The 57306-nt window shown below is 71.5% G+C and carries 51 protein-coding genes and 3 pseudogenes (2 of these 54 only partly in view); 21 read left to right on the top strand and 33 right to left on the bottom strand.

Features of this window, described 5'->3' with window-relative positions; all coding sequences use genetic code 11:
- Both BFN33_RS44035 and BFN33_RS44030 read right to left on the bottom strand, forming a co-directional pair.
- Positions 1 to 516: part of a serine/threonine-protein kinase coding region (locus tag BFN33_RS44035; protein ID WP_141758061.1), annotated on the bottom strand (this coding region is incomplete at its 3' end). Its footprint begins 438 nt before the window's first position; the window shows 516 of its 954 annotated nt.
- Positions 517 to 686: 170 nt separating this feature from the next.
- Positions 687 to 1439: a VOC family protein gene (locus tag BFN33_RS44030; RefSeq protein ID WP_069765840.1), complete on the bottom strand. Its 753-nt coding sequence runs from the start codon at positions 1437 to 1439 to the stop codon at positions 687 to 689.
- 135 nt (positions 1440 to 1574) lie between these two features.
- On the opposite strand from BFN33_RS44030, the gene BFN33_RS44025 reads away from it, so the two are divergent.
- On the top strand, positions 1575 to 2210 hold the full coding sequence (locus BFN33_RS44025; protein ID WP_069765839.1) for a TetR family transcriptional regulator: 636 nt from the start codon (positions 1575 to 1577) through the stop codon (positions 2208 to 2210).
- A 76-nt stretch (positions 2211 to 2286) separates the two neighbouring features.
- On the opposite strand, the gene BFN33_RS44020 is transcribed toward BFN33_RS44025, so the two are convergent.
- The 3 genes and pseudogenes from BFN33_RS44020 to BFN33_RS54950 all read right to left on the bottom strand — a co-directional run.
- On the bottom strand, positions 2287 to 2757 hold the full coding sequence (locus BFN33_RS44020; RefSeq protein WP_069765838.1) for a nitroreductase family deazaflavin-dependent oxidoreductase: 471 nt from the start codon (positions 2755 to 2757) through the stop codon (positions 2287 to 2289).
- Positions 2754 to 3589 (bottom strand): annotated as a pseudogene (locus tag BFN33_RS54955) (acyl-CoA dehydrogenase family protein); the annotation flags it as partial. The gene BFN33_RS44020 and the pseudogene BFN33_RS54955, both read right to left, overlap by 4 nt.
- Position 3590: 1 nt before the next feature.
- On the bottom strand, positions 3591 to 4207 hold a 617-nt coding region (locus tag BFN33_RS54950; protein WP_141758062.1), incomplete at its 3' end, for an acyl-CoA dehydrogenase family protein.
- An 81-nt stretch (positions 4208 to 4288) separates the two neighbouring features.
- Here BFN33_RS54950 and BFN33_RS44005 point away from each other — a divergent pair.
- Positions 4289 to 5458 carry an acetyl-CoA acetyltransferase gene (locus BFN33_RS44005; protein WP_069765837.1) on the top strand — a complete coding sequence of 390 codons (1170 nt, stop codon included), beginning with the start codon at positions 4289 to 4291 and terminating at the stop codon, positions 5456 to 5458.
- Positions 5459 to 5488: 30 nt separating this feature from the next.
- Here BFN33_RS44005 and BFN33_RS44000 read toward each other — a convergent pair.
- The 7 genes and pseudogenes from BFN33_RS44000 to BFN33_RS55725 all read right to left on the bottom strand — a co-directional run bounded on the left by BFN33_RS44000 (position 5489) and on the right by BFN33_RS55725 (position 10572).
- A pseudogene (locus BFN33_RS44000) lies at positions 5489 to 5855 on the bottom strand (transposase).
- 12 nt (positions 5856 to 5867) lie between these two features.
- Complete coding sequence (locus BFN33_RS43995) at positions 5868 to 6497, bottom strand: class F sortase (RefSeq protein ID WP_079141333.1); 630 nt, start codon at positions 6495 to 6497, stop codon at positions 5868 to 5870.
- Between the two features lie 102 nt (positions 6498 to 6599).
- Complete coding sequence (locus BFN33_RS43990) at positions 6600 to 6992, bottom strand: hypothetical protein (protein WP_069765836.1); 393 nt, start codon at positions 6990 to 6992, stop codon at positions 6600 to 6602.
- 123 nt (positions 6993 to 7115) lie between these two features.
- A complete protein-coding gene (locus BFN33_RS43985) occupies positions 7116 to 9191 on the bottom strand; it encodes a cell wall metabolism sensor histidine kinase WalK (protein WP_069765835.1) in 2076 nt (691 codons plus the stop codon).
- Positions 9178 to 9948 (bottom strand): response regulator transcription factor, encoded by a 771-nt coding sequence (locus BFN33_RS43980; RefSeq protein ID WP_256123035.1) that lies wholly within the window; start codon positions 9946 to 9948, stop codon positions 9178 to 9180. The genes BFN33_RS43985 and BFN33_RS43980 overlap by 14 nt, the downstream gene beginning before the upstream one ends.
- 46 nt (positions 9949 to 9994) lie before the next feature.
- Positions 9995 to 10186, bottom strand: a complete 192-nt coding sequence (locus BFN33_RS52855; protein ID WP_079141331.1) for a hypothetical protein — start codon at positions 10184 to 10186, stop codon at positions 9995 to 9997.
- Positions 10174 to 10572, bottom strand: coding sequence for a helix-turn-helix domain-containing protein (locus BFN33_RS55725; RefSeq protein WP_370743377.1), 399 nt, complete (start codon positions 10570 to 10572; stop codon positions 10174 to 10176). The genes BFN33_RS52855 and BFN33_RS55725 overlap by 13 nt, the downstream gene beginning before the upstream one ends.
- Positions 10573 to 10844: 272 nt before the next feature.
- Between BFN33_RS55725 and BFN33_RS43970 the strand changes: the two genes are divergently transcribed.
- The gene (locus BFN33_RS43970) at positions 10845 to 14519 is read left to right on the top strand and encodes a S8 family serine peptidase (RefSeq protein ID WP_069765834.1); all 3675 of its coding nucleotides are present in this window, start codon (positions 10845 to 10847) and stop codon (positions 14517 to 14519) included.
- A gap of 99 nt (positions 14520 to 14618) precedes the next feature.
- Positions 14619 to 15620 carry a LuxR family transcriptional regulator gene (locus BFN33_RS43965; protein ID WP_069765833.1) on the top strand — a complete coding sequence of 334 codons (1002 nt, stop codon included), beginning with the start codon at positions 14619 to 14621 and terminating at the stop codon, positions 15618 to 15620.
- Positions 15621 to 15645: 25 nt separating this feature from the next.
- Here the strand turns inward: BFN33_RS43965 and BFN33_RS43960 are convergent, their stop codons facing one another.
- Positions 15646 to 16971, bottom strand: a complete 1326-nt coding sequence (locus BFN33_RS43960; RefSeq protein WP_088245513.1) for a DUF11 domain-containing protein — start codon at positions 16969 to 16971, stop codon at positions 15646 to 15648.
- A gap of 41 nt (positions 16972 to 17012) precedes the next feature.
- Here BFN33_RS43960 and BFN33_RS43955 point away from each other — a divergent pair, with 41 nt between their 5' ends.
- Entirely contained in the window at positions 17013 to 17438 is a 426-nt protein-coding gene (locus BFN33_RS43955) for a pyridoxamine 5'-phosphate oxidase family protein (RefSeq protein ID WP_069765832.1), read from the top strand.
- 3 nt (positions 17439 to 17441) lie between these two features.
- Entirely contained in the window at positions 17442 to 18107 is a 666-nt protein-coding gene (locus BFN33_RS43950) for a pyridoxal 5'-phosphate synthase (protein WP_069765831.1), read from the top strand.
- Here BFN33_RS43950 and BFN33_RS43945 read toward each other — a convergent pair.
- From BFN33_RS43945 to BFN33_RS43930, 4 genes are all read right to left on the bottom strand, one after another.
- The gene (locus BFN33_RS43945; protein ID WP_069765830.1) at positions 18086 to 18964 is read right to left on the bottom strand and encodes a GNAT family N-acetyltransferase; all 879 of its coding nucleotides are present in this window, start codon (positions 18962 to 18964) and stop codon (positions 18086 to 18088) included. The two genes, BFN33_RS43950 and BFN33_RS43945, sit on opposite strands and share 22 nt — an antisense overlap.
- A 39-nt stretch (positions 18965 to 19003) precedes the next feature.
- Positions 19004 to 19600 carry a GNAT family N-acetyltransferase gene (locus BFN33_RS43940; protein WP_069765829.1) on the bottom strand — a complete coding sequence of 199 codons (597 nt, stop codon included), beginning with the start codon at positions 19598 to 19600 and terminating at the stop codon, positions 19004 to 19006.
- Between the two features lie 277 nt (positions 19601 to 19877).
- Entirely contained in the window at positions 19878 to 20291 is a 414-nt protein-coding gene (locus BFN33_RS43935) for a Zn-ribbon domain-containing OB-fold protein (RefSeq protein ID WP_069765828.1), read from the bottom strand.
- Complete coding sequence (locus BFN33_RS43930) at positions 20291 to 20737, bottom strand: DoxX family membrane protein (protein ID WP_059206620.1); 447 nt, start codon at positions 20735 to 20737, stop codon at positions 20291 to 20293. Before BFN33_RS43930 ends, BFN33_RS43935 begins: the two co-directional genes overlap by 1 nt.
- Before the next feature lie 213 nt (positions 20738 to 20950).
- On the opposite strand from BFN33_RS43930, the gene BFN33_RS43925 reads away from it, so the two are divergent.
- The 5 genes from BFN33_RS43925 (at position 20951) to BFN33_RS43905 (ending at position 27568) form a co-directional block, all read left to right on the top strand.
- On the top strand, positions 20951 to 22144 hold the full coding sequence (locus tag BFN33_RS43925) for an NAD(P)/FAD-dependent oxidoreductase (RefSeq protein WP_069765827.1): 1194 nt from the start codon (positions 20951 to 20953) through the stop codon (positions 22142 to 22144).
- 148 nt (positions 22145 to 22292) lie between these two features.
- Complete coding sequence (locus tag BFN33_RS43920; RefSeq protein ID WP_069765826.1) at positions 22293 to 23789, top strand: FAD-dependent oxidoreductase; 1497 nt, start codon at positions 22293 to 22295, stop codon at positions 23787 to 23789.
- A gap of 109 nt (positions 23790 to 23898) precedes the next feature.
- The gene (locus tag BFN33_RS43915) at positions 23899 to 26124 is read left to right on the top strand and encodes an acetate--CoA ligase family protein (protein WP_069765825.1); all 2226 of its coding nucleotides are present in this window, start codon (positions 23899 to 23901) and stop codon (positions 26122 to 26124) included.
- Positions 26115 to 26906, top strand: coding sequence for an enoyl-CoA hydratase/isomerase family protein (locus tag BFN33_RS43910; RefSeq protein WP_069765824.1), 792 nt, complete (start codon positions 26115 to 26117; stop codon positions 26904 to 26906). Before BFN33_RS43915 ends, BFN33_RS43910 begins: the two co-directional genes overlap by 10 nt.
- 68 nt (positions 26907 to 26974) lie before the next feature.
- Complete coding sequence (locus BFN33_RS43905) at positions 26975 to 27568, top strand: flavin reductase family protein (protein ID WP_079141330.1); 594 nt, start codon at positions 26975 to 26977, stop codon at positions 27566 to 27568.
- Between the two features lie 43 nt (positions 27569 to 27611).
- On the opposite strand, the gene BFN33_RS43900 is transcribed toward BFN33_RS43905, so the two are convergent.
- Positions 27612 to 28922 carry an MFS transporter gene (locus BFN33_RS43900; RefSeq protein WP_069765822.1) on the bottom strand — a complete coding sequence of 437 codons (1311 nt, stop codon included), beginning with the start codon at positions 28920 to 28922 and terminating at the stop codon, positions 27612 to 27614.
- Between the two features lie 71 nt (positions 28923 to 28993).
- Here BFN33_RS43900 and BFN33_RS50840 point away from each other — a divergent pair, with 71 nt between their 5' ends.
- On the top strand, positions 28994 to 30052 hold the full coding sequence (locus BFN33_RS50840; protein ID WP_079141329.1) for a GlxA family transcriptional regulator: 1059 nt from the start codon (positions 28994 to 28996) through the stop codon (positions 30050 to 30052).
- Here BFN33_RS50840 and BFN33_RS43895 read toward each other — a convergent pair.
- From BFN33_RS43895 to BFN33_RS43880, 4 genes are all read right to left on the bottom strand, one after another.
- Positions 29939 to 31222 (bottom strand): hypothetical protein, encoded by a 1284-nt coding sequence (locus BFN33_RS43895; RefSeq protein WP_069765821.1) that lies wholly within the window; start codon positions 31220 to 31222, stop codon positions 29939 to 29941. The genes BFN33_RS50840 and BFN33_RS43895 overlap by 114 nt on opposite strands.
- Before the next feature lie 69 nt (positions 31223 to 31291).
- Entirely contained in the window at positions 31292 to 32341 is a 1050-nt protein-coding gene (locus BFN33_RS43890) for a Zn-dependent alcohol dehydrogenase (protein ID WP_069765820.1), read from the bottom strand.
- Positions 32341 to 33492: an acyl-CoA dehydrogenase family protein gene (locus BFN33_RS43885; protein WP_069765819.1), complete on the bottom strand. Its 1152-nt coding sequence runs from the start codon at positions 33490 to 33492 to the stop codon at positions 32341 to 32343. The genes BFN33_RS43890 and BFN33_RS43885 overlap by 1 nt, the downstream gene beginning before the upstream one ends.
- A 106-nt stretch (positions 33493 to 33598) precedes the next feature.
- Complete coding sequence (locus tag BFN33_RS43880) at positions 33599 to 34468, bottom strand: SDR family oxidoreductase (RefSeq protein WP_069765818.1); 870 nt, start codon at positions 34466 to 34468, stop codon at positions 33599 to 33601.
- Positions 34469 to 34553: 85 nt separating this feature from the next.
- Here BFN33_RS43880 and BFN33_RS43875 point away from each other — a divergent pair, with 85 nt between their 5' ends.
- Positions 34554 to 35480, top strand: coding sequence for a cyclase family protein (locus BFN33_RS43875; RefSeq protein WP_069765817.1), 927 nt, complete (start codon positions 34554 to 34556; stop codon positions 35478 to 35480).
- Positions 35481 to 35802: 322 nt separating this feature from the next.
- On the opposite strand, the gene BFN33_RS43870 is transcribed toward BFN33_RS43875, so the two are convergent.
- The 4 genes and pseudogenes from BFN33_RS43870 to BFN33_RS43855 all read right to left on the bottom strand — a co-directional run bounded on the left by BFN33_RS43870 (position 35803) and on the right by BFN33_RS43855 (position 39243).
- Positions 35803 to 36264 carry an ATP-binding protein gene (locus tag BFN33_RS43870; RefSeq protein ID WP_069765816.1) on the bottom strand — a complete coding sequence of 154 codons (462 nt, stop codon included), beginning with the start codon at positions 36262 to 36264 and terminating at the stop codon, positions 35803 to 35805.
- A gap of 509 nt (positions 36265 to 36773) precedes the next feature.
- Positions 36774 to 37682 carry an acyl-CoA dehydrogenase family protein gene (locus BFN33_RS54945; protein ID WP_370743380.1) on the bottom strand — a complete coding sequence of 303 codons (909 nt, stop codon included), beginning with the start codon at positions 37680 to 37682 and terminating at the stop codon, positions 36774 to 36776.
- 162 nt (positions 37683 to 37844) lie between these two features.
- Positions 37845 to 38108 (bottom strand): annotated as a pseudogene (locus tag BFN33_RS55720) (acyl-CoA dehydrogenase family protein); the annotation flags it as partial.
- Between the two features lies 1 nt (position 38109).
- Entirely contained in the window at positions 38110 to 39243 is a 1134-nt protein-coding gene (locus BFN33_RS43855) for an acyl-CoA dehydrogenase family protein (RefSeq protein WP_069765815.1), read from the bottom strand.
- 139 nt (positions 39244 to 39382) lie between these two features.
- On the opposite strand from BFN33_RS43855, the gene BFN33_RS43850 reads away from it, so the two are divergent.
- Positions 39383 to 40891 (top strand): class I adenylate-forming enzyme family protein, encoded by a 1509-nt coding sequence (locus BFN33_RS43850; protein ID WP_069765814.1) that lies wholly within the window; start codon positions 39383 to 39385, stop codon positions 40889 to 40891.
- On the opposite strand, the gene BFN33_RS43845 is transcribed toward BFN33_RS43850, so the two are convergent.
- Together BFN33_RS43845 and BFN33_RS43840 are read right to left on the bottom strand one after the other, a co-directional pair.
- Complete coding sequence (locus BFN33_RS43845; protein ID WP_069765813.1) at positions 40870 to 41382, bottom strand: EF-hand domain-containing protein; 513 nt, start codon at positions 41380 to 41382, stop codon at positions 40870 to 40872. The genes BFN33_RS43850 and BFN33_RS43845 overlap by 22 nt on opposite strands.
- A 173-nt stretch (positions 41383 to 41555) precedes the next feature.
- Positions 41556 to 41936: an STAS domain-containing protein gene (locus BFN33_RS43840; RefSeq protein ID WP_069765812.1), complete on the bottom strand. Its 381-nt coding sequence runs from the start codon at positions 41934 to 41936 to the stop codon at positions 41556 to 41558.
- 315 nt (positions 41937 to 42251) lie between these two features.
- Between BFN33_RS43840 and BFN33_RS43835 the strand changes: the two genes are divergently transcribed.
- Both BFN33_RS43835 and BFN33_RS43830 read left to right on the top strand, forming a co-directional pair.
- Entirely contained in the window at positions 42252 to 42833 is a 582-nt protein-coding gene (locus BFN33_RS43835) for a sigma-70 family RNA polymerase sigma factor (RefSeq protein ID WP_069765811.1), read from the top strand.
- 74 nt (positions 42834 to 42907) lie between these two features.
- The gene (locus BFN33_RS43830) at positions 42908 to 44452 is read left to right on the top strand and encodes a zf-HC2 domain-containing protein (protein WP_370743379.1); all 1545 of its coding nucleotides are present in this window, start codon (positions 42908 to 42910) and stop codon (positions 44450 to 44452) included.
- Positions 44453 to 44641: 189 nt separating this feature from the next.
- Here BFN33_RS43830 and purU read toward each other — a convergent pair whose 3' ends face one another.
- Together purU and BFN33_RS43820 are read right to left on the bottom strand one after the other, a co-directional pair.
- A complete protein-coding gene (purU, locus tag BFN33_RS43825) occupies positions 44642 to 45511 on the bottom strand; it encodes a formyltetrahydrofolate deformylase (protein ID WP_069765810.1) in 870 nt (289 codons plus the stop codon).
- Positions 45512 to 45557: 46 nt separating this feature from the next.
- Positions 45558 to 46058 carry a hypothetical protein gene (locus tag BFN33_RS43820; protein ID WP_079072335.1) on the bottom strand — a complete coding sequence of 167 codons (501 nt, stop codon included), beginning with the start codon at positions 46056 to 46058 and terminating at the stop codon, positions 45558 to 45560.
- Between the two features lie 118 nt (positions 46059 to 46176).
- Between BFN33_RS43820 and BFN33_RS43815 the strand changes: the two genes are divergently transcribed.
- A complete protein-coding gene (locus BFN33_RS43815) occupies positions 46177 to 47514 on the top strand; it encodes an ABC transporter substrate-binding protein (protein WP_069765809.1) in 1338 nt (445 codons plus the stop codon).
- Between the two features lie 36 nt (positions 47515 to 47550).
- Here the strand turns inward: BFN33_RS43815 and BFN33_RS43810 are convergent, their stop codons facing one another.
- Positions 47551 to 49371 carry a hypothetical protein gene (locus BFN33_RS43810; protein ID WP_069765808.1) on the bottom strand — a complete coding sequence of 607 codons (1821 nt, stop codon included), beginning with the start codon at positions 49369 to 49371 and terminating at the stop codon, positions 47551 to 47553.
- Between the two features lie 170 nt (positions 49372 to 49541).
- On the bottom strand, positions 49542 to 50927 hold the full coding sequence (locus BFN33_RS43805) for a transcriptional regulator (protein WP_069765807.1): 1386 nt from the start codon (positions 50925 to 50927) through the stop codon (positions 49542 to 49544).
- Between the two features lie 459 nt (positions 50928 to 51386).
- Here BFN33_RS43805 and BFN33_RS43800 point away from each other — a divergent pair, with 459 nt between their 5' ends.
- The 4 genes from BFN33_RS43800 (at position 51387) to BFN33_RS54940 (ending at position 57099) form a co-directional block, all read left to right on the top strand.
- Complete coding sequence (locus BFN33_RS43800) at positions 51387 to 52049, top strand: bifunctional DNA primase/polymerase (protein WP_088245512.1); 663 nt, start codon at positions 51387 to 51389, stop codon at positions 52047 to 52049.
- A gap of 24 nt (positions 52050 to 52073) precedes the next feature.
- Positions 52074 to 52844: an ABC transporter ATP-binding protein gene (locus BFN33_RS43795; protein ID WP_069765806.1), complete on the top strand. Its 771-nt coding sequence runs from the start codon at positions 52074 to 52076 to the stop codon at positions 52842 to 52844.
- Positions 52841 to 54430 (top strand): transporter, encoded by a 1590-nt coding sequence (locus BFN33_RS43790; RefSeq protein WP_069765805.1) that lies wholly within the window; start codon positions 52841 to 52843, stop codon positions 54428 to 54430. Before BFN33_RS43795 ends, BFN33_RS43790 begins: the two co-directional genes overlap by 4 nt.
- A 128-nt stretch (positions 54431 to 54558) precedes the next feature.
- Entirely contained in the window at positions 54559 to 57099 is a 2541-nt protein-coding gene (locus tag BFN33_RS54940) for a hypothetical protein (protein ID WP_256123034.1), read from the top strand.
- Between the two features lie 88 nt (positions 57100 to 57187).
- Here the strand turns inward: BFN33_RS54940 and BFN33_RS43780 are convergent, their stop codons facing one another.
- Positions 57188 to 57306, bottom strand: the 3' end of a protein-coding gene (locus BFN33_RS43780; protein ID WP_069765804.1) for an alpha/beta fold hydrolase. 820 nt of this gene lie beyond the right edge of the window; 119 of the gene's 939 nt are visible here — the last part of the coding sequence; its start codon lies beyond the right edge, outside the window — the gene reads right to left on this strand; the stop codon is at positions 57188 to 57190.

Genomic DNA, 57306 nt, shown 5'->3' with positions numbered 1-57306 from the left:
GACGTTCGTCATCGTCAAACGCGTGTTCGAGACGCCGGACGCGATACCGAAGTCGATCACCCGGGGGCCGTCCTCGACCACCAGGACGTTGGAGGGCTTGAGGTCACGGTGGACGAGGCCGGCGCCGTGGATGGACTGCAGCGCCTCCGCGACGCCCGCCGCGAGCCAGCGCACCGCCTGGGCCGGGAGCGGCCCGCAGTCGTTCACTATCTCTTCGAGGGAGGGCGCGGGAACGTACGCCGTGGCCAGCCACGGCACGGCCGCGCGCGGGTCGGCGTCGACCACGGCGGCCGTGTAGAAGCCGGAGACCGCCCGGGCCGCCTCCACCTCACGGGTGAAGCGGACCCGGAAGAGCTGGTCCTCGGCGAGCTCCGTACGCACCGTCTTGATCGCCACCCGCCGGCCCGACGCCGAGCGCGCGAGATAGACCAGCCCCATGCCGCCGGCACCCAGCCGTCCCAGCACCTCGAACGGCCCGATCCTGCGCGGATCGTGCTGTGTCAGCTGATCCACCACTCTGCCTGCCACCTCCCCGTACAAGCCGCGCCACCCACATATGTACGCGACCCCGTGCAGCGTCTCACCACCGCACCGCCATGGCGGCACGCAACCCTGATTCTTCCTGGCCGGAGGCCTGGTGGCGAACCCGGGGTCAATTGGGGTGTCTCACCTCAAAGCGGAACCTTCTACCGCTCCGATCGCTCCAGAAGGGCGAACGACGCTCCCTGATTGTCGGTGACGACGGCCACTTTTCCGTACGACGTCTCGAATGGCGGCGCCTGGACCCGCCCGCCGAGCCGGCCGACCGTCCCGAGCGCGGCCTCGATGTCCTCGACACCGAAGTGCACCAGGAAGTGGGGCGGCATCTCGGTGGGGAACACGTCGGAGACCGGGGCGCGGCCGAAGTCGGGGTGGGCCTCGGGTCCGAAGAGGGCGTCGTGGAAGAGCCCGCCGTAGAAGGTGTTGGCGGCCTCGGTGTCCCGCACGTACAGCTCGGCCCAGGCGAAGGTGCCCGGTTCGTGCCGCACCCCGAATCCGGCGTGGCTGCCCGGTTCCCAGAGGCCGAAGACGGCCCCCTCCGGATCGGTGACCAGCGCGGACGTACCCAGCTCCGCCACCGGCACGGGTGCGGTGACGACCTGTCCGCCGGCCGCCCAGATCCGGTCGGCGAGGCCCTCGATGTCCGGGGTGGCGAAGTGGACCGTCCACACCGTGGGCATCCGGCCGTCCGTCTTGCGGACGAGGGCGGCGACGGGGCGGCCCTTGTGGTGGGCCCACACAGAACCCCCGTGGGCCTCCGGCCGGTCGTGGAAGGTCCAGCCGAAGAGCTCACCGTAGAACCGCTGTCCGGCGGCCACGTCGGGAAGCTGCGCGTCCACCCAGCAGGGGACGCCCTCGCCGTATCCCGTTCCGTCTGCGGATGCCCTGTTTTCGGCCATACCGTCAAAGTAACGGCGCCGCACGCACCCCGCAGGACCAGGCACACCCGCCCCCTGGACCCCGTGCACCCCATTTGCAGTCGGCCGAATCGCGCTCCGATCACCCCTCGGTAAGCTGACGGCATGACAGGACAAGTGCGTACCGTCGACGGCCGCGTGGCCGGCCGGCGTGGGCAGGCGACCCGGCAGAAGCTGCTCGACTGCCTCAGCGAGATGCTCAGCTCCTCCCCTTACCGGGACGTCAAGGTCATCGATGTCGCCCGGAAGGCGGGCACTTCACCCGCGACCTTTTACCAGTACTTCCCGGACGTCGAGGGCGCCGTCCTGGAGGTCGCCGAGCAAATGGCCACCGAGGGCGGCCAGTTGACCGAGCTGCTCGACGGCCGGTCGTGGGTCGGCAAGGCGGGATGGCTGACCGCGCAGGAACTCGTGGACGGTTTCCTGGAGTTCTGGCGCAAGAACGACGCGATCCTGCGCGTGGTCGACCTCGGCGCCGCCGAGGGCGACAAACGCTTCTACAAGATCCGTATGAAGATCCTCAACTCGGTGAACAACTCCCTTGTGGACGCGGTCACCGAGCTCCAGTCGAAGGGCAAGGTCGACAAGGACGTCAACCCGGCCGCGATCGCGGGTTCCCTCGTCGCGATGCTCGCGGCGGTGGCCTCGCACCAGAAGGGCTTCCAGACCTGGGGCGTCAAGCAGGCCGAACTCAAGCCGAACCTGGCGCTGTTGGTGCACCTGGGCGTGACGGGCAGGAAGCCGACGAAGTAGCGGCCCAGGTTTTCGAGTCCTGTCTGGCAGGCGGCTGTTCACACGGGTGGACAGCCGCCTGTCGTGCGTCCGGCGCTCATCTCCGGGTGATCCGGAAGAGCCGTATCTCCCGCTCGACCCGTGCCTGATAGGTGGCGTACGGCGGCCAGAACGCCAGCGCGGTCTTCCACACGGCCGCCCGCTCCTCCCCCGTCAGCAGCGTCGCCGTCACCTCGATGTCCTGCCCCTTCCAGCTGACCGAGGCCTCGGGGTGGGCGAGGAGGTTGGCGGTCCAGGCCGGGTGGCCGTCGCGGCCGAAGTTGGAGCCGATGAGGATCCAGGTACGGCCGTCGTCCTCGGGCATGCAGGCGAGCGGGGTCCGGCGGGGCAGCCCGCTCCTCGCCCCGGTCGAGGTGAGCACGACCCCCGGCAACATCTGCGCGCTGAGCAGGAACTTCCCCCGGGTGATCCGGTGCACGGCCCGGTCCAGGGCCGGAATCACATGCGGCGCGACCTTGGCGAAGCCGCGCGTGGACGACACCCGCTGGACCACCCTCGCGCCGATCACACCGACACCTCCGCCCGCTCGAAGAGCCGCGCCGCGTCGGCGTCGTGCGCCCGCAGCCGGTGTGCTGGGCCGAAGAGCAGCTCGTCCGCGGTGGCTCGCTTGAAGTACATATGCGCCTCGTGCTCCCAGGTGAACCCGATGCCGCCGTGCAGCTGGATCCCCTCGGCGGCGGCCGTACGCAGGGCTTCGAGGGCCTGGGCGAGGGCGAGGCCACCGACCGGCCATTCGTCGTGAACGGCGGCCCAGGCGGCGAAGTAGGCCGCGGAACGGGCCGCCTGAAGCTGAACGTACACATCGGCGAGCCGGTGCTTCACGGCCTGGAAGGACCCGACCGCCCGCCCGAACTGCTCCCGCTGCTTGACGTACTCGACGGTCGTCTCCAGCACATGGTCGGCGGCCCCGACGGCCTCACAGGCGAGGACGGTGGCGGCGGTGGCCCCCGTGCGGGCGAGGGCCCCCAGGACATCGGCCTCGTCGTCATCACCGAGCAACTCTGCTTCCACGTCCCGTAGTTGGACGCGCGCCTGGGGACGGGTGGCGTCGAGGGCACGCTGCCGGGTGCGCACGAGCCCGGGGGCGTCACCGGGGACGAGGAAGAGGAGCGTACGGGACCGGGCGAACCCACCGGCGTGGGCGGCCACGAGCAGGACATCGGCACTGTGCCCGTCGAGGACTTGATCGACCTGACCGTAAAGCCGCCATCGGCCGGCGCCCGGCCCCGACACGTCGGCCGACCGCTGCGCCGCGGCTCCCGACCGCTGCGCCCCCGTCTGCGCTTGCTGCGCCCCAGGGGCGGTCGAGCGTCCCGCTGGGGCGGTGCCCGCCGCGCCGGNGCCAGGGGCGCGGCCGCCCGCCCCTCCACCGCTGCGGCCGACCGTCCCGTCGAGGCCGCTCCCGAAGCCCCGGGAGCGGCGCCCGCCAGTCCCGCCCGGGCGGATCCCAGCCCCCCGGAGCCGGGGGCGGCGCCCCCGCCCGAACGGGGAACGGGCCGAGCCTGCACCCCGCCCGCACGTCCGCCTCCCGCCCAGTCGTCCTGGTTGTCACCGGTCAGGGCGAGGGCCGTACCTGGTGGCGCGGCCAGGGCTGCCGTCAAAGTGCCGGACGCGATGCGCGGCAGCAGGTCCGCGCGCTGGGCGTCCGTCCCCAGGGCCAGCACCAGCGGGGCCACGAGCACCGCCGTGCCCAGCAACGGCGTGGGCGCCAGCACCCGCCCCGTCTCCTCGCAGGCCAGCGCCAGTTCCGTCACCGAGCACCCCACACCGCCGTACGCCTCGGGAAGCGCCAGCCCCGGCAGGCCCAGCTGTTCGGCGAGGGCCGTCCACAGCGCCGGGTCGTAGCCGGCCGGGGTGTCGACCGCACGCCGCAACTCCTCGGGCCCGCAGCGTCTTCGCAGCAGTTCCCGCAAGGCACGTCGGATCTCGTCCTGTTCGGCGGTGAAGCGAGCGTCCATGGCTCTTCCTCTTCCCTCCCGATCTGACGGTCCGTCATATTAGGAGCGTCCGCACCAGATGCCCAGAGGCAGGAGGCCCTCATGCCCCCCGGGAGCCGGAAAGTCGCGATCACCGGCGTGGCCCTGGCCGACTGCGGCCGCGTGGACGACGCGACCCCCTACGCCCTGCACGCCCAGGCCGCCCGCCGCGCCCTGGCCGACGCCGGACTGGACCGCTCGCTGGTCGACGGCCTCGCCTCGGCCGGCACCGGCACCCTGGCCCCCGTCGAGATCGCCGAGTACCTGGGCCTGCGCCCCACCTGGGTCGACTCGACCTCGGTCGGCGGCTCCACCTGGGAGGTCATGGCGGCGCACGCGGCCGACGCGATCGCCGCCGGACACGCGAACGCGGTCCTGCTGGTCTACGGCTCCACGGCCCGCGCCGACATCAGGGCGGGCCGCCGCACCGGCACCCTCTCCTTCGGCGCCCGCGGCCCGCTCCAGTTCGAGGTGCCCTACGGCCACACCCTGATCGCCAAGTACGCGATGGCGGCCCGCCGCCACATGATCGAACACGGCACGACCATCGAGCAGTTGGCGCAGATCGCCGTCCAGGCCCGCGCCAACGCCGCCCTCAACCCCGACGCGATGTTCCGCGACCCGATCACCGTCGACGACGTCCTCTCCGGCCGGATGATCGCGGACCCCTTCACCAAGCTGCACTGCTGCATCCGCTCCGACGGCGGCGCGGCGGTGCTGCTCGCGGCCGAGGAGTACGTACGGGACTGCCGTACCGCTCCCGTCTGGGTGCTGGGCACCGGGGAGTACGTCTCGCACGTCAGCATGTCCGAGTGGCCCGACCTCACGGTGTCCCCGGCGGCGGTGAGCGGACGGCTGGCCTTCGAGCGGGCGGGCGTACGCCCCGAGGAGATCGAACTCGCCCAGATCTACGACGCGTTCACCTACATGACGCTGGTGACGCTGGAGGACCTCGGCTTCTGCGCCAAGGGCGAGGGCGGCGCCTTCGTGGAGAAGGGACGGCTGAAGGTCGAGGGCGGGGACCTGCCGGTGAACACCGACGGCGGCGGACTGTCCGCCCAGCACCCGGGCATGCGCGGGCTGTTCCTGCTCGTGGAGGCCGTACGGCAGCTGCGCGGGGAGGCGGGGGCACGGCAGGTGCGGCGCCCGGACGGGTCGGCGCCGCAGCTGGCGGTGGCGTCCGGGACGGGCGGCTGGTTCTGCTCGTCGGGGACGGTGGTACTGGGGCGCTAGGGCCCGTCTACGAGTACTGACTTCGGCTCGTCAGGGTGAGGTCGGGTTGCCGAGGGCGAGGCCGGTGCCGCCTATGAAGCCGTCGAGGGTTTCGGGCCGTACTGGAGTCGTTTGAGCCGGTTGCGGACAAGGGCTCCAAGCGGTCCAGGGCGACTACGGCGAGGTTGGCCAGGCTGGGCTTGACGTGGGCCCACACGCCCTCGACCGGGTTCAGGTCGGGCGAGTGGGCGGGCAGCAGGAACACCGTCAGCCATTCCCGTGCGTCGATCAACTCTCGCTGGTGGGCGCCGTCGAGCAGAGCGATGAAGTCACGCTCGCTCATACTGCGGCGCTTGCCCTTGCCCGCAGGATGGGCAACCAGCCGATGGCACAGCCGGGTCCGTGAGCCGGGCCGCATCGCAATCGGCCCTCAGCTCGCTGTCGCGTACACGATGAGGTTGTCGACAGGGTGCCCCTGCGCGTCGAAGTCGCCGTCGCACGTGATGAGCCGTAGAGCACGTTCCTGGGTCGGCCCGTAGACCTTCTCCGTCGGGAAGGCGTTCTTGGCGACGCTCTTCTTGTCCGTGACGGTGAAGTGGAGGGCTTTTCCCGTCTTGTCGGTGACGGTGATGTCCGCACCCTCCTTGATCTTCTTCAGGTCGTGGAAGACGGCCTCGCCGAAGCGGGTGTCGTTGTGGCCGATGATGACGGCCGCGCCGATCTCACCGGGCACCGCACCGCCCGTGTACCAGCCCGCGGTCATCCCCTCCTCGGCCGGCGGGACCTCGACCGTCCCGTCCGTGTTGAGGCCCAACTCCATCAGCGAACTGGTGATCCCCACGGAGGGAACGGCCACCTCGGCGGGGGCAGCCGGAGCCGCCGGAGCGTCGGAGGCCGCGGGCTGCCCGGACCTCGGGGTGCCGGGTGCGGAGGCGGAGGGGACGACCCGCGCTGTCGGGTCGGGGTCGGCCGAGCAGCCGGTGAGCACGCTGACGAGGGTCAGCAGGGTGAGGGTCGCGAGGCGGGCCCGGGACAGGGCCGGACGGTGTGCAGAGGGCAACGCGGGCTCCAGAACAGGGTGCGGAGATTCACCGGAACGCGCGGTGGCGCCGCCTGGTGAAGGGCGGCGCCACCGTTTCGTACGAGAGGCAGTGCTGCCAGGTCAGCCTTCGCGGCGGGCCGTGGTGCGGCGGCGCAGTACGTAGGTGCCGGCGCCCGCGAGCAGCAGCGCGCCCGTGGCCGAGCCGATGAGCGTGCCGGTGTTGTCGTCCTTGGCGGGGGCCTCGCCCGCGGCGACACCGCCACGCGGGTAGCCGTTGCCTCCGGCCTTCTGGGCTTCGGCGGCCTTCCGGGCCTCGGCCTCCTTGAGCGTCCTGGCGTCCTCGGCCTTCTTCTTCGCCAGGGCCTCCTTGTCGGCCGAGGTCGAGTCGGTCGCGCTCGGCGACGGAGTCGGGTCGGTGGCGAAGGCCGCGGTGGCCGGGACGAGCAGCGCGCCGGCCGCGACGCCGGTCAGGACAGCGATACGCAGCGGGCGCAGAGTGAGACGGCGGGACATGTGAGGGCTCCAGTTCCAGCCCGGCTTGGTCGTTCCTGGTTGCCGATCCGCACCAGGTTCCGGGCATGGCTTCACCCTGACGGCCACTTGTGAGGAAACTGTCAGAGCGCTGTCGTCATCCCATCAGGGTCGACCGGGGCCCTCCGGCTTCCGTGACTCTGCTGTCGGCAGCCGCAGGGTGAAGGTGGCCCCCTCCCCCTCCGTGCTCGCCACGTCCACCGTGCCGCCGTGGGCCTCGGCGAGCTTGAGGACGATCGCCAGGCCGAGGCCGCTGCCGCCGGTGCTGCGATTGCGGGACTTCTCCGCCCGCCAGAAACGGTCGAACACGTACGGGAGGTCGCCCGCCGGAATGCCACTGCCGGTGTCGGACACCTCCACGGCGAGCTCGTCCCCCGGGTCGGAGACGTACCGGCGCAGGGTCACCGTGCCGCCGGCCGGGGTGTGGCGCACCGCGTTGGAGAGCAGGTTACTGACGGTCTGCCGCAGCCGTACGGGGTCGGCGTCGAGGAGCGGTGGGTGAGGGGTGCCCGGCGGCGGTGTCAGGACCGTGAGGGTGACGCCCGCCGTCTCGGCCAACCCCTGGTGCGCGGCGGCGACCTGGCCGAGCAGCTCGTCGATCCGTACCGGCTTCCGGTGCAGCCGCAGGGCGCCCGCGTCGGCCGCGCCCAGATCCTGGAGGTCGTTGATGAGGTGCTGGAGCTGCACCGCCTCCTCCAGGAGCGAGGAGACGAACGCGGGGTCCGGCACGGCCAGTCCGTCGTGGGCCGCCTCCAGCCAGCCCCGGATGTTGCTCAGCGGCGTTCGCAGCTCATGGGCGACATCGCTGACCATCACCTTGCGCTGCTCCTCCAGGCGGGCCCGGTGCGCGGCCATGTCGTTGAAGGCCGCCGTCAGCCGTCCGATCTCGTTGTCGGAGACGACGGGCACGGGCACCGGCGTCGCGTCCAAGCCCTCCCGCATGCGCTGGGCGGCGCCGGTGAGCGCGTGCAACGGGCGTACGAGCCTGGCTCCGGCGAGCACCGAGGCGCCGACGGTGAGGGCGAGGACCAGAGCGGTGACACCGGCGATGCGTGCGGTGTTGGCGCGGGAGAGGTCGAAGCCAGGCACGCCGGCGGCACCGGGGCCGTCGATGAACAGGAGTGCGGGCTCGGCGACATAGCCCGTGAGCTGTTCCCGGCGGGCGCTTTCGACACAGTTGGCCACGGCCCGGTCGTACGCGCTGTCGCGGATCTCGGCGGGGGCGTAGTCGAGTGCGCCGCCGGAAGCCGCTTTGCGTTCGGCCGTCGCGGCGTCCTCCGCCTTCTTGGCGGCCAGGGCCTTCGCCTCCCGATCGCTGAGGCCGTCCTCGGCGCCGGAGACCGCGCCGTCCCGCCCGTATGCGTAACTCCGGTCCCAGGACAGGTCCAGGTTCAGTTTCACGGCGGTGCGACCCTGTCGTTTCAGACAGGCGTCAGCCAGTTGGTTGAGGGCGCTCAGGGCCTTCCGCTCGGTCGCGGTGGGACCGACCGGGTAGGACGCAAAGCACTTGGCCTCCAGGTCACGGTCGGTGACGCTGTCGATCCCCCCTTCGATCTCGTCGCTCACGAACTGGACGCGGGGCCGTCCGCCCGGGCTCTCGACGACGTCGGCGGCAATACCCATCTGGCTGAGGCACTTCACCCTCCCGGCGGCGGCCTTCCGCAGTGCGTCGTGTTCCTTCGCGGACAGCCGGAAGGGCCCCACGGCCCGTGGATCGACGCGGTCGGCGCCGGCCTTGGCCGCGTCGGGCACCAGCACGGTGTCGACGGAGCGTGGATCCACGACCGCTGAGGCCTGCTGAGCGAGCAGATCGTCGGACGGACCGGCGCCCGCTGAGCGCGAGTCGGCCGAGTCCACGATCGGGCGTCGGCCCGGCGTGGTGAGCACGATCCGGCGCCCGGACTCCTGGGCCAGATCTCGCATGGTGGTGTCGACGCCGTCCCAGTCGGGGTGGGTGGCCGCGTAGCCGAGGAGGGTGTTGTAGATCTTCGCGTCGGACTTGAGGTTCTGCCCCTGCTCCTGGCGGATCGCGACGGAGGTCGTCTGCACGGCCAGCCAGGCGGTCGCGGCGACCGAGCACGAGGCCACCAGCGCCGTCACGGTCAACAGCCGCCCCGCCAGGCTCTTGCGCAGCGGCAGCCGGGCGGCCCCCGCCGCACCTCCCCTGTCAGGACGACGCATGGCGCACGTTCTTCGCGGGGTCCGTGAGTTTGTAGCCGACGCCGAAGACGGTGATGAGGCGGGCCGGCCGTCGTGGGGCGCGCTCGATCTTCTTGCGCAGGTTCATGACGTGCACGTCGACGGTCCGGCCGCTGATGTACTTGTCGAAGCCGTGCAGCTCGTCCAGGAGCCGTGCCCTGGTGAAGACCCGGCCGGGCTCGGCCGCCATCGCCGCGAGAATACGGAACTCACCGGGCGTGCAGTCGACGGGCGTCCCGGCGACCGACACCTCGTGCCGCAAGGGATCGACCCTGAGCGCGCCGACCGCCAACACCTCGTCGTCCGGGGCCGCTTCGGGCTCCGAGGCGGGAGCGGAGGCGGGTACGGTCGCCGGAGCCGGGTCGGGGCCGCGCCGGTTGCGGCGCAGCAACGTCCGTACCCGGGCGGTGAGTTCACGCGGACTGAACGGCTTGGTCATGTAGTCGTCGGCGCCGAGGTCGAGGCCGAGCAGCAGATCGTCCTCGGTGCTGCGGGCCGTCAGCATCAGCACCGGCACCTCCCGGCGTTCGGCGCGCAGGATCCGTACGACGTCGAGGCCGTCGGCCCCGGGCATCATCACGTCGAGGACGACCAGGTCGGGTTCCTGGTGCCGGACCGTCTCGAGAGCCGTCCGGCCGTCCTCGACGACCGTGACGGCGTGACCCTCGTGCTCCAGGTAGCGGCGCACCAGTTCGGCCTGCTTCGCGTCGTCTTCGGCGACCACAATGTTTGCGCACACGCCGCAGATCGTAGCGACCGCCGGCGCCGGGAGGTCGGAAGTGTCCTTACCGTGAGGGCGGTTGGGTGGTGGACAGGCGAGGGTGCAGGGCTGCCGTCGAGCGTCCTGTGAGGTCGAGGAGCAGCTCGGCGAAGAGGGCGTCGCCCCAGCCGAACCAGGGGCGGGTGAAGGTCGCGGGGTCGGCCAGGGGCAAACTCGCGGCAACGGCGTTGACGAGCGCACCATTTACGCGTTGCACGCCTCCATCACCAGGCGGCTGCGCAGAAGGTGCCGGATGACGTCGTGCAGGCGGACGCGCCCGCCGCGGGCCGAGTCCAGCTCCAGAAGGGACAGCCCTCCAAGCGCGGAACAGAGGTCTCTGGACTGATACGCGGCGAGCTTCTCCAGGCAGCGCGGCGACAGACGGCACCGTGATCCGCTCGGCCCGCGCGATACCAGGGCCTCGATCCCGCCGTCCCGCCACAGCTGATGCCACTGGTAGGCCGACTCCCGGCTCACTCTGAGGCACTGGGCGACCTCCAGCGGCTTGATCCTCTGCTCGAACAGCACAGCCGCCTGCCACCGTACGGCCTCCCGACGCTGCCGTCCCGCAGCGGTCAGCCCGCCCCCATCCGCATATCTCACACAGCACGAAACACAGCCCGCACCCCTGGCCCGACAGGCACATCGCCAAAGATCACCCTGCCGAGCCGAAGTCAGTAGGGCCGTCTACGAGCAACTCCCCCACCTGATCAGTGGGTCTACGAAGACCGCCAACCACCGTGGCCGAAGGGTGCATTGGCACTCCTCGGCCACAGGATTCCCTTGAGCCGCTTTCCGCGCAGCGCTCACTCTGAGCACTGGCTTCCGCTCACCAGGCCGGAAGCGTCGTCAGTGTTCAGGGGAGGACGCCACCCATGCGAAGACACCACGCCTTCTGGGCCGTGGCAGGAGCGGCCGGACTGCTCACGGGCGCGATCACGCCCGCCGCGGCCGGTTTCGGATCGCAGGTCACCGCACCGGAATCCACGCCCGTACGGAGCGGCGCCGGGACCGGTGCGACGAGTACGCAGACCGTCACCCTCATCACCGGTGACACCGTGTCCCTCAGCGCCGGGCCGGACGGCAAGTACGCCCTCGACGTCCAGCGCGGCAAGGGCCGCGAGGCCGCCACCTTCCTGTCCAGCGAGAAGGACGGCGAGGTCAGTGTCCTGCCGTCGGACGCGATCCCGCTCGTGAACGCGGGCCGTCTCGACCCGGCACTCTTCAACGTCACCCAGTTGGTGAAGCAGGGGTACGCCGATGCGAAGACCGGCGACACCCCGGTGATCGCGACGTACACGAAGGGCAACGCGACCCCCGACGGCGCTCGCCGGATACTCAGGCTGCCCACGATCGACGGCGCCTCGCTCAGCGCGCGGAAGTCGACCGCCTTCTGGGCGGACATCGCCCCCGCGCTCGGCACCGCACCCACCACGAAGGCCGCGCGGCAGCTCGGCGAGGGCATCGACAAGATCTGGCTCGACGGCAAGGTCGAGGCGTCCCTCGACGTCAGCGTGCCGCAGATCGGCGCGCCCGAGGTGTGGAAGTCGGGCTACGACGGCAAGGGCGTCAAGGTCGCCGTACTGGACACGGGCGTGGACGCCGGTCACCCGGATCTCGCGGGGAAGATCGCCGAGTCGACGAGCTTCGTGCCGGGCCAGGCGGTGCAGGACGGCCACGGTCACGGCACCCATGTGGCGTCCACGATCGTCGGCTCGGGCGCGGCCTCGGACGGCAGGCGCAAGGGTGTGGCGCCGGGCGCGGAGCTGCTGGTCGGCAAGGTGCTGGGCAACGACGGCCGCGGCCAGGACTCCTGGATCATCGCGGGCATGGAGTGGGCCGCGCACTCCGGCGCGAAGATCGTGTCGATGTCGCTGGGCGGTGACGCGTCCGGCCCCTCGGACGTGCTGAGTGAGACGGTCGACGAGCTGTCCGCGTCCACCGGCACCCTCTTCGTGATCGCGGCGGGCAACTCCGGCCCGTCCGAGCAGACCATCGGCACCCCCGGCATCGCCGACTCGGCGCTGACGGTCGGCGCGGTCGACAAGTCCGACAAGCTGGCCTCGTTCTCCAGCCGGGGTCCGCGCATCGGCGACTTCGCGGTCAAGCCGGAGATCACGGCTCCGGGCGCCGCCATCACCGCGGCCCGCGCGGCCGGCACCACCATGGGCACGCCGGTCGACGACTACTACACGACGTCGAGCGGTACGTCCATGGCGACGCCGCATGTCGCGGGCGCCGCGGCGCTGGTCGCGCAGGCCCATCCGGACTGGACGGGACAGCAGCTCAAGCAGGCGCTCGCGACCACCGCGAAGACGAACACCGTCAACTCCGTGTTCGAGCAGGGTGACGGCCGGGTCGACGCCGTACGGGCCGTCAATCAGGGCGTCTTCGCGACGCCGGCGTCGAGTTTCGGCACGTTCGAGGCGAGCGACACCGAGACCGACAGCAAGGACCTCACCTACACCAACACCACGGACAAAGCGGTGGAGTTGAAGATCTCCTCGTCGCTCCCCGACGCCGCCCCGAACGCGGACACCGTGACCGTCCCGGCGAAGGGCACCGCCACCGTCGCCGTCACCGTCGACCCAGCCAAGGAGGCGACGGGCCGGTACACGGGCCACATCACCGCGAGCGCCGACGGCGTCCAGGTCACCACCGCCGTCGGCTTCGAGAAGCTGGCGAAGACCTTCGACCTGAAGCTGTCGCTGGTGGGTCGGGACGGCAAGCCGTCCACCTCGGCGTCGATCTTCACGCTGCAGGAACTGAACGGCGCGTACGAGACGTACGGGTTCATCGGCAGCGGCTACACCTTCAAGGTGCCGGCCGGCACGTACTCCACGGCGTCCTGGATCTCGCAGCGGGACGCGGCCGGACTGGAGATGAGCACCTCGGTCGTCGGCGATCCGCAGATCAAGGTCGACAAGGACACCGAGGTCGTCCTCGACGCCCGCACGGCGGTCGAGATCAAGCCGAAGACCAAGGAGGACTCGGAGTTCCAGGGCTTCAGCACCACCTGGAAGCGGGAAGGGCCGGGCGGCGCCTGGGGACTTACCTACAGCCAGGGCTGGTGGACCGACCACGTCTACGTGGCCCCCACCGAGAAGGTCACCGAGGGCACCCTCGAGTTCTCCTCGAAGTTCCGTCTGTACGCCAAGGAGCTGACGGCAAGCGTCACCAGCCCCGAGAAGTACGCGCTGCCCCTCGACTACGCGCAGACGTCCACCGGGTTCCCGGTGAAGTTCAGCGGTGACCGCACGGTCCGGGCGGTGGACGCGGGCAGCGGCAGCGCGGCCGACTTCGCGGGGCTCGACGTCAAGGGCAAGGTGGCGGTCGTCCGGGTGGCCGCCGGTGCGACGGCGGACGAGGCACTGGCCAACGCGACCGCGGCCGGAGCCGGTTACGTCCTCGCCTACCACGAGACGCCCGGGTACTGGATCTCCTGGGTGAAGAGCGCGGCCATCCCGCTGATGACCGCCACCGGCGAGGACGGCGCGAAGCTCGGAGCCCTGCTGAAGAGCGGGAAGAAGGTCACGCTGAAGCTGGACGGCACCGCGGTCAGCCCGTACGTGTACAGCGTGATGTTCACGCAGACAGGCGCCGTCTCTGGCCGGCAGACGTACAACCTGAACGGCTCCAACACGGTGAAGCAGACGGTTCGTTACCACGCGGACAAGGCCGGTCGGGTCGGCAAGGACGCCGTGTACAGGTTCCGTCCCGGGCAGAGCACCGACATCGCGACCACCGACAATGTGCGGCTCGGCACGGAGCGCACCGAGTACTACAACGTCTCCGACAACCGGATCTGGCACGCCGTCTATCCCGACACGAAGGCGAACAGGCCGCAGTGGGATTCCCTGCAGACCTTCGACAAGGCGGGCAGGCTGCCCACCGAGGACTGGCTGCGCCCGGTGGTCCGCCCGGCGACCAGCGAGCAGTACGCCCTCTCCCAGCGCACCGGCGACAAACTCACCTTCGGAGTCCCGGAGTTGAGCGACTCCACGCCGGGTCACTACGGGGCGGTGGACAACGTCCAGGACACCGCGAAGGGCACGCTGTACGCGGACGGACAACTGGTCGGCGACACCGCGCTCGGCGGAATCGGCACCTTCGACGTCCCGGCGGCGAAGACCTCGTACCGCCTCGTGCTCGACGCCCGGCGCACGGCCGACTGGGCCGCCTACTCCACCGGCACCCACACCGAGTGGTCCTTCGCCTCGGCGCACACGGACCAGCCCACGGCGCTGCCGCTGCTCTCGGTCGACTACGACGTGCACGGGCTCGACCTCCTGGGCCGTGCCGAAGCAAGGCACACGTCGAAGCTCGGACTCTCCGTCCGTAACCAGTCGGGCGGCGTCACGGCCGGTGGCCTGAAGGCCTGGGTCTCCTACGACGACGGCACGTCCTGGAAGGAGGTGAAGGTGAAACGCGGCGAGCTGGAACTCAAGCATCCGAAGGGCGCCGCGTTCGTGTCCCTGCGCGTACGGGCCGCCGACCGGAGCGGCAACGCCGTCGACCAGACCGTGCTGCGGGCGTTCGGCCTGAAGTAGTCGCACCGACATGGATGGCCTGAAGGAGACGGCCTGAAGTGAACGGCGTCCCAGGCCGGGACAAACGGCCTTAACAAAGATCGCCTACCGTGCCGAGCCATGGTGAACACGGCGTACGACACGGCAGGGCAGACCCCCGCCGCGAGCCCCTGGGCCGCGGTGGGGGTCTCCGCGTTCGACGAGCTGGTGTACCAGGCCATCCTCAACCAACCCGACGCCGGCGCGGCCGGCTGGGCGTTGCTGACGGGTGCCTCCCCGGGCCGGGTCCGTGAGGCCTGCAACCGGCTGCTCACGCTCGGGCTGCTGCAACCACCGGACTCCATGGGCGGGTTGAGAGCCGTCGACCCCCGGGTGGCGATCCGCGCGCTGATCAGGCGGCGTGAGTCGGAGTCCGAGCTGCTGGCCGCCACCGCCGAGGAGATGGCGACCGCGTACGAGGCGGGACTGCTGCGCGAGGAACCGTCCCGGCTGGTCGAGGTGGCCTCCGGCGAGGGCGCCATCGCGGCACGCCTGGAGGAGATGTACGCGCGCGCGGAGCACGAGGTGTGCCTTTTCGACACACCGCCGTATCTCGCCCCTGCCGGTCCGCAGGTGGACCGCCAGGCCGATCTGCTCAGCCGCGGGATCCTCTCTCGTGCGATCTACTCGGCGACCGGCCTGGAGGATCCGAAGATCCTGACCCGCGCCTTCAGGATGGTCGAACTCGGCGAGCAGGCGCGGGTGTTGCCCTCCGTGCCGCTCAAGCTGCTGGTGGTCGACGGATGCCGGGCGCTGCTGCCGCTGACCGCCTCCGCGGCCGGCGGCTACTGTGCCGTCGTGGTGTGGCACTCGGCGGTGACCGAGGCCCTGCAGAAGCTCTTCGAACTGGCCTGGCAGCAGGCCGCGCCGCTGGGTCAGGCGGTCGACGACGGTGGGCTCTCCGAGAGCGAGAGGACGTTGACCCGGCTGCTGGCGGCCGGAATGAAGGACGAGGCCGTGGCTCGCCATCTGGGAGTGAGTCTGCGTACCCTGCGCCGGCGGGTGAGCGAGCTGCAGGAGCGGCTGGGTGCGGCGAGCAGATTCCAGCTCGGCGTGCGGGCTGCCCAGCGGGGCTGGGTGTAGCAGCGATACCGGCCGTTTCCGGTTTCTAATGCACGACTCTGATGGTCGCCTTGTCGTTGGAGGTGTCCGGGTCCCTGCGGCCCACGTCCCACGGGCTGGAGGGGTCCTTCTCCAGGAGGCTCAGGGTGCCCTCGCCGGGGGCGCCGAGTTCGGCCGTGAACTCGAAGGAACGGGACTGTCCCGGCTTCAGGTCGGGTACCTCGCAGGTGTAGGTGAAGCCGTTGTTGTCGCAGTACGCCCGGTAGACGCCGTCGTCGTACTCCTCCATGGGCTCCTTCACCACGGTCAGCTCGAAGGGCGGCTCGAAGACCAGCTCGGCCGTGGTGCCGGCGTCGGCGGGCCCGTTGTTGGTGACCTCGATGCGGAAGGTGCGCCGGGTGCCGGGAGCGCCGCGCAGTTCGACGTCGGACACCTGGTAGTCGGCGTGGGTGTCGACGACGAGCTGGGTGGATCCGCCGCCCCCGACGAAGGTGCCCTCGGTGCCGGCGGTGGGCTCGGCCTCCAGGTCGGGTCCGTCGCCGGGCTCGCCGCCCTTCGAGTAGCTGTGGTATTGACCCGGGCCCATGTCCAGGGCCCAGACGTCGCGGCCGTAGGAGGGGTACATCTGCGCTGTGGGGACGCGCAGTCTCATGGCGGGGCGGACGACGAGCGTCTCTCCCGGGTCGATGGTCACCTCGGGCAGCTCGCACACCGCGAGATGGCCCTTGCTCAGCTCGGGGTAACGGCAGTTGTCGTATTCCTGCGTGAACTCCGTCCCGCCGGCGGTCATCGCGATCCCCAGCCCCTTGACGGGCACCTCGCCGGTGTTCCGCACGACGAGCGGGGAGACCAGCTCGGAGCCGGGCCGCAGGGGATCCTTCGCGTACGCGGGTGCCACCGCCTCGACGACCGGCTCGCCGACGACGAACCGGGTCCGCGCGGTGAGCTCTTTGCCGCTCTTCGTGGTGTACGTGTACCGGACGACGGCCGTGGCACCGGCCTTCGCGCCCTTGACCGCGTGCGGCTGCGCACGGGCGTTGTCCGCCCAGTTGCTGTAATCGCCGTCGACCTCGCAGGTCAGATGCGCGGAGTCGCCCTCGCAGGGGCCGTACTTCTTCAGCCGGACCACGTCCCGTCCGTCGGGCGCCACCTCCACCGTGAGCCGGCGGACCCCGGGCCCGTTCCCGTCCTCGGCCGTCACGGCGAAGGGCATCTTGTCCTTCGGGCCGGTTTTGTCACCGTAGGGGCGCAGGTAGTAGAGCTCGGGGGCGGTGAGGGAGGAATGGGCGGTGGTGGTGGAGTCGCAGGCGGCGAGGGACGCGAGCAGAAGTACTCCGGCGGCGCCAACTGCCGTACCGGACAGGCGATTCAACGGCCGTCCCTCCCTCAAGTGTGCGAAGTACCCTGAACTGTATGGCCCTGACTCGTGAGCAACGTGAACAGTTCCTGGCCGAGCCGCATGTCGCCGCGCTGGCGGTCGACGCCGGAGAGGGGCGCGCGCCGCTCGCTCTGCCGATCTGGTACCAGTACACGCCCGGTGGTGACATCTGGATCATGACCGGGCGCGATTCCCGCAAGCACGGACTGATCCGGGCGGCCGGCCGCTTCTCCCTGCTCGTCGAGCGCGTCGAGCCCACCATCCGGTACGTGTCCGTGGAGGGGCCGGTCGTCGACTCCCGGCCGGGCACCGTCGAAGACCTCCGGGAGATCTCCGCCCGCTACCTGCCGGCCGAGAAAGTCGACGGGTACGTGGAGTTCGCCGCCAAGAACCACGGCGAGCAGGTGATCCTCCGGATGCGGCCCGAAAGGTGGGTGACGTCCGACCTCGGTACCGTCTGAGGCATGGCAACCGATCTTCACGAGCTGCTCAGGTCGCTGCGGGTGTGGGACCCGGAGGTCACCTCGCTGCCCTCCTTCGACCCCGCGACCGCGCCCGCCACCCCGCTGGAGCTCTTCACCACCTGGTTCGCGGAGGCGGTGGCCGCCGGGCAGACCGAGCCGCACACCATGTCCCTCGCTACGGCGGACGGGCAGGGCCGGCCCGACGTACGCACCGTGATGCTGCACGGCGCTGACGAGGACGGCTGGGCCTTCGCGAGCCACTCCCACAGCCGCAAGGGAGGTCACCTGTCGGCACGGCCGTACGCCGCCCTCGGCTTCTACTGGCCGGTCCTCGGCCGGCAGGTGCGGGTGAAGGGGCCGGTGAGCGCCGCGCCCTCCGAGCAGGGCCAGGCCGACCTGCACGCCCGCTCGACCGGCGCGTTGGCCGCCGCGCTCACCGGACGGCAGAGCGAAGTGCTGGGCTCGCTCGGGGAGTTGGCGAGGGTGTCCGAGGAGGCCTGGGAGCGGGCGCAGCGCGAGCCGGAGGTGCCGGTGCCGTCCTGGACGCTGTACCGGCTGCTTCCGGACGAGGTGGAGTTCTTCCAGGGCGACGAGCGCAGGCGGCATGTCCGCCTCAACTACCTTCGTTCCGAAGCAGGTTGGGCTCAGGAACTGCTCTGGCCCTGAAAGTCGTACACCGCGAAGTCCGCCACCGGCCGGTAACCGATGCGCTGGTAGAGGCCGTTGCTGGTCGGGTTGGCCAGGTCGGTGAAGAGCAGCACCTCGTCGGCGCCCCGCTCCCGCGCCAGCCGGCTGACCTCGGCGGTGGCGGCACCGGCGTACCCGCGGCCGCGGAGACCGGCCGGTGTGTAGACGGGCGCCACCCGGATCTGGCCGGCGACCGGCGGGGTGAGGCCGGCCATGGAGACGGGGGTGCCGTCGGGGGCCTCCCAGAGGGTGACGCCGCCGTAGGCGAGGCGGGCGTCGGCCCAGGACTCGGCGCGCACAGCGTCGTTCTCGCTCTCGCCGATGTCCCGGACGAACTCTCCGAACCAGCGCACCAACAGCTCCCGGTCGCCCTCCCCCGCGATCCTCGGCCGCCCCTGCGGCACCGGCTCCGGCTCGGTCAGCGTGTCCAGCCGGTACAGCCGCTGGCGCTGATACGGCACGGCCTCGACCCCGGTCCGGCGCCGCCAGGCCTCGGCGAAACCGGCCGCGGTCGCGGCCTCGGCACTGACGCCGGGGACGGCCTGGCCGAGGGCCGCCAGATGGGCGGCGAGGGAGTCGGCCCGCGCGGTGGTCAGGGGCGTGAGATACAGCCGGTACGGAGGGGTCCGGAAGTAGGCCCCCCGCACGTTCCCGTCCTCCTCCAGCAGCCCGAAGAGGGGCGCGTCGTCGCCGTACGCATGGAGCCCGCGGGTGCGTAGCCCCTCGGTCACGGTGAGGACAACGGTGTGCAGGTCCGGGCGGGAGCGCAGGAAGTCACCGGCGCGGGTGAGGAACTCGTCGAGGTCGTGGGTGGAGTGCCAGGCTGTGGGAGGCATGTCTCATGATCCTGCGCGAGCGCGCCGGACGCCTCCGAATTACGACGGTTCGGGGTCGGTCGCCAGTCGGGCGTGCAGGTGCACGTCCCGGAACGCGTCGTGCCGTCCCGCCTCGAACATCGCGCCCCGTAGCGTTCCCTCGTAGCGGAAGCCGCAGCGTTCGGCGACGGTGCAGGAGGCGCCGTGGCCGAGGGCGTGCCCCAGCTCCAGCCGGTGCAGGCCGAGGTCGGTGAGGGCCCAGTGGGCGCCGAGGCGGAGCGCGCGGGTGGCCACCCCGTGGCCGCGGGCCTCGGGCAGCACCCAGTAGCCGACACGGGCGGTGCGCATGACGTGGTCGATGACGTTGATGCCGAGGTGTCCGATCGTCGTACCGCTCGACTCGTCCGTGATCCGGTACGACACGCTCGTGCCCTGCGCCGCCTGTTCAGCCCTGCGTCGCAGGGCGGCACGGGCGCCGTCGAGGTCGTGGATCAGGGTGAGAGGCGTGTTCCAGCGCCCGAACTCGGGGTCCAGCGCGCCGCGCAGCCAGTCCTGGGCCTGGGCGTCGGAGTCCGCGTCCCAGGCGCACAGGCGCAGGCCGTGGCCGTGCAGCGGGGTGAAGGGACGGATGAGGTGCTGATCGTCGACGTCGGTCATCCACCCATTCAAACCGCCCCGGAGACCTCGCGCGGCCTGAATTTCGCTACCCCGCCCGGGAACACCGCCTCCAGCTCCAGCCCGGCCCGCAGATCCGCACCGGCACGAACGACGGTCCCCGGCAAGGTCGACGCCCGTCGCTCATCCCCAACGCCCCAGACCCCCAGCCCGCCCTGAAGTTCGGTACCCCGCCCGGGAACACCGCCTCAAACTCCAGCCAGGCCGCAGGTCCTCACCGGCACGATCGACGGTCCCTGACAAGGTCGACGCCCGTCGCTCATCCCCCAACGGCCACAGTTGCCTCGCGCGGCCTGAACCTCGGCACCCCGTCCGGGAACACCGCCTCCAGCTCCAGCCCGGCCCGCAGATCCTCGTGTGCGCAGTCGACGATCTCCGTCATCATCCGGGGGCCCTCGGCGAGGTCGACGACGGCGGCGACGTACGGGGTGCGGTCCTTGAAGGGCGGCAGGTCGTTGCGGTGGACGACGGACCAGGTGTGGAGCGTGGCACGGCCGGTGGCCGCGGACCAGGTGACGTCCTCGCTCCAGCAGCGCGGGCAGAACTCACGGGGATAGTGGTGGACCCGGTCACAGGCCCCGCAGTGCCTGAGCAGCAGGACGCCCCGCGCCGCCGCGTCCCAGTAGGTCCGCGTGAAGGCGTCCGCCTCCGGCAGGTCGTATCTCGCGCCCATCAGAACCAGCCCAGCGCGGCGTCGAGCGACCACGTCTGCCAGGACATCGCGAACAGGGCCACGAGCGAGATGAGGGCCATCATCGAGTTCTGCCCCTGCTCGGCCCAGTCGTGGATCATGAGCGTGAAGTAGAGGACGTTCAGGAGCAGGCCGCCGACCAGCGCGAGCGGGGTCAGGAAGCCGAGGATCAGGCCTGCGCCGAGGGCGAGTTCGGCGTACGCGACGACGTACGCCATCGTCCTGGGGCGGGGCGCGACCAGCACGTCGAAGCCGCTGCGGACCGGGGTCCAGCGGTGCTTGGCGGCGATGTCCGCGGCCCAGGTGATGCCGCCGCCCTCGAACCACGTCCTCTTGTCCTTGTGCCGCCAGCTCTCCAGCCACCACAGCCCGAGGCCGATGCGCAGGACGGCCAGCCATTGCGCGCCGGTCAGCCAGATCGTGTCCATGAAATCTGACGGTACGTCAGATCCCGGACCCCGGGAAGACCGCGGTCGCCGCCGGAATCCTGTGCGCCCACCGAGGTGACTTTTCCGTACACGCACAACCAGGTGACCTACGCCACAGGTCCCACCCACCCCTCCTACAGCCGTGATCGATCCGCAACCAATTCCCATCTTGACCGAGACCCATCAACGCGCTGTCTGATTACGCTCGCGCTCATGGCCGACTCCACACCCGCAGACCGCCCCGACCAGCCCGATCGCCCCGTGTACGTCGTCGGCGGCGGTCCGGCCGGACTCTCCGTCGCGTACGCGCTGCGCGCCCGGGGCATCCGCGCGGTCGTGCTGGAGAAGTCCGAGCACGTCGGCGCGTCCTGGCGGCGCCACTACGACCGGCTGCACCTGCACACCACCCGCCGTCTGTCGGCCCTGCCGGGCCTCCCGATGCCCCGCCGCTTCGGCCGCTGGGTCGCCCGCGACGACGTGGTGCGCTACCTGGAGAAGTACGCCGAGTTCCACGAGCTGGAGACCGTCACCGGCGTCGAGGTCTCGCGTGTCGAGCGCACCCCCGACGGCACCGGCTGGCTGCTGCACGCGACCGGCGGCCGCGAGCTGACCGGCGCCGCGGTGGTCGTCGCCACCGGCTACAACCACACCCCGCTGCTGCCGGACTGGCCGGGCCGCGACACCTACAAGGGCGAACTCCGGCACGCCGGCGAGTACCGCAACCCCGAGCCCTACGCCGGACGTGACGTCCTCGTCGTCGGCGTGGGCAACACGGGCGCCGAGATCGCCGTGGACCTGGTCGAGGGCGGCGCCTCGCGGGTACGGCTGTCCGTGCGCACCGCCCCGCACATCGTCCGCCGCTCCACGGCCGGCTGGGCCGCCCAGTACACGGGCGTTCTGGTACGGCGGCTGCCGGTGGGCCTCGTGGACCGGCTGGCCCGGCCCATGGCGAAGCTCAGCGTGCCGGACCTGTCGGAGCACGGACTGCCCCGCCCCGACACCGGGCTCTACAGCCGGGTCAAGGAGGGCGCCATCCCGGTCCAGGACGTCGGCCTCATCGACGCGATCCGCAAGGGCAGGGTCGAGGTGGTGGCCGCCGTGGAGGGCTTCGAGGACGGCGAGGTGCTGCTCGCCGACGGCACCCGCGTCGGCCCGGACGCGGTGATCGCGGCGACCGGTTACGCCCGCTCGCTGGAGGGCCTGGTCGGCCACCTCGGCGTCCTCGACGCCCATGGCAGACCGGTCGTCAACGGCTCCCGCTGCCCCGACGACGCCCCAGGGCTCTTCTTCACCGGGTACGTCACTCCCATCAGCGGCACCTTCCGCGAGGTCGCGATCGACGCGGAGAAGATCGCGAAGGCCGTCGAGAAGGCCGGCGCGGGCAGGCTCTCGCGGCTTCCCGTCTGACGGAGAGCACCCCAACTCGCTTCACCGGCGCTCCTGTTACATCTGTGAGAGATGTGGCGGGAGCGTTGTCGTGTGCCACCGTGCGGGGCCAGAATGTGAACACTTCTCATGTTCTAGCTCCACACTCTCTCCACTACGGAGGACGCACGTGGCACGCGAAAGACAGCTCTCCCCGCTCTCCCGGCGCTCCCTGCTCGGCGGTGCCGCCGCGGCGGCCGGTGCCGTCGCTCTCACCGGCACCGCCGCCTCCCCCGCCTCCGCCGCCACCCGTGACGTGGACGTCGCGATCGTCGGCGGCGGTCTCGCCGGGCTCACCGCGGCCCGTGACCTGGTCGCGGGCGGAAAGACCGTCGCCGTACTGGAGGCCCGCGACCGGGTCGGCGGCCGGGTCCTCAACCTGCCTCTGGCGGGCGGCGGTGTCACGGAGGGCGGCGGCGAGTTCATCGGCCCCACCCAGGACCGCATCAAGGCCCTTGCGGACTCGCTCGGGGTGGGGACCTTCCCCACCTACAACACCGGCAAGAACCTGCTCTACAAGGACGGCAAGAAGACCCCCTACGCCACCGACGGCCTCCTCGGCTCGGTCCCGCCGATCGACGCGGCCGGTCTCGCCAACGCGGCGATCGTCCAGGCCTCCCTCGACGACATGGCCAAGACCATCCCGCTGGACGCGCCCTGGACCGCCGCCAAGGCCGAGGAATGGGACCGGCAGACCTTCGAGAGCTGGCTGCGCGCCAACGCCGTGATCCCGTCGGCCAAGTTCCTCCTGGACGTGGCCTGCACGTCGATCTTCTCGGCCGAACCCCGTGAACTCTCCCTGCTGTTCGTCCTCTTCTACATCGCCGCGGCCGGCAACGAGACCACCCCTGGCACCCTGGAACGCCTCACCGAGACCGCGGGCGGCGCCCAGGAGCTGCGCTTCGTCGGCGGCTCCCAGGTGGTGCCGATCAAGCTCGCCGCCACGCTGGGCGACCGGGTGGTGCTGAACGCCCCGGTGCGCACGATCACCAAGGCCGGCGCGAAGTACGTCGTCACGGCCGACGGCGTCACCGTCACCGCCAAGCGCGTCGTGGTCGCCGTACCGCCGCCGCTCGCGGCCCGCATCACCTACGACCCGCTGCTGCCCGCCGCCCGCGACCAGCTCACCCAGCGCCTGCCGATGGCCTCGGTCGGCAAGGCGATCGCGATCTACGACACCCCCTTCTGGCGGGCGGACGGCCTCAACGGCCAGGTGGTCAGCGACACCGGCGTGATCAGCTCGACCTTCGACAACTCCCCGCCCGACGCCTCCTACGGCGCCCTGATGGGCTTCATCGAGGCCGACGAGGCCCGCAAGTACGACGCGGCGAGCGAGGCGGAGGTCAAGGCGGCCGTCCTCAAGGACTACGTGACGTACTTCGGCTCGAAAGCGGCCTCCCCCACCTCGTTCGTCCTGCAACGCTGGAACAACGAGGCCTACACCCGCGGCGGCCCCGTCTCCATCGGCGCTCCCGGAGTGCTCACCCAGTACGGCCCCGCCCTGCGCGCCCCCGTCGGCGGCATCCACTGGGCCGGGACCGAGACGTCGATCCACTGGATGGGCTTCATGGACGGTGCGGTGCGGTCGGGCGAGCGGGTGGCCAAGGAGGTCCTCGCGGTCCTGTAGTCGGCGCATCAACTTTGCGTGCACGCCCGTTCCTGACACCTCGTCAGTTCTGTAATCTGACAGTGCGTCAGTTATTTGTGCTGTCACGACGACAGGAGCGGGCGGACCGATGCTTGGATCAACCCACGGCACCCTCACCACCGACTCCCGCCGGGCCCGGGTCGTCGCGTGCGGCGAGCAACCCGGGCCCGCCGTCCACGGCCGGCCCGCCGAGGTCGACGATCTCGACGTCGGCGGCCGTCCGCTGTATGCCGACGTCCCCGATCTGGACCGCTTCTTCCGGCCGGAGTCCGTCGCCGTGATCGGCGCCTCGGACGCCGAGGGCCGGCCGAACACCGGTGTCACCCGGCAGCTGATCGACTGGGCGGGCCGGGTGGGAGCCCGGCTGCACCCGGTGCATCCGACCCGCCCGTCAGTCTTCGGCATCCCCTGCGTGGCATCCGTCGCCGACCTGCCCGAGCAGATCGACCTCGCCGTCCTGCTGGTCGCGGAGCCTCTCCCGCTGATCGGGCAACTGGCCGAGGCCAAGGTGAAGTTCGCGGTCGTCTTCGCCTCCGGCTTCGCGGAGACCGGCGAGGAGGGGGCGGCGGCGCAGGAGCGTCTCGGCGCCGCCGTGGCGGAGTCCGGGATGCGGCTGCTGGGGCCCAACACCAACCTGAACGCCTTCTCGTCGTTCCGCGACGACCTCGACGGGCCCGGGATCGCCCTCATCACCCAGTCCGGCCACCAGGGCCGCCCCGTCTTCGCCCTCCAGGAGCTCGGCATCCGCCTCACCCACTGGGCCCCCACCGGCAACGAGGCCGATCTGGAGAGTGCCGACTTCCTCTCCTACTTCGCCGAGCGTCCCGAGGTCGGCGCCATCGCCTGCTACCTCGAGGGCCTGAAGAACGGCCGCTCCTTCCTGCTCGCCGCCGACCGGGCCGCCCGCCGCAAGGTGCCGGTGGTCGCGGTCAAGGTCGGCCGCACCGAGACCGGCGCCCGTACGGCCGCCTCCCACACGGGCAAACTCACCGGCGCGGACACGGTGGTGGACGCAGCGATGCGGCAGTACGGCGTGATCCGCGTCGACGGCCTCGACGAACTCCAGGACACCGCCGCCCTGTTGGCCCGCGCGAAGCCGCCACGCGCCGAAGGGGTCGTCGTCTACTCGATCTCGGGCGGCACGGGCGCGCACTTCGCCGACCTGGCGACGGAGGCGGGCCTCGGGCTGCCCACCCTCTCGGCGGCGAAGCAGGCCGAACTGCACCAGTGGATACCGGAGTTCCTGAGCGTGGCCAACCCGGTCGACAACGGCGGCCACCCGGTCGGTGACGAACGCGGCCGTAAGATCATCGACGCGATCCTCGCGGACCCGTCGGTCGGGGTACTGATCTGCCCGGTCACCGGGCCCTTTCCGCCGCTGAGCGACCGGCTGGTGCAGGACCTGGTGGACGCGGCCGAGCAGACCGACAAGCTGGTCTGCGTGGTGTGGGGTTCGCCCGTCGGCACCGAGCCGGCCTACCGCGAGGTGCTGCTCGGCTCGTCCCGGGTGGCCACTTTCCGCACGGTCGGCAACTGCATCACCGCGGTCCGCGCCTACCTCGCCCACCACCGCTTCGTCAGCCGCTACCGCTCCCCCTTCGACGAGGCCCCGCGCAGCCCCTCCCCCTCCTTCCGCAAGGCGCAGGCCCTGATGCGCCCCGGCCAGCAGCTGAGCGAGCACGCGGCGAAGCAACTGCTGCGGGCGTACGGGATCCGAGTGCCGCGCGAGCAGCTGGTGACCAGCGCGGCGGCGGCCGTCCGCGCGGCGGGCCTGGTGGGCTACCCGGTCGTCATGAAGGCGTCCGGCGCGAAGATCGCCCACAAGACCGAACTGGGCCTGGTGAAGATCGGCCTGACCTCGGCCAGCCAGGTCCGGGACGCCTACCGCGAGCTGACCGACATCGCCCGCTACGAGGACGTCCCGCTGGACGGCGTCCTGGTCTGCCAGATGGTCGAGCGGGGCGTCGAGATGGTCGTGGGGGCCGCACACGACGAGCTGTTCGGGCCGACGGTGACGGTCGGGCTCGGCGGGGTGCTGGTCGAGGTGCTGCGGGACACGGCCGTACGTGTGCCGCCCTTCGGTGAGGAGCAGGCCCGGGACATGCTGGACGACCTGCGCGGACGAGCCCTCCTCGACGGGGTCCGGGGGCGGCCGCCCGCGGATCTCGACGCCCTCGTGGAGGTCGTGCTGCGCGTGCAGCGCATGGCCCTGGAGCTCGGGGACGAGGTCGCGGAGCTCGACATCAACCCGCTGATGGTGCTGCCCCGGGGGCAGGGGGCGGTGGCGCTCGACGCGTTGGTGGTGTGCCGGTGAGCGAGGTCGGGCACATCGTCGACGGCCAGGTCTGGTACCTCACCCTCAACAGGCCCGAGGTGCTCAACGCTCTCACGCCCGATCAACGGGACCTGCTCGTCGAACTGTTGGGCCGTGCGTCCGCCGATCCGGACGTGCGGGCCGTCGTCCTCACCGGAACCGGCCGCGGCTTCTGCGCGGGTGCGGACCTGCGCGGAGCCTCCGGGGCGGGAGAACGCGTCGCCGGCGACGTGGCCCGCACTCTGCGGCTGGGCGCCCAGCGGCTGATCGCGGCCGTCCTCGACTGCGAGAAGCCGGTGATCGCCGCGGTGAACGGCACCGCGGCCGGTCTCGGCGCGCACCTCGCGTTCGCCTGCGATCTCGTGCTCGCCGCCGAGTCGGCGAAGTTCATCGAGGTCTTCGTCCGCCGGGGCCTGGTCCCCGACGGCGGCGGCGCCTATCTCCTCCCCCGTCTGATCGGCCCGCGGCGGGCGAAGGAGCTGATGTTCTTCGGTGACGCGCTCACCGCTCGCGAGGCCGAACGTCTGGGTCTCGTCAACCGGGTCCTGGAGGACGAGGAGCTGACCAAGACGGCCCGCGAATGGGCCGAGCGCCTCGCCGGCGGCCCGACCCGTGCCCTCGCCCTGACGAAACAGCTGGTGAACGCCTCCCTGGACTCCGACCGCGCCACCGCCTTCGCCGCGGAGGCCGCCGCCCAGGAGATCAACATGACGACGCAGGACGCGCAGGAGGGCGTGGCGGGCTTCGTGGAGCGCAGGAGTCCCGAGTACAAGGGCCGTTGACGGCGGGGCGGGGTGGGGCGGGGACAACCCTTCCAATCTGACGAACCGTCAGCTTCAATGGGAATGTGATGGGACAAGCAGGAATGGCCGAGGCCGCCGTCCGCTATCTCCGCTCCGGCAGGAGCCTCGCGGTCGAGGCGCTGCCCCGCCCGGAGCTGCGGTGTGTGCGAGCGGACGAGCGCGCGCCCGTCGAACAGGCCGAGTTCCGGCGCGTGCTGGGCTCCTTCGCGAGCGGCGTGACCGTGGTGACGGCACCCGGGGAACCCGGTGAGGAACCGGCCGGTTTCGCCTGCCAGTCCTTCTCCTCCCTCTCCCTCGACCCGCCGCTCGTCGCCTTCATGGTGGGCCGTACGTCGACGACCTGGCCCCGCATCGCCCAGGCGGGCGTCTTCTGCGTCAACGTCCTGAGCGCTCAGCAGGGCGAGTTGTGCAGGGCGTTCGCGGTGAGCGGCGCGGACAAGTTCGCGGGTGTGGCCCACGACCCCGCCCCGGCCTCCGGCTCACCCCGTCTCGCGGGCACCCTCGCCTGGATCGACTGCACGATCCACGCGGTGCACACCGGCGGGGACCATCTGATCGTGGTGGGGCGGGTGGACGCGCTCGGGCCGGGGGACGGAGACGGCGAACTGCCGCTTCTGTTCCACAAGGGGCGGTTCCACTAGGGCCGGCGTCCCCTCTGCGGTCGCCGGGGTTCCGGGGATTCTCTCAGGCCGTCGCCGCCAAGGGCACCGCGACCGGCCGCCGCCGGATCACCAGCGCCATCAGCGCCGCCGCCGCGCACAGCGCGCCGGACGCGTACCAGATCATGTCGTACGACCCGAACACGTCCCGGGCGACGCCGCCGAGGAAGGCGATCAGCGCCGCGCCGACCTGATGGGAGGCGAGGACCCAGCCGAAGACGATCGCGCTGTCGTCGCCGTACTGCTCGCGGCACAGGGCGACGGTGGGCGGGACGGTGGCGACCCAGTCGAGGCCGTAGAAGACGATGAAGAAGAGCATCGGCGGGTGGACCGAGGGGGCCAGCAGCATGGGCAGGAACAGGAGCGAGATGCCGCGCAGGGCGTAGTAGACGGCGAGCAGCCTGCGGGGTTCGAAGCGGTCGGTGAACCAGCCGGAGGCGACCGTGCCGACCACGTCGAACACGCCGATCACCGCGAGCAGCGAGGCGGCTGCGGTGACGGGCATGCCGTGGTCGTGCGCGGCGGGCACGAAGTGGGTCTGGATCAGGCCGTTGGTGGAGGCGCCGCAGATCGCGAAGGTGCCGGCCAGCAGCCAGAAGGGTCCGGTGCGGGCGGCCTTGAACAGGACCGTCACCGCTCGGCGCGCGGCGCCCGGGACCGGCTCCGGCTTCGGCACGAACTCCTCGGCACCGTACGGCTTCAGGCCCACGTCGGCCGGGTGGTCCCGCAGCAGCAGCCAGACGAAGGGGACGACCGCGAGGGCGGCGAGCGCGACCGTGATCGCCGCCGGGCGCCAGTCGTGCTTCTCGACCATCCAGGACAGCACCGGCAGGAAGATCAGCTGTCCGGAGGCGGAGGCGGCGGTCAGGATGCCGGTGACCAGGCCGCGCCGCGCGGTGAACCAGCGGTTGGTGACGGTCGCGGCGAACGCCAGTGCCATCGAGCCGCTGCCGAGACCGACGAGCAGGCCCCAGTACAGCATCAGCTGCCAGGCCGCCGTCATCCACACGGTCAGGCCCGAACCGACCGCGATCACGGTCAGCGCGACCGCGACCACCCGCCGGATGCCAAAGCGGTCCATCAGCGCCGCCGCGAAGGGCGCGGTCAGGCCGTACAGCGCGAGGTTGACGGAGACGGCCGCGCTGATGGTGCCGCGCGACCAGCCGAAGTCGTCGTGCAGCGGGTCGATGAGCAGGCCGGGCAGGGAACGGAAGGCGGCCGCGCCGATGATCGTCACGAAGGTGACGGCGGCGACGAACCAGGCGCGGTGGATACGAGGGGCCGACTGGTTTTCCGGGTGGGCTGCCCGCTCGGCGGCTTCGCTTGTCTGGGTCACGACATAGAGCTTCCGTCCTGCGGGGCTCCGGATCCATTGGCCCGAAGGACAGCATTCGTTAGGATCGGGCCATGACCCCTGACCGTCATGCCCGTCGTGCCCAGGAGTTCCGCCCGCACCGCGTGGTCGTCCTCGCCATGGACGGTGTCCTGCCGTTCGAGCTGGGCATCCCGCACCGGATCTTCGGGCGCCCCAGGGACGCCGAGGGGCGCCTGCTGTACGAGGTCCTCACCTGCTCGATCCGCCCGCCGGGCCCGGTGCGGACCGACGCCGACTTCGACATCCAGGTCGAGCACGGCCCGGAGATCCTGGCCACCGCCGACACCGTGATCGTCCCGGCGTCGTACGAACTGGGCCCGGTCTTCGAACAGGGTGTGCTGACCGACGAACTGGCCGCCGCCCTCGCCCACATCCGCCCCGGCACCCGGCTCGCCTCCATCTGCACCGGTGTCTACGTCCTGGCCGCCGCCCGCCTGCTCGACGACCGCCCGGCCACCACGCACTGGGCCGACTCCGACCGTCTCCAGCGGCTCTTCCCGCAGGTCAAGGTCGACCCGGAGGTCCTGTTCATCGACGACGGTGACGTCCTGACCTCGGCGGGCGTCGCCGCCGGGATCGACCTGTGCCTGCACATGGTGCGCCGCGACCACGGCACGGCGATCGCCAACGAGGTGGCCCGCCGCACGGTCGTACCGCCGCACCGCGACGGCGGTCAGGCGCAGTACATCCACCGGCCAGTGCCCGACCCGCAGCAGTCCACCACCACCTCGGCCCGCGCCTGGGCGCTCGGCCGCCTCCACGAGCCGATCCAGCTGCGGGACATGGCCGAGCAGGAGGCCATGTCCGTACGCACCTTCACGCGCCGCTTCCGCGAGGAGGTCGGCGTCAGCCCCGGCCAGTGGCTCACCCAGCAGCGCGTGGAACGCGCCCGGCACCTCCTGGAGTCCACCGACCTCTCCGTCGACCAGGTCGCCCACGACGCCGGCTTCGGCACCGCCCAGTCGATGCGCCAGCACCTACAAACAGCCCTCGGCGTCACACCGACCGCCTACCGACGTACCTTCCGAACCGGGAGCATGACCCTCGCCCCCGCTTCCGGGCACTACGACGGCGTCGGCGCCCTGCGCTGAACTCCCCGCGCGGCGCACCTCCCCCCACCAGCCGACCCCTGTCAGCGCGAGGGTCAACGCCACCCCGGCCAGGACGGCGGTGGACGGCACCGTCACCTTGAGCAGGGCTCCGGCGAGCGAACCCGTGGCCGCGTAGCCCGCGCCCGCCGCCGCGTACATCACGGAGTAGCCGGCGGCCAGGGCGCCGGGCGGCAGCGCGTCGCGCAGGGCGAGGTTGCGGGTGAGCAGCGCGCCCGACTGGAGCAGGCCGCCCACGGCGAGCGCGGTCGCGATCCCGGCGGTGTTCGGTATCAACGCGATGAGCGTCACGCAGACCGAGGTGCCGCACATCAGCACGGCACTGCGGGTGCGCAGCAGACCGGGCCAAGTGCGCAGGCCGTAGAGGAACGCCCCGAGTCCGCCGCCCACCGCAAGGCCGGTCAGCAGCGGTCCCGACCAGCCGACACGGATGCCGCGCTGTTCGAGCAGGGCGGGCAGGACGAGTTCGGCGAGACCCAGCAGGCTGAGACTGGCAGCGCCGGTGACGTACACCGGCCAGGCGCCCAGCAGCAGCCGGGGCAGCGATCCGCCGGACCACGCGCCGCCCGCCGGGTCGTCCGCCTTCCATCCGGCCGGGAGCAGCCACAGCCCCGCGACCGACGCCGCCATCAGCGCGGCGGCCAGCAACAGGGGGACGTGAGGCGCGACTTGGAGGGCGAGACCGGCGACGGCGGCCGGGGAGACGGCCCAGATGACGGAGTTGAGCATCGACTCGGTGGACAGCGCCTGCGCGACGGCCCGCTCCGGGACCAGCTCGGTGAGCAGTGCGCGCAGCCCGCCGGTCGCGGCGGCGGGAGCGGCCCCGGCCAAGAAGGCGAACGCGCCCAGCACCAGGGAGGGCGCGTCGGGAAGCGCCCCGAGCCCCGCGAACCCGACGGCCCCGGTCGCAAGACCCACCGCCAGCTGGGGCCGGGGACGCTCGGGGAGCAGCCGCATCCCGAGCACCGGGGCGCCGACGATCTCACCGATCACATAGGCCGCCGCGAGCACCGCTCCCAGCGCATACCCGCCCGGTCTCTCGCGCACCAGGAAGACGAGGGCGAGCGGAGCCATCGCCACCGGCATACGGGCGCCGACGGACGTGCAGGCCCAGACCAGGACCTGCGGGGAGGCGACGTCTCGGTAAGTCATGCGTCGAAGTTAGGGCCCGGCACTGACATCGCCCCAAGAGTTTTCCAGGGCCTGTGGACAACTCGGGGGCTAGAACGTCAGCACCCCCCGAGCCACCCGCCCCGCCTCCGCGTCCCCCACCGCCTTCTCGAAGTCCTCGATGGGATAGGTCTCCGTGACCAGCTCGTCGAGGAGCAGCCGTCCCTGTCGGTAGAGGTCCGCGTAGAGCGGGATGTCCCGCTGCGGCCGGGACGATCCGTAGCGGCAGCCGAGGATGGATTTGTCCAGGAACATCGACGAGACGACGAAGGACGCCTCCGCGCCCGCCGCCGGGACCCCCAGCAGGATCGCCTGGCCGTGCCGGTCCAGCGAGTCGACGGCGGTGCGCACGAGTTCGACCCGGCCGACGCACTCGAAGGCGTGGTCCACGCCGTGCGGCAGCAGGTCGCGCACCCCCTCCGCCGACGTCAGGAAGTCGGTCGCCCCGAACTGCCGGGCCATCGCCTCCTTCGCCGGATTGGCGTCGACCGCCACGATCCGCGACGCCCCCGCGATCCGCGCGCCCTGGAGGACGTTGAGCCCGATCCCCCCGGTCCCGATGACCAGCACGCTCTCTCCCTGGTCCACCCGGGCCCGGTTGAGCACGGCCCCCACCCCGGTCAGCACCCCGCAACCGATGAGCGCGGCGGACGTCAGCGGGATGTCCTTCGGAATCCGGACCGCCTGGACGGCCTTCACCACCGTCCGCTCCGCGAAGGCGGAGTTGCACGCGAACTGGAACACCCGCTCCCCGCCCCGCGAGAAGGGTTTCTGGGGCCGCCCGATGGCTTTGCGGCACATCGTCGGCCGCCCCCGGTCGCAGTCGGCGCAGGCACCGCAGTTGGCGAGCGTGGACAGCGCCACATGGTCACCGGGCACGACATGGGTGACCCCGTCCCCCACCGCCTCCACCACGCCCGCGCCCTCATGCCCCAGCACCACCGGAACCGGAAACGGAATGGTCCCGTCCACCACGGACAGGTCGCTGTGGCACAACCCGGCCGCCGAGATCGCGACCTGTACCTCGCCCGGCCCCGGCTCCCGCACCTCCAGATCGTCGACGACCTGGATCTGGCTCCCGTCGAACAGCACGCCGCGCATCAGACGACCCCCTTGGGTTCCCTGGGCAGACCGAGCACCCGCTCGGCGATGATGGTGCGCTGGATCTGGTCCGAGCCGCCGTAGATGGTGTCGGCCCGCGAGAACAGGAACAGATGCTGCAGGGCGTCGAGTTCGTACGGCGAGGAAGGGGACCAGTCCCCGGGCCCGACCGTCGCCTCCGTCCCCCGCACGAGCATCGCCAGCTCCCCGAGCCGTTGATGCCACCCCGCCCACAGCAGCTTGGCCACACTGGACGCCCCGGCGTCCCCCGAACTCCCCAGCGTGCGCAGGGCGTTCCACCGCATGGTCCGCAGCTCGGCCCACTGCCGCACGAACAGCGCCCGCACGACCGGATCGGACACCGCGCCGGTCCGTACGGCGGCCTGCACCACCCGGGTCAACTCCTCGGCGAACCCGACCTGTTGGGCCAGCGTGGACACCCCGCGCTCGAACCCCAGCAGGCTCATCGCCACCTGCCAGCCACGCCCCTCACCCCCGACGACATGCTCCGCACGAACGCGTGCCCCGTCGAAGAAGACCTCGTTGAACTCACTGGTCCCGGTCATCTGCCGAATGGGCCGCACCTCGATGCGCCCCGGCTGGTCCATGGGAACGAGGAGGAACGACAGCCCGTGATGCCGACGGGACTCCGGATCGGTCCGTGCGAGGACGAAACACCAGTCCGCCTCGTGGGCGAGGGACGTCCAGATCTTCTGCCCGCTGATCCGGTACGTCCCGTCCTCGACCCGCGTGGCCCTGGTCCGCACCCCCGCGAGGTCGGACCCCGCCCCGGGTTCGCTGTACCCCTGGCACCACAGCTCCTCCCCAGCGGCGACGGGAGGAAGAAAGCGCGCCTTCTGCTCGTCGGTACCGTGCGCGAGGAGAGTGGGAGCCAGCAACTTCTCCCCGATGTGCCCGGACCGCGCCGGCGCCCCGGACCACGCGTACTCCTCGGCCCAGACGACCTGCTGGGTGAGGGTGGCGGTCCGGTTCCCGTACCCGGATGCGTCCCACCCGAGCCCGATCCACCCGGACTTCCCGAGAGTGCGTTCCCAGGTACGCCGGTCCTGCGCCCCGTCCACGTGGCTGGACAGCCATTCCCGCACCTCGGATCGAAAAGCATCGTCCTCCGCGCTGAACCCAAAGTCCACGAGGATCTCCTTTCAACACCGGACCCGACACCCCACCCAGGGGCGCGGGGAACTGCGCGAGCAACCACGAACGACCCGCAGCCGCCGAACAACCCGCACCCCCGAGCTATTGGGCCCCCGGCCCAGAAAGCAACGGCATCGGATCCACCCCCACGCTCCCCGGCAAGAACTCCGCGATCGTCTCCGGCGTCCACCCGCCGGAGGCATACGCGGCGCGCAACTCCCGAGGCTGAGCCCACACCGCGATCTTCGGCCCCGCCACGGTGTACACCTGCCCGGTGATCTCCTGGGCCCGCGCCGACAGCAGGTAGACCACCATGGCGGCCACGTCCTCCGGCTCCCCGATCTCCGTCAGCTCGAACGGCACGTTCGCCGACATCCGCGTACGGGCGACAGGCGCCACCGCGTTCGCGGTCACCCCGTACTTGTGCAACCCGAGCGCCGCACTGCGGACCAGCGAGATGATCCCGCCCTTCGCCGCGCTGTAGTTCGCCTGCGAAACGGACCCCTGGTGATTCCCGCTGGTGAACCCGATCAACGTCCCCGCCCGCTGCTTCCGCATCACCGCGGAGGCCGCCCGGAACACCGTGAACGTCCCCTTCAGATGCGTGGCGACGACCGGATCCCACTCCTCCTCGGTCATGTTGAACAACATCCGCTCACGCAGAATCCCGGCGACGCAGACGACACCGTCGAGCCGCCCGTAGGAAGCCAAGGCCGTATCGACGACCCGCTGCCCACCGGCCATCGTCGAGATGTCGTCGGCCACGGCGACGGCCTCACCCCCGGCCGCCTCGATCTCCTTCACGACACCCGAGGCGACATCGCTCGCGGGAGACGCCCCGTCCACGGAGACGCCGTAGTCGTTGACGACGACGCGCGCCCCCTCCCCCGCCGCGGCCAGCGCGACCGCCCGCCCGATCCCCCGCCCCGCGCCGGTCACGGCGACGACCCTGCCTGCCAAGAAGTTCCCCATGCCCGGCCCCTTCCCGCGGTTTCTGACGGACCGTTAGATTTTATGACCCGTCAGATGTGCGGACACAAGCCCCGGGGAGGGCCCGATGTCACTTCCGGCCGCGTTCCACGACATCGCCAAGCGCGTGAACAACTGGGGTCGTTGGGGAGCCGACGACGAGATCGGCACCCTGAACCTGATCACCGACGAGGTCGTCCGCGAGGCCGCGGCGACCGTCCGCACGGGTCGTCGCATCCCCCTCGCCCTGCCCCTCAGGCAGGACGGCGTGCAGACCGGGATGATGCCGGGCCGGGTGAACCCCCTGCATGTGATGGTGCAGATCAACCAGGAGATCTTCGGCCCGGGGACGGTCGCGTGCAGCGACGACGCGGTGACCATGGGCCTGCAGGCCGCCACCCACTGGGACGCGCTCACCCATGTCTCGCACTCCGGCATGCTCTACAACGGACGCCCGGCCGGCACCATCACCCCGCACGGCGGCGCCGAGTTCGGCGGTATCGACAAGGCGCGGCACGTCGTCTCGCGCGGGGTGCTGCTCGATGTGGCCCGCGCGCGGGGTGTGGACCGGCTCGACGGGGGCCACGCCGTGACCCCCGAGGACCTGGAGGCCGCCGAGGAACTCGCGGGCACGCGCGTGCGTGCCGGTGACATCGTGCTCGTACGGACCGGACAGATCCAGGTGTATCTCGCCGGGGACAGGGAGGCGTACGCCTATCCGTCGCCGGGCCTGTCGGTCCGCACTCCGGAGTGGTTCCACGCGCGTGATGTCGCGGCGGTCGCCAACGACACGCTCACGTTCGAGATCTTCCCGCCCGAGATCGAGGACCTGTGGCTGCCGGTGCACGCCCTCGACCTGGTGGAGATGGGGATGCTGCAGGGTCAGAACTGGAACCTCGAAGAGTTGTCCACAGCCTGTGGACAACTTGGCCGGTACGCGTTCCTGCTGTCGGCGATGCCCGAGCCGTTCGCCGGCGGCACCGGAACGCCCGTGGCCCCGGTGGCCATTCTGTAAGGAGGTCAGGTCGGTCGGCGGCGCGCAGATCCGCCCCGAGCACGGTCTCGCGCGCCGCCGTCATCGACTTCCTTCCGCCCCGAGGAAATCGACACCGCGTCACGATCCGCACTCGTCGGGGGCTTCCGTCACCGAAGCCCTCGGCGTCCCCTCGCGGCGAATCGCTGACCACCAGCGTCATCAATCGAACACGCTGCGTCAACACCGGTACGGGGATTTATTACTTACGACCCATTTGCCATGACCGCGCACGGATGCACGTCCCGGCGCACCGCCCCGCCTCGAGCGAAGGGTGACGGCGGTCTCTGCGACCGTGCGCCGGTCACACCGCCTCGAACGCGAATCCCTCGTAGGCCGAGGCGTCGATGTCGTAGGCCTCCGCGCTCTGCCGCGGCTGCTCGCAGCGGTCGAGTTCGCACCAGATGCTCTTGCCCGTGCCTTCGGGGCTCCAGCCCCAGCGGTCCGCGAGGCCGTCGACGAGGGCGAGGCCGCGGCCGCCGGTCGCCTCACCGTCGACGCAGCGCGGCACCGGGGCCCGGCCGCTGCGGTCGGCGACCTCGAGGCGGACGGTGGCCGACTCCACCTCGGCGTCCGGCAGGGACAGCCGCAGGACGGCCGGACGGCCGGTGTGCACCACGGCGTTGGTGACGAGCTCCGACACGAGCAGGATCAGGATCTCGGCGAGCGGTTCGTCGACCTCTATCCCGGATACGGCGAGCCGCGAGCGGGCCCACCGCCGGGCTCGCCCCACTTCAGCGGGGTCGGGCCGGATCTCCAGCTGCACTTGAAGCACCTGCACCGCTCACACCATCCGAACCGGCGGGCACATGGCCTCGCGCCTCACGAGGGCCACGATCGTAGCCATTTTTTGCATGACCAGAACAATGACCAAAGCCGGGGTCACAGAACGTGAATCCCTTACAGGACAGCATGGTTGACGTACAGTCACGCCAACAAGCGCTTCGGGCATATTCCAGCGCGAAGGAGTACCCGTGCGGGATACTGTGCGACGCCCGCCGCGGGAAGTCGAACAGGCGGTGGTCGCAGGGCCTACCGGCCCGCGAGCAGCGGCGCGCATCGCCGGGTCCGGGGCCGCCTCTTGGGCAACACCGGCATGGCTCATGCTCGGAACCACTCGCATCTCACACAAGGTACCGGAGCCGGGCGCCGACTCCAGGACGTGACGAGTCACACATAGGACACAACCCGATACCAACGCTGAGTGATTCCGGTATGCCACAATCCGCGACATCCGCTCCGGACCCGCCGAGGAGCGGGCCGGTCGCGGGCGCCTCAGGCCAACAGATCGACGGCGAGCAACTCCTCACTCTCCGCACCGCCACCGGCCCTCCGGGCCCGCACCCAGGCCCGCTTCAGATGCAGCTGCACCTCGCACTCCCAGGTGAAGCCCATCCCGCCGTGCACCTGGAGACAGTCCCGGGCACCCCGCTCGGCCGCCTCGTCGGCCAGCAGCCGGGCCGCAGCGACGTCCACCGGGTCGGCGGTCACGGCGGCCGCGTACACCGCGGCCCGGGCGGTCTCCGCCCGCACCAGCATCTGCGCACACAGATGCTTGACCGCCTGAAAGGCCCCGATCGGCTGCCCGAACTGCTCCCGAGTCCCGGCGTGTTGCACAGCGAGCTCACACACCCGCGTGGCGGTACCGAGCTGCTCGGCAGCAGTCAGAAGCACGGCGACGGGGTCGGCGGCGCGGGGGGATCGGGACACGGGGAGCCCTGACGGAGAGGGGGCGGTGATGGAGGTCGGGCCAGGGAGGTTCGTTGAGGACTGGCCGGGGGCGGCCGCGGAATACCGGCCGGGAGCGGTCTTGGCGGACCGGCTGAGGGCGCCCGCGGAAGACGAACCGGCAGCGTCGACGGCAGCCGAGCCGGACGCGGCAGCCGATGACGAACCACCAGCGACCGCCGAAGACGAACCAGCAGCATCGACGGAAGACAGGCCCGGCACAGCCGAGGACGACGAACCGGCAGCCGACGACGGCCCGGGCATCGACGACGGGTCCGTCGCCGGGAGCCCCACGGAGGGCTCGTGGTCCACGCCCGTCCCCGGGTGCGCGGAGGATTCCGACCCCACCCCCGCCCCCCGGAGCCGCACGGAGGAGCCACGGTCCACCCCCGTCGGCGAATCACACCCGGGCCAGGCCCGGCGCGGTCCGCCCCCCGCTCCCGGAATCCGGTGCAGCGGCGTCAGCGGGTCCACGCAGCGCAGGGGCACCGCCGCCGTGGTGTCCCCGCGTACGACGTCCGCCTCGGTCAGCCACTCGACCAGTCCGCCGCTGTCGACGTCCGTCACCACCGTCTCGCCGGAGGCCGCCCCCGGTACCGTGCCCGCCGCGAGGTGCGTCGCCACCAACGGGCCCGGCAGCAGGGCCCGGCCGGCCTCCTCGAAGACCAGCACGGTTTCCGGCAACCCCAGCCCCACCCCACCGTCCGCCTCCGGCACCCGCAGCGCGAAGAACCCGGCCGCACCCAGCTCCCGCCACAGCTCACGGTCCAGACCGGGGTCCTCCGCGGCGGCCCGCAGCGTCTCCCCGTCGAAGCGCCGCGCGAGCAGCTCCCGCATCCCGGCGCGCAACGCCTGCTGGTCCTCGGTCAGTTGAAAGCGCACGTCAACGCCCCTTCGGCAGCCCGAGAATCCGCTCGGCCACGATGTTCCGCTGAATCTGCGAGGTCCCGGCCGCGATCGTGTACGACAGCGAGGACAACCGGTCGAGCACCCAGGGCCGGTCGAGATCCAGGCTGTCCGGCCCCAGTACGTCGGCAGCGGCGTCGTACAACTCCTGGCGGGCGTGCGAGTAGCGGAGCTTGAAAACCGAACCTCCCACCCCCGGCACCCCGCCACTCGCCTCGGCCTCGCTCACGTTCCACTGCGTCAGCCGCCACAGCGCACGGAACTCGGCGTTCAGCCGCCCCAGCCGCCGCCTCAGCACTGGATCGTCCCAGCGCCCGTTCTCCCGTGCCGTACGCGCGAGTTCGCCCAGCACCCGCCGGCAGGCGACGACCTCGCCCACGAAGGCCGTGCCGCGCTCGAAGGACAGCGTCACCATGGTCACGCGCCAGCCGTCGTTCTCCTCGCCCACCCGGTTCGCCACCGGGACCCGCACCTCGTCGAGGAACACCTCGGCGAACTCGGCGGACCCGGCGAGCGTGCGCAGCGGGCGCACCACGACACCGGGCGCGGACATGGGCATCGCCAGCCAGGTGATGCCCCGGTGCTTGGGAGCCGCCGGATCCGTCCGCACCAGCAGCTCGCACCAGTCGGCCACCTCGGCGTGCGAGGTCCAGATCTTGGACCCGGTGACCACATAGTCGTCGCCGTCCCTACGCGCGCGCGTGCGCAGCGCCGCGAGGTCGCTCCCGGCGTCCGGTTCGCTGAACCCCTGGCACCAGACCTCCTCGCCCCGCAGGATCGGCGCCAGCCAGCGTTCCCGCTGCTCGGGGCTGCCCTCGGCGGCGATCGTCGGTCCCGCGTGGAGCAGTCCGACGAACCCGGCGCCCACATAGGGCGCGCCTGCGGCCTCCGTCTCCTCCAGGAAGATCAGCCGCGTGGTGGGCGACGCGTCCCAGTGCACGTGCGCGTACCCGGCGTCGTACAGCATGCGCTGCCAGCCGAGGTCGTAGGTCCTGCGCCCGGGCCAGTCCTCCGGGGACGGCTTCGGGGGCAGCGTGGGGAGCGCCTTGGCGAGCCACTCCCGCAGCCGCGCCCGGAACTCCTCCTCTTGCGGCGTGTACGCGAGATCCATGACGGCACTCCATATCTGATAACCCGTCAGATACCGCTCGCACCGGAAGGCTAAGTCCCGCACCCCTGGACCGACAAGGCGTCCCGCCCTACGCTCTGGCCACGATCTGACTGCCCGTCAGTTTCCCAAGGGGGCCGCCGTGACCGACACCGCCCACGCGCTCAGCGCGTCCCGCACCCTCTGGGAGCTGGTCGCCCGCCGCGCCGATCTGACCCCTGACCGCCGGGTCCTCCTCCAGGACGACCGCACGCTCACCTTCGGCGAGCTCCACGCGCGCGGCGAGCGGGTGGCGGCCGGCCTGTACGACATGGGCGTACGCCCCGGCACGGTCGTCGCCTGGCAGCTGCCGACCCGTATCGAGACGGCTCTGCTGTCCTTCGCGCTCGCACGTCTGGGCGCCGTGCAGTCGCCCGTCATCCCCTTCTACCGGGACCGCGAAGTAGCCTTCGCGCTGCGGGAGTCGAAGGCGGAGTTCTTCGCGGTACCGGGCGTCTGGCGCGGCTTCGACCACACGGAGATGGCCCGGCGGCTCGGCGCGAAGGGGATCTTCGAGGCGTACGACGACCTCCCGGACGGCGATCCGGCCGTCCTGCCCGCCCCGCCGGCCGACGGCACCTCCGTCCGGTGGATCTACTGGACCTCGGGAACCACCTCCGACCCCAAGGGCGTTCTCCACACGGACCGTTCGCTGATCGCGGGCGGCTCCTGCCTCGCGCACGCGCTGCGCCTCACGGCGGACGACGTGGGGTCGATGGCCTTCCCGTACGCCCACATCGCGGGCCCGGACTACACCGTGATGCTGCTGCTGTACGGCTTCCCGGCGGTGATGTTCGAGCAGTTCGCCCTGCCGGAGGCGCTGGAGGGTTATCGCCGTCACGGGGTGACGGTGGCGGGCGGTTCGACGGCGTTCTACTCGATGTTCCTCACCGAGCAGCGCAAACAGCCGGGCGAGAAGATCATCCCGTCCCTGCGGCTGCTCGCGGGCGGCGGGGCGCCCAAGCCGCCGGAGGTCTATCACTCCGTCGTACGGGAGCTGGGGGCGCAGCTGACGCACGGGTACGGCATGACCGAGGTGCCGATGATCACCATGGGTGATCCGGACGACACGGTGGAGAACCTGGCGACGACCGAGGGACGGCCGCCGGAGGGGATGTCCGTGCGGATCGTGGAGGGGGAGGTGCGGCTGAAGGGGGAGGCGGTGTGCCAGGGGTATCTCGACCCGTCCCAGACGGCGGAGGCCTTCGACGCGGAGGGCTACCTGCGCACGGGTGACCTCGGACATCTCACGGCCACCGGCCACCTGGTGCTCACCGGACGGCTCAAGGACGTGATCATCCGCAAGGGCGAGAACATCTCGGCGAAGGAGATCGAGGACCTGCTGGCCGCGCATCCGGACGTCGGGGACGTGGCGGTGATCGGGCTGCCGGACGCCGAGCGCGGGGAACGCGTGTGTGCCGTGGTGGAACAGCCCGAGGGGGCCGGGACGTTGACCCTGGACGCCGTGACCGCGTATCTGCGCGCCGAAGGGCTGTCGACCCACAAGCTGCCGGAGCAGGTGGAGGTGGTGGACGCCCTCCCGCGCAACGAGACCCTGCGGAAGGTCCTGAAGTACAAGCTCCGAGAGCGCTATTCGGGCACGGTGAAGTAGCGGGCGAAGGCGGGCACGATCTCGTCCTCGCCGACCTTGCCGTCGCCGTCGGTGTCCAGGGTGGCCGCGGCGGCCCGCGCGATGTCCTCGCTCACCCCGAGGATCCGCAGCACACGCGCGGTGTCCTCGACGGTGGCGCGGCCGTCGCCGTCCTGGTCCGCGACGGCGAGCGCGGCGTGCAGGAAGGGGCGGGCGATCTCGGCGAAGCGTTCCGGGTTGTCGCGCAGCCGCTTGACCGCGCCGTTCACGAACTCGTCCCGGGTGATCCGCTGGTCGCCGTCCCGGTCCGCGATCCCGGCCATGCCCTGCCAGAACGCCTCCGCGCCGATGTACAGCGCCTGTCCCTTGTCGGAGCGTGCCGCGGTACCGAACTCCGTGAGCAGCGCCTTGGCCGCCACGTTGAAGTCCTCGCGGTCGATGTAGCCGTTGCCGTCCTGGTCGAAGGTGACGAACCGGCCGGCGATCCTGCGTTCGTACTCGCTGCTGACCATGTCTCTTCGAGCCGCCTCACATCACATCGGGTGCATCTCGCACGGAGCGTACGACGCGAGCGGCGCCCCCGGGGCCGGAAGTCGGCGCCTGTGCCAAGACCGGGAGAATTTCGGGACAACGGTGTGGCAGTCGGGGTGCCACAGGTCACAGCCGGTCGGGCCCACGGCCGCGCTCAGGCCGACAGTGGGTCCGCCTCCTCGTCGGTCGCCGAGTCCAGGTCCGGGTGGACCTCGAACAGGCGGCGGACACCGAGGGCGCCGAGGACGCGGTTGACGTGGGAGCCGTCGGCGGCGCCCTGGGCCGGGAGGATCAGGCGCAGATCTCCCTGGCAGGAGCGGATCAGACGGCGGGAGGCGATGAGGACGCCGACACCGCTGGAGTCGCAGAAGTACACGTCCGAGAGGTCCAGGACGAGACTGTGGCGCCCCTCGGCCACCACGTCGTGGACGCGCTGGCGGAGCACCGGCGAGGTCACCAGGTCCAGCTCGCCCGTCACGCTGAGCACGGTCCAGTCGCCCTGCTCGTTGCCGGTCACATTGAACGCCACCACCATGCCCTTCGCTCGCGGGAAAGCAAACGGAAGCCTTTCCTACGCTTCCTTGCAGCGCGGCTGCCCAGCGGCCGTTCCCTGAAACAAAGACCGAGAAACGGAAAACGTTCAAAAGAGGCTTGTTTTAGTCGACTTCGATCCTGTTCGATCAGGTCTGATCAGTGAGTGGGCGGGTAGGGGAAGGTCCACTACCACCTGCGGCCCCTCGGGGGGCGTGCATTGGAACAAAGGGGCGTGCGCTGCCGGAGGTGCCGACTACATTCGAGGAGACGGTGGGCGCAGGCTTGACCCGGACACTTGCAGGGGTGAGGGGGCCGCATGGCGAAGAAGGACGCACCGCCCCGCTGGGACCGCAAGATGCAGCAGCGGCTCGCACSCGGTGAGGCGGCCGCCCTCGGCGAGCTCTACGACCGTTTCGCTTCACTCGTGCACGGTCTCGCCCATCGCGTGCTCGGAGACGAGCGCGCCGCCGACGGCATCACCCGGGAGGTCTTCGTCCACGTCTGGGAGCACCCCGAGGCCTACGACCCCAAACAGGGCCCGCTGCGCTCCTGGGTGGCCGGGCTGACCCACCGTCTGGCCGTGCAGCGGCTGCGTGCCACCGAGACCGCCGCGCTCACCCAGGGCACCGAGGGTTCCACCGAGGAACTGGAACGCAAGGTGCGCCACGCCTCGGTCGCCGCCCGCGCCGACTACATCGTCCAGTCCATGCCCACCCCGCTGCGGGCCGCCCTGGAGCTGGCCTACTTCCAGCGCCGTGACTACCGCCAGGCGGCCGCCGACCTCAGCATCACCGAGGACGAGGCCCGCCGTCGCCTCCGCCTGGGCCTCCAGCTCCTGTCCACGGCCCACGACGCCGGAGCGCCTGGTGCGCCGCCGGGATACGGAGGCGCGGCGTGAGCGGAGCAGACGGTTTCGAGGCGCCCGACGAACAGGACGGGTACGGAGCGCGAGAGGGTTCGGCGGACCATGGAATGTGCCCCGAGGGCACGGAGAAAATGAGCGACGCCCCCGACAACGACAACGACACCGACACCGACAGCACCCACGGCCCGGCCACCAACCACGACAACGGCCCGACCGCGACCGAGCACGGCACCGGCGACCCGRMCRGCCCCGGCACGGGAGACATCGGCGATCCGCTCCCCCTGAGCGCASGCGGACCGGGCACCCCCGGCCCCGCCGCAACGGACGGCACCGGCRACCCGGCCCTCCCCGGTATCGGAGGCGCGGGCAGTGCGGGTGACGGCGGGCCCGGCGGCCCCGACGTCGTCGGCGACCCCGTGGGCACCCACTCGCTCGGCGCCGACTCCCCCCGCCCGCCCCGCATACCGCTCCCGCGCGCCTCCGTCGAGGACACCGGCCGGCCGCTGCCCGCGCTGGAGGAGCCGGTCCCCTCCGCTCCCCTCGTCCTGGAGCACCCGGTGCTGAAGGCGCTGCTCGGGGCGTGGGCGCTGGCCGCGTGCTCGGCGGAGGAGACGGCCGCCGTGGAGGACCACCTCGGCGTCTGCGGGGACTGCGCCGACGAGGCACTGCGGCTGCGCGGGGCGGTGGGCCTGTTGCAGCGCCCTGAGAGCCTCGACCTGGACCCCGGTCTGCGCACCCGTGTCCTCGACGGCTGCCTCGACCGGCGCCCGCCGCGCATCCCGATGCCCAAGTGGGCCACGCCGTACGACGCCGAGACCGCCCGCCTCGACGCCCTGCTGCAGGACTTCGGCGACTCCGAGTGGCACGCCCCCGTGCGACTGCGCTGGTTCGACGCCGACGAGGCGACGAGCCGCCGTACGACGGTCGCCGGGGTCATAGCCCACCTGCTGTCGGTCGACGGCCTCGTCGCGGTCGCCCTGGGACTGGACGACCCGATGGGCGAGGTCCCCGCGGACGCGCCCACACCGGCCGGCCGCACCGAGGCGTACTGGCGCGCGTCACACTTCCCGCCGACCCGCTCCGTCCGGACGCCCTGGCGCGAGCAGAGCCACGACCTCGTCCGCACGGTGTCGTTCACCGGCAGCACCTCCGGCAAACTCGAGGTGCCCTACGGCGACTTCGTCCTCCCCCTCCACGACGCGATGCTGGACCGCGCCTTCGAGTGCTGGGTCCATGCGGAGGACATCGCGGAGGCGGTCGACTACCCCTACGAGCCGCCGTCCCCCCGCCACCTCAACCGCATGATCGACCTGGCGGCCCGGGTGTTGCCCGCGGTGCTGGCGGAGCGGCGGCAGAAGGGTCTGGCGTCACCGAGCCACGGACGGCATCTCGTGAGCGCCGGAGGCCCCGGCCGCACTCTGCGTCTGGAGATCGAGGGCCTGGGCGGGGGTGAGTGGCTGATCCCCCTGGACTCCCCCGCGGCGGTGGGTTCGGCGGAGCACGAGGTGGCTCATGTGGCGCTGGACGGCGTGGAGTTCTGCCGGCTGGCCGCGGGCCATGTGCCTCCGGCGGAAGCGGCGGCGGGTCAGCTGGGTGATCGTGAGGCGATCAGGGACGTACTGTTCGCGGCGGCGAGCTTGAGCCGGATGTAGGGGCGGGCGGGGGATCGTCGGCGGCTGCTGGTGGTTCGTGGTTGCTCGCGCCCGCGCGGCGGAGCCGCAAATAGATACAGCCCCGCGCCCCTGAAGGCACGTCCAGCCGACTTCTTTCAGGGGCGCGGGGAACTGCGCGACCAGCCCCCACCGCCCCGCAGCCGCCACGAAACCGCAGCCCCCGAGCTCCTAGGCGAACACGACCGTCCGTCGCCCGTTCAGCAGAATCCTGCGCTCGGCATGCCACTTGACCGCCCGCGCCAGCGCCTGGCACTCCACGTCCCGCCCGATCGCCACGAGCTGGTCCGGCGTCACGCCATGCCCCACCCGCTCGACCTCCTGCTCGATGATCGGCCCCTCGTCGAGGTCCGCGGTCACATAGTGCGCAGTCGCCCCGATCAGCTTGACCCCCCGCGCATGAGCCTGGTGATACGGCTTCGCACCCTTGAAGCTCGGCAGGAACGAGTGGTGGATGTTGATGATCTTGCCGCTGAGCTGCTTGCACAGATCGTCGGAGAGCACCTGCATGTACCGGGCGAGCACGACGAGCTCGACGTCCTGCTCGCGCACCAGCTCCAGCAGCCGCGCCTCCGCTTCGGCCTTGTTCTCCCGCGTCACCGGAATGTGGTGGAAGGGAATGTTGTACGACCCCACGAGCTCGGCGAAGTCGGTGTGATTGGACACCACCGCGGCGATCTCCACCGGCAGCGCACCTATACGCGCGCGGAAGAGCAGGTCGTTCAGGCAGTGCCCGAACCTGCTGACCATCAGCACGACCCGCATCCGGTCCTCGACCCGGTTGATCTGCCAGTCCATACCGAAGGAGTCACCGATCGCGGCGAACGACGCCCGCAGCTTGTCCACCGTCACCGGCGCCTCCCCCGAGAAGTGGACGCGCATGAAGAACAGACCCGTGTCGTGGTCGCCGAACTGCTGGCTGTCCTCGATGTTGCAGCCGGTCATGAAGAGGTAGCTCGACACGGCGTGCACGATGCCCTGCTTGTCGGGGCAGGACAGGGTCAGGACGTACTGGTCGGCGGGGGCGGACTGCTCGTTCATGCAGGACAGGGTCGCATATCCACCGGTGCGGCAGACATCGCGTCCGTCACGCGGACCGGGTCATGATCTGCAGCACCTCGAGCGTGCGCGGCGGCCCGTCCGGGTCCTCCCCGTCGGCCGTCGCCATGCGCACATGCGCGTCCCGCGCCGCCCGCACCGCGTCCGGCCACCCCGGGTTCTCCATGTACACGGAGACGGGGGCGTCGGGGCCGACCTGGTGCATGATCCGCAGCACCCGCAGCACGGCGGTGTCGACGAGGGCCGCCTCCTGGGAGTCCCGGAAGATCGTGCCCACGTATTTCTCGGCGGACCAGTTGTCCAGCCAGGTGTCCTCGACGAGGCGGTACACGGCGTCGGTGACGTCCCCGTACCCCTCGACGCCGGCCAGCCAGACGTTCTGCTGGAACCCTGGGTCGGAGAGCATGTGCAGCGCGGAGCGCACATTGCTGCGCCAGCGCCACCACGGCATGTCGTTCAGTGGCATGCCGCCCATGGTGGACGAGCGACGGCCGCGACGGGAAGAGTTCTCCGAACCTTGCACGGTCACCGATCGTACGTTCTTCCCCCATACGTGCCGCACAGGCCCCCGCTGTTCACCTTTACGTCACTCTTCATCTACCGAGGGTCACTCCCGAGTTGGCGATGTGGCGAAAGCGTGTGTGTCCATGACCGGCAGGCGACGCATCCGCAGCACCTTCCTCCCCGAGCACCACCGGCCCGTCAGAGCCACCGCCCTCGCGGCGGGGGCACTGGTGGCGTGTGCTTCCCTCGCCGCCGGTTGCGGGGTCGTCCCCGGTACCACGGGGGGTTCCGGGGACGGCCCGATCAAGGTGATGACCTGGGCCCCGTCGGACACCAACGCGACCAACAAGCCCGGCATGCCCGCCTTCGCCCAGGCGTACGCCCGCTGGATCAACTCCAGGGGCGGCATCAACGGCCGTAAGCTCACCGTCCTTACCTGCAACGACCACAACGACGGTGTCTCCGCGGCGAAGTGCGCCCGGCGCGCGGTCAAGGAGAACGTCGTCGCGGTCGTCGGCTCCTACAGCCAGTACGCCGACTCCTTCTTCCCGCCCCTCGAGGGCGCCGGCATCCCCTACATCGGCGGCTACGGCGTCACCAACGCCGAGTTCACCAGTCCGCTGTCCTACCCCGTCAACGGCGGGCAGCCCACCCTGCTGGCCGGCCTCGGCAAGGCGCTCGCCACGGCCTGCGGCAACGTCACCCTCGTACGGCCCGACACCATCGCGGGCGACGAGCTGCCCGTGCTGCTGGACTCCGGGCTGACCACCGGTGGACACCGGGCCGCGGGCGACGTGCGGGCGGCGGACGACGCCAGCGAGTACTCGGCGCAGTCCACGAAGGCGCTCGACGGCTCGACGGCCGGCGCCCCGGCTTCCGGCTCGAAGCAGGGGTGTGTGGTGCCCGCGCTCGGCGACCGCACCAGCACCTTCATGGACTCCTTCCGGCGCGCCCGCGAGGAGTATCCGCAGGTGCGCACGGCCATGGCGATGGGCAGCGTCGACCAGACGGTGATCGACGCGTCCGGCGGGGCGTCGGGGCCCTACGAGGGGTCGTACATCACCGGCTGGTACCCCGTGGAGAGCGATGCCCGCTGGGCCGGGATGAAGAAGGTCATCAACAAGGAGGCCTTCGGCGACAACCGCATCGACTCGGCGGACGCGGGCGTGCAGACCACCTGGATCGCCTACACGGTGCTCACGAAGGCCGTCGAGTCGCTCGGCAGCGGCGAGGTGTCCGCCGGCAGCATCCGCGCCGCCCTCAACAACGGCCTCAAGATCCCGACGGGCGGTCTGACGCCGACTCTCCAGTGGACAACCCGAGACACCTGGAGCTCCGCCGACGACCTCGCCTCGGTCGGCTTCCCGCGCATGGTCAACGCCCATGTGACGCTCCAAGTGGTGCGACAGGGCCAGCTGGTGGCGGCGCGCAAGGGCTTCACCGACGTGACGAGGACACTCCAGAACGCGGACGTGAACTGACCCGCGGGGGGCGCCGGGACGCCCCCCGCGGACCGCTCACAGCTGGGTCGCCGTGCGCTCGGTCAGGCTGTACTTCCTGGCGATCGCGTTCCACAGCCGGGCCGCCTCGGCCTTCTCGGTACTCGCGGTGCCGCTGTCCCGGTTTCCGGCCTGGGTCTGGCCCGTGGTGCGGGCCTGGCCCTTCTTGCAGCCCTTCTTGCCGGCGGCCTGGTCGGCCCAGGCCGCGTAGTGGTTGTCGGCGGACGCGGACGCCTGCCAGGCCTTGGTGAGGGCGTTGGTCAGCTCGGCGTGGCTCGGCAACCGGTCGACGGGGAGCGCCTTGAGCCGGGTCACCAGGCCGGTGCGCTGGGCCGCCGCGTCACGCAGGTCCTTGGCCGCCTGGCCGAGGTTCTTGCAGGACTTCACGTTCGCCACCGCGCTGATCACCGACGAACGGCTGTTGCCGCTGTCGGCGAGCAGCTTGTCCAGCTCGGCGGCCTGCGCCTTCGCGGGGTCGGCGGACGGAGAGGCGGAGCCGTCGGTCGCGGGGGCCGTCGCCGACACGGTCTGGTTCTTGTCGCCCCCGTCGCCGCCCCCGCCCCCGGCGAGCAGCGCGCCCGCGCCGATGCCGAGCACGACGATCCCGATGCCCACGGCCGCGATGACCGGCACCCGCGACCGCTTGCGGCCACCTCGGTCGCCGTCGTCGTAGACGTCACCGCCCGGCGGTCCGTAGGGCGGCTGGGCGCCGTACGACGGCTGCTGGGCCCCATAGGCGGGCGGTACGGCCTCGGGCTGGGCGAACCGCGGCATCTGCTGCGTGGACGCGGCCCCGCCGTCACCGCCCGGCCCACCCCGGAAGAGGTTGTCGAACTCGGAGGGCGGCTGCCGTTCGCCGCCGTAGGGCGCGCCGGGGGCCTGCCCGGGCACGGGCGCGATGAACTGCGTGGCCTCGGCGTCGGGTCCGCTCGGCGCGCCGGGCGGGAACGGCCCGGCGCCGGGGGCCGTGTTCTGCGGGGGCTGCGCGCCGTACGGAGCCTGCGGGTGCTGCCTCGGGTAGTGCGCCGCCTCGGCGGACACCTCGGGCGGGAGCGCGCCGGGGCGGACGGGCGGGAGGTACTGGGTGGCTCCCTCGTGGGCGGCGGGGGCGGCCGCGACCGGCGGGATGAACTGTGTGGCGCCCTCGTCGGCCGGAGGCAGGGGCGCGGAGCCGGGTATGCCCGGGCCCGACGGGAGCGGCCGGCCCACGGGCGGGAGGTAGTAGGAGGTCGGCTCGTTGGAGTCGTAGCCCGGCGCGGGCTGCTGCGGCGCACCGGTCCCGGGGGCCTCGTAGGGCGCCACCTGGCCCTGCTGCGGGGGCAGCGGCTGGGACTGGGGCTGTGGGGCGGGCTGACCGACGGGCGGCAGGTAGTACGAGGTCGGTTCGTCGGTGTCGTACCCCGGCGCGGGCTGCGGCTGGGACTGGGTCGGTATACCGCCGGGCGGCTGCGGTATGCCGCCGGGCGGCTGGGGCGTGCCCCAGGTCTGGGTCTGCGGCTGCGACCAGTCCTGGGCCTGCGGCTGGTCCTGGCTCTGCTGGGCCTGGCCCTCCTGCCCGCCGGGACCCCACGGGGTGCCCCACGCCTGACCGCCGGGCGGCTGGCCGTAGGACGGGGCGCCGGAACCCTGGCCGTACGCCGCGTCGGGCGCCGGGCCGGACGGGCCCTGCTGCGGGGCGCCGCCATAACCGCCCTGCTGCGGGGGGCCGTATCCGGGCTGCGGACCGCCTTGCCCACCGGTCTGTCCCGGCAGCAGGGGTTCCCCGCCGTCGGAGGGCAGCACGATGCCTTCGCGCGCTTCGCGCGCCGAGGGCTGCTCGCCCTGTCCACTCTGCGTCACCGGGACTCCTACTGATGCGGGAACTTCGGAATCGTCGGCTCACGCTACCGGGTCCTCCGAGCCCGGTGCCACGTAGCACAGGACGTGACCTGCGTCCCTGTGACCGCCGTAACAAATCCCGGGAGATCACATGACGGTTCCGGGCCCGCATTCGCTGTATACGTCCTCCTTTACGCGGCCGCCTGAAGGTCGAGGCGGGCCCCGAACTCCCTGACGACGGACTCGTCCCGGAACGGCTCCAGGCGCTGCTGGAAGTCGTCGAGGTACTCCGCGCCCCGGTTGGAGCGCACGGTCTCCAGCAACTCGACCGCTTTCAGGCCGGTGTTGCAGGCCTGTTCGATCTCGCGCTGCTGCACCTGCGCGGAGGCGAGCAGGACCAGACCGATCGCCCGCCGGCGCGCCTTGTTCTCGGGAAGCCCGTCCAGGGACTCCTGCGCGCACCGCGCCGCCGCCTCGGCCTGGCCGAGGTCACGGTGGCAGTGGGCCAACTCGTCGGCCAGGTAGGCCTCGTCGAAGTGCGCGATCCAGACCGGGTCGTCGCCGGAGGAGGGGTCCGCCGCCTCCAGCGCGTGCACGGCCCTACCGGACGCCATCTGGGTGGCCCGCGCGTCGCCCATGAGTGCGTGCCCGCGGGCCTCCGCCGCGTAGAACATCGCCTCCGCGCGCGGTGTCACCCGGCCCCGCGCGCCCTCCTGCGCCGCCCTCGCCAACTGGGCGATCTCGCGCGGGTTCCCGAGCTGCGCGGCGAGGTGGCTCATGGACGCGGCGAGCACATAGCCGCCGTATCCGCGGTCACCCGCCGCCTGCGCGAGCCGCAGCGCCTGGATGTAGTACCGCTGGGCCAGGCCCGGTTGCCCGGTGTCGATCGCCATGTACCCGGCGAGCTCGGTCAACCGAGCGACGGCGGCGAACAGTTCACGCCCGATCGCCTCCCGGTACGACCCCGCGAGCAGCCCCGAGACCACGCTGTTGAGGTAGTGCACGACGACCGGGCGCACATGCCCGCTGCCGTACTGGTGGTCGAGGTCGACGAGCGCCTGGGTCATCGCGCGCACGGCCGCCACGTCGGACTGCCCCACGCGCGGGCCCGCCTGGCGCGCCACCTGGGAGTCGGGCGACGAGATCAGCCAGTCGCGGCTCGGCTCCACCAGCGCGGACGCGGCGACCGAGGAGCCGGACAGGAAGTCCCGGCGGCCCACGTCACTGCGCCACAGCTCACACACCTGCTCGATGGCGCCCAGTACCGTCGGCGAGAACTGGAGCCCGACGCCGGAGGCGAGGTTCTTGCCGTTGGCCATGCCGATCTCGTCGATCGTGACCGTCCGGCCGAGCTTGCGCCCGAGGGCCTCCGCGATGATCGCGGGCGCCCTGCCCCGCGGCTGCTGTCCGCGCAGCCAGCGGGCCACGGACGTCTTGTCGTAGCGCAGGTCGAGGCCGTGCTCGGCGCCGCACATGTTGACGCGGCGGGCGAGCCCGGCGTTCGAGCACCCCGCCTCCTGGATGAGCGCCTGCAGCCGTTCGTTCGGCTGCCGCGCGACGAGAGGCCTTGCGGCCATTGGCGTACCCCCTGTGGCTGCGGTGCCTGCCCACGCACCGAGTTGACGTGTCTTCCACCGGATCGGTCCGTCGGATCCCTTCGAACCCACCGAAAAGATCCGGCCGTGAAGATCAATGCCCCACCGTGACGCCTAAAATGCGAGGCATGCGAGGATTGCCGGGGTAAAGGCAGAAGCCTGCCCCCCTCGTGGTTACCCAGCCCACGCCCCGGTTCCTCTCGCGCGCCCCCACACATGCATCCATGCGCCCCAGATGCCCGATCAATGCTCCTCCCCCGCGCGCGCAGGTCCCGGCGCCGGACCGGCTTCCTCCGCCCGAAGAGCGTGCCTCGCCGGTGGCGACGGGTGTCCCCCCGCGCGCGAGCGCGGCCGAGCGTGAGGAAACGCGCGCCGGCATCACCGGGCAGAAGTCCGTCCCACGCCGGGGCCCGGCCGTAACCCGAGGTGGGCGCGGGAGTTGTGCTGAGCGTGGAAGAGACGATCGCGGGCACCGAAGCCGCTCAGATTCCGAAGCAGCGCGGGGAATCGCTGCTGGAGACAGCCGTTCGATACGCCGAGGAGCGCCACTGGGACGTCTTTCCCGGCACCTGGCTGGAAGCCGTCGACGGGGTGCAGCGGTGCTCCTGCGGTGACGCCGCGTGCGCCGTGCCCGGGGCGCACCCCGCCCGGGAGGACTGGGCGACGCAGGCCACCGGCAGTGTGACGGTCGCGCGCCGGATGTGGCAGAGGCAGCCGACGGCGTCGATTCTGCTGCCGACCGGCCGGACGTTCGACGCGATCTCGGTTCCGGAGACGGCGGGCTTTCTGGCGCTGGCCCGCATGGAGCGGATGGAGTCGACTCTGGGGCCCGTGACGTTGACGCCCGATCGCCGGATGCAATTCTTCGTGCTGCCGGGGGCGTCGGTGAAGGTGCCGGAGCTGGTGCGCAAGCTTGGCTGGACGCCCTCGTCGCTCGATCTGATCGCGCTGGGGGAAGGGTCGTATGTCGCGGGTCCCCCCACTCGGTACGGGTCGTCCGGCGCCGTTCAGTGGGCCTGCCGTCCGACGCCCGCGAACCGCTGGCTTCCCGATGCCGAGGAGTTGATCTCCCCGCTTGCCTACGCGTGCGGTCGGGATCGTTGACGTGCGCCCGTAAGGTTGGCGTTCATGACGTCGGCTGTGAGTGTGCGCGGGCTCTGGAAGCGGTTCGGACAGCAGGTCGCTGTGGCGGGGATCGACCTGGAGCTTCCCGCCGGGAAGTTCATCGGGCTCGTCGGACCCAACGGAGCCGGGAAGACCACCACTCTCTCCATGGTCACCGGACTGCTCCGCCCCGATCAGGGCTCCGTCGAGATCGTCGGGCAGGACGTGTGGCGGGACCCGGTGAACGTCAAGGCGCGGATCGGGGTCCTGCCCGAGGGACTGCGGCTGTTCGAGCGGCTGTCGGGTCGTGAACTGCTCGCCTACTCCGGCCGGTTGCGGGGGCTGCCCGGGGCCGAGGTCGACCGGCGGGCCGCTCAGCTGCTCGACGTACTCGATCTGGCGGGGGCCCAGCACAAACTGGTCGTCGACTACTCGACCGGCATGCGGAAGAAGATCGGGCTCGCGGCTGCCCTGCTCCACAACCCCGAAGTGCTCTTTCTGGACGAGCCGTTCGAGGGCGTCGACCCCGTCTCCGCGCAGACCATCCGGGGCGTCCTTGAGCGGTACACGGCCTCCGGCGCCACCGTCGTGTTCTCCTCGCACGTGATGGAGCTCGTGGAGTCCCTGTGCGACTGGGTGGCCGTCATGGCCGCCGGGCGCATCCGCGCCCACGGGCCGCTCGACGAGGTGCGCGGCGACGCGCCCTCCCTGCAACGGGCCTTCCTCGAACTGGTCGGCGCACAGGGGCACAACACCGGCGCGAACCTCGACTGGCTGGGCGGCGGAGCCCGATGACGGGAGACATCACCCCGGTCGTCGTACGGCTGAAGCTGTCGCTGCTCAGGAACGGCCTGCGGCAGTCCGGCGGGCGGCGGGCCGCCTACATCGCCTCGGCGATCGCCGTACTCCTCTTCTCCGTCCTTCAGCTGCTCGGCCTCATCGCCCTGCGCGGCAACGAGCACGCCGCCTCCGTCGTCGTCCCACTGGTCGCCGTGCTGGCGGCCGGCTGGGCCGTGATGCCGCTGTTCTTCCCCGGCGGCGACGAGACCCTCGACCCCACCCGCCTGGTCATGCTGCCGCTGCGGCCCCGGCCCCTCGTACGGGCGCTGCTGGTGGCCTCGCTGGTCGGAATCGGGCCGGTGTTCACCCTGTGCATGCTCGTCGGGTCCGTCGTCTCGGTCGCGCACGGTGCGCCGGCGTACGTCGTCTCCGTGATCGGTGTCGCGCTCGCGCTGCTGGTCTGCCTGGCCCTCGCGCGGGCCGTCGCCGTGGCCAACATCCGGCTGCTGACCAGCCGCAAGGGCCGCGATCTGGCGGTGCTGAGCGGACTGGTCATCGCGATCGGCGCGCAGGTCGTGAACTTCGGCGCGCAGCGGCTCGGTTCCGGTGGGCTGGGACAGCTGGACGGGCCTGCGGAGGTGCTGAAGTGGATCCCGCCCGCCTCGGCGATCGGGGCGGTCGACTCGGCGAGCGAGGGGTCGTACGGGACCGCCGTCCTCCAACTCGCCCTGACTGCGGGCGCGTTGACCGGCCTGCTCGCCCTCTGGTCCCGCCATCTGACCCGGTTGATGACCTCCCCCGACGGCTCCACCCTCCCCTCCTCCCAAGGGGCCACCCGGGAGCGGAACTCGACGGGGCTCGCCCGGCTGCTGCCGTCCGGCCGCACCGGCACCGTCATGGAACGCAGCCTGCGCTATGTGTGGCGCGACCCCAAGACCAAGGCCGCGTGGGTGACTTCGCTGGCCATCGGGCTGATCGTGCCGGTGTTCAACGCGGTGCAGGGCACGGGGTCCATCTATTTCGCGTGCTTCGCCGCGGGAATGCTCGGCGTGCAGATGTACAACCAGTTCGGGCAGGACACCTCCGCGTTCTGGATGGTCGCGATGACCATCTCCTCGACGCGGGACGCCTACGTCGAACTGCGGGGACGGGCGCTGGCCTTGCTGGTGATCACATTGCCGTACGCCACCCTCGTCACGGTACTGACCACCGCGCTGATCGACGACTGGCCGAAGCTGCCCGAGGTGCTCGGCGTGTCCTTCGCGCTGCTCGGGGCGATGCTGGCGACCGGCGCGTGGACGTCGGCGCGCTTTCCCTACTCGATTCCGCAGGAGGGCTACAAGAACGTGGCCCCGGGCCAGTCCGGTCTCGCCGCGGCCGCCGTCGTCGGCGGAATGGTCTCCGCCGCCCTGCTGTGCGCTCCCGTGATCGCCCTGACGATCTGGGCCAACCTCAGCGCGGACGGCGACGAGTGGAGCTGGGTACTGCTGCCGATCGGCGCGGTGTACGGCACCGCGATCACACTGGCGGGACTACGGCTGGCGGCCCCGCGCACGGCACGCCGGCTGCCGGAGATCCTGGTGGCGGTCAGCAAGGGCTGACGGATCGGCCGGGTGGCCCGGGCCGATGTCGGACCTGCTGTCTAGAGTGCACCCTGCGACTCCTGTGAGGTGTGGACCGGGAAGGTCGCGCCAGAGGGTCAGGGGATCAGGGGCAAGGGGGCTTATTCATGAACGGTGTTCGAAGATCCGTCGGGACGGGGCTGTGCGGGGCGGTACTGATCGCGTCCGTGCTGCTCGCCCCTTCAGCAGGGGCGACTCCCTCGGCCGGGGCGGCTCGGGCGACGGCCGACACGGGGACGGTCCGCGCTCAACCGGGCGTTGCGGGCGTCGAGTTGGGCAACGGCGACCGCGTGGACCTGGTCGGCGGCCGGAACCTCCACATCACCGCGGCGGACCGCGCGGAGCGGACCCTTTACTCGGTCGCGTCGCTCGACGGCCGGGTCTCCGTGCGACCGAGCGCCGAGCGCGCGGCGGACCGGGCACCGGCGAGCCTCACGGTGCAGCCGACCGCGACCACCACCGCTTCCGCGGCCGCGTCGACGTACTCCGTCAAGCTGGCGATCACGCACGCGAGCGTGGCGGGCAAGCTGTTCTACGTCTGGAACCGCAAGACCTGGACGTCGTACCCGGTCAACAGCGACGCGTACGGGCCCACGTCAAGCGTCAAGCTGCCGCCGGGCGACTACTTCGCGGTGGCACTGCACTCCGACTGGCTCCAGCCGAGCTATCTGCTCGCCCAGTCCTTCACAGTCGGCTCGGCCGCCAGGACGGTGAACTTCGACCAGCGAGCCGCCAAGGAAACCGGCATCCGCACCGACGACACCACCGCCACCCGGCAGTCCGCGGCCGTCTGGCTGAGCGTGCCCGGCGGTGACCTGGCGGGCTTCGCCGGCTCCGACGACGCCAAGGTGTACGTCACGCCGTTCACCATGCCGGGCGTCTCGCTGCGCATCCACGACGTCCTGGCGAAGAAGGGCTCCTCGGCGAACGTCCCGAGCCCCTACCGCTACGACCTCACCCACAGCTTCACCACCACCGTGCCGACCTCGCCGGTCAAGCAGGTCACCCGGGCATCCCTGGCCAGGACGGTCACCCAGGTCCATGCCCCGGGCACCCGGACCACCGCCTTCCTCCAGAGCGTCCCGGACTTCGGCGAGTGGACCGGCGTCTACATCGGTGCCGCGGTGCCGGCGGCCGGTCCGGTCACCGAGTACGTCACCCCGGGCGTCGAGTACGGCCGGCTCCTGGACTACGGCACCTTCGACCAGTACCTCGACCTGGCCGCCCGCACCCTGCCCGCGGGCACCAGTGCGGGCGAGACGCTGGGCGCGGCCCCGCTCCAGCCCGTGCTCGGCGAGTTCACCGCCTCGCAGCTCTACAACCGCAGGTTCTACCTGGACGAGGGAAGCGCATTCGGTGACGCCGACGGCCACGAGGGAACCGACGGCCGCGCGCGGTCCTCGTACCGGGTGACGGGCGAGGACGGCGTCGTCTACGCCGACGGTTCCGGTATCGACGCGTACCACTCGCTGAGCTCCTCGGCGCTGCCGGCGCGGGAGCAGTCGTACACCCTGCAGCAGACCGTGCACCGCCGGGTGCCGTACGCGCGGCTCGCCACGGACGTGCGCAACACGTGGACGTTCCGCTCCAGCAGCACCTCCGCGGGTGTCGCCGGGCCTGCGCTCCCGCTCATCGACGCCCAGGTGAAGGTCCTGGGCCTCGACGCCTCGGGTCGGGCCGCCGCCGGAACCGTACGCGTCTCCGCGACCGCGACCACCCGCAACGCCGACGCGGCCACCGCGAACACCCGCGTCACGGGCCTGTCCGCCTCCACCGACGACGGCACGACCTGGACCGACCTGCCCCTCGCGGCGGACGGTTCGGCGCCGTATGCCGTCCCGGCCGGCGCCGCTTACGTCACCCTGCGCGTCACCGCCGTCGACGACCGGGGCGGCAGCCTCGACCGCACCCTCGTGCGGGCCTTCGCCGGCCCCGCCCGGCAGGGCGACGAGACGGTCGGCTCGACCCGGATCTCCAACGTCGTCGTCAACGGCGGCAAGCCGGTCCGACTCCACGACCAGCCGCTCCAGGAGTTCACGGCGAAGTTCACCGCCACCGACCCGTCCGGCATCGCCAGCGGCGACATGTACCTGTACAAGGGGTCGTACGACGCCCCGAGCGCGGTCCTCTACGGCAGCTGGCCCGCGTCCTGCACCAAGGTCGACGCGACGACGGCGACCTGCACGGCCCAGTTCGCCTACATCCAGCCCCGCTGGAACTTCGGGCGCAACGCCCTCGCCGGCACCTGGAACGTGGCCGCCTGGGCCGAGTCCGCCGACGGCGGCGGGTACACCGACCGGCACGCGGTGAAGTCGGTGCCGGTGCTGCGGGACGCGGCCCTCACGGTCAACGCCTCCCCTGAGCCCGTCGCCAAGAACAAGACGCTCACCGTCACCGGGAAGCTCTCCCGTGCCGACTGGGAGGCCCTCGGCGGCTTCCACGGGTACGTGGGCCAGAAGGTCCAACTGCAGTTCCGCAAGAAGGGCGCGACCACGTACACGACCGTGAAGACGGTCACGACGAACAGCACCGGAAACCTGAAGACCACGGTCAAGGCCACCACCGACGGCTACTGGCGCTACAGCTTCGCGGGCAGCACCACGACCGCGACCGCCACGGCCGGCGGCGACTACGTCGACGTGCGCTGATCCTTCCGGCCCCCGGCGGACATGGTCCGTCGGGGGCTTCGCGTCCGTCAGGAACAAGGGGGCGCTCGCCTCGCGGCCCTGTCGTGCGTCAGCCGGTGTTCCCGCCGCCCAGGCCTTCCAGGCGGTCCAGGAAGGGCTCTATGGCGGCCCGCCATGCCTCCGGCTGGTCGTAGTGGACGAGGTGGCCGGCGTCGGCGACCTCGGCGT

Source organism: Streptomyces sp. LUP47B, assembly GCF_001746295.1.
GTDB lineage: Bacteria > Actinomycetota > Actinomycetes > Streptomycetales > Streptomycetaceae > Streptomyces.
This window is presented reverse-complemented; position numbering and strand designations above follow the sequence as displayed.

Bases quoted from the DNA above. Each gene is read 5' to 3' on its own strand.
- BFN33_RS43925 (WP_069765827.1), top strand. From the start codon at position 20,951: ATGGCCGACTCCACACCCGCAGACCGCCCCGACCAGCCCGATCGCCCC.
- BFN33_RS43985 (WP_069765835.1), bottom strand. From the start codon at position 9,191: ATGCGTCGTCCTGACAGGGGAGGTGCGGCGGGGGCCGCCCGGCTGCCG.
- BFN33_RS43845 (WP_069765813.1), bottom strand. From the start codon at position 41,382: ATGGTCAGCAGCGAGTACGAACGCAGGATCGCCGGCCGGTTCGTCACC.
- BFN33_RS43950 (WP_069765831.1), top strand. From the start codon at position 17,442: ATGGCAACCGATCTTCACGAGCTGCTCAGGTCGCTGCGGGTGTGGGAC.
- purU (WP_069765810.1), bottom strand. From the start codon at position 45,511: ATGAACGAGCAGTCCGCCCCCGCCGACCAGTACGTCCTGACCCTGTCC.
- BFN33_RS43815 (WP_069765809.1), top strand. From the start codon at position 46,177: ATGACCGGCAGGCGACGCATCCGCAGCACCTTCCTCCCCGAGCACCAC.
- BFN33_RS43875 (WP_069765817.1), top strand. From the start codon at position 34,554: ATGTCACTTCCGGCCGCGTTCCACGACATCGCCAAGCGCGTGAACAAC.
- BFN33_RS43935 (WP_069765828.1), bottom strand. From the start codon at position 20,291: ATGGGCGCGAGATACGACCTGCCGGAGGCGGACGCCTTCACGCGGACC.
- BFN33_RS43955 (WP_069765832.1), top strand. From the start codon at position 17,013: ATGGCCCTGACTCGTGAGCAACGTGAACAGTTCCTGGCCGAGCCGCAT.
- BFN33_RS43940 (WP_069765829.1), bottom strand. From the start codon at position 19,600: ATGACCGACGTCGACGATCAGCACCTCATCCGTCCCTTCACCCCGCTG.
- BFN33_RS43880 (WP_069765818.1), bottom strand. From the start codon at position 34,468: ATGGGGAACTTCTTGGCAGGCAGGGTCGTCGCCGTGACCGGCGCGGGG.
- BFN33_RS43790 (WP_069765805.1), top strand. From the start codon at position 52,841: ATGACGGGAGACATCACCCCGGTCGTCGTACGGCTGAAGCTGTCGCTG.
- BFN33_RS54940 (WP_256123034.1), top strand. From the start codon at position 54,559: ATGAACGGTGTTCGAAGATCCGTCGGGACGGGGCTGTGCGGGGCGGTA.
- BFN33_RS43970 (WP_069765834.1), top strand. From the start codon at position 10,845: ATGCGAAGACACCACGCCTTCTGGGCCGTGGCAGGAGCGGCCGGACTG.
- BFN33_RS43990 (WP_069765836.1), bottom strand. From the start codon at position 6,992: ATGTCCCGCCGTCTCACTCTGCGCCCGCTGCGTATCGCTGTCCTGACC.
- BFN33_RS43965 (WP_069765833.1), top strand. From the start codon at position 14,619: ATGGTGAACACGGCGTACGACACGGCAGGGCAGACCCCCGCCGCGAGC.
- BFN33_RS43855 (WP_069765815.1), bottom strand. From the start codon at position 39,243: ATGGATCTCGCGTACACGCCGCAAGAGGAGGAGTTCCGGGCGCGGCTG.
- BFN33_RS43840 (WP_069765812.1), bottom strand. From the start codon at position 41,936: ATGGTGGTGGCGTTCAATGTGACCGGCAACGAGCAGGGCGACTGGACC.
- BFN33_RS43915 (WP_069765825.1), top strand. From the start codon at position 23,899: ATGCTTGGATCAACCCACGGCACCCTCACCACCGACTCCCGCCGGGCC.
- BFN33_RS43890 (WP_069765820.1), bottom strand. From the start codon at position 32,341: ATGCGCGGCGTGCTGTTCGACGGGAGCCAGATCCAGGTCGTCGACGAT.
- BFN33_RS43795 (WP_069765806.1), top strand. From the start codon at position 52,074: ATGACGTCGGCTGTGAGTGTGCGCGGGCTCTGGAAGCGGTTCGGACAG.
- BFN33_RS43895 (WP_069765821.1), bottom strand. From the start codon at position 31,222: ATGACTTACCGAGACGTCGCCTCCCCGCAGGTCCTGGTCTGGGCCTGC.
- BFN33_RS44005 (WP_069765837.1), top strand. From the start codon at position 4,289: ATGCCCCCCGGGAGCCGGAAAGTCGCGATCACCGGCGTGGCCCTGGCC.
- BFN33_RS50840 (WP_079141329.1), top strand. From the start codon at position 28,994: ATGACCCCTGACCGTCATGCCCGTCGTGCCCAGGAGTTCCGCCCGCAC.
- BFN33_RS43945 (WP_069765830.1), bottom strand. From the start codon at position 18,964: ATGCCTCCCACAGCCTGGCACTCCACCCACGACCTCGACGAGTTCCTC.
- BFN33_RS44030 (WP_069765840.1), bottom strand. From the start codon at position 1,439: ATGGCCGAAAACAGGGCATCCGCAGACGGAACGGGATACGGCGAGGGC.
- BFN33_RS43805 (WP_069765807.1), bottom strand. From the start codon at position 50,927: ATGGCCGCAAGGCCTCTCGTCGCGCGGCAGCCGAACGAACGGCTGCAG.
- BFN33_RS43930 (WP_059206620.1), bottom strand. From the start codon at position 20,737: ATGGACACGATCTGGCTGACCGGCGCGCAATGGCTGGCCGTCCTGCGC.
- BFN33_RS43905 (WP_079141330.1), top strand. From the start codon at position 26,975: ATGGGACAAGCAGGAATGGCCGAGGCCGCCGTCCGCTATCTCCGCTCC.